Annotated in this window: 31 protein-coding genes; 18 read left to right on the forward strand and 13 right to left on the reverse strand. The window is 72.8% G+C overall.

All coding sequences use genetic code 11. From position 1 onward, the window contains the following. Positions 1–161 precede the first annotated feature (161 nt). Positions 162–1283, reverse strand: a complete 1122-nt coding sequence (locus tag ACIG3E_RS40190) for a dipeptidase (RefSeq protein ID WP_399626035.1) — start codon at positions 1281–1283, stop codon at positions 162–164. 161 nt (positions 1284–1444) lie between these two features. After that, complete coding sequence (locus ACIG3E_RS40195) at positions 1445–2779, reverse strand: LCP family protein (RefSeq protein WP_399626037.1); 1335 nt, start codon at positions 2777–2779, stop codon at positions 1445–1447. Between the two features lie 129 nt (positions 2780–2908). On the opposite strand from ACIG3E_RS40195, the gene ACIG3E_RS40200 reads away from it, so the two are divergent. After that, the gene (locus tag ACIG3E_RS40200; RefSeq protein ID WP_366791481.1) at positions 2909–3457 is read left to right on the forward strand and encodes an acyl-CoA thioesterase; all 549 of its coding nucleotides are present in this window, start codon (positions 2909–2911) and stop codon (positions 3455–3457) included. 639 nt (positions 3458–4096) lie between these two features. Here ACIG3E_RS40200 and ACIG3E_RS40205 read toward each other — a convergent pair. Continuing rightward, positions 4097–5470 carry an LCP family protein gene (locus ACIG3E_RS40205; RefSeq protein ID WP_399626041.1) on the reverse strand — a complete coding sequence of 458 codons (1374 nt, stop codon included), beginning with the start codon at positions 5468–5470 and terminating at the stop codon, positions 4097–4099. A 311-nt stretch (positions 5471–5781) separates the two neighbouring features. Here ACIG3E_RS40205 and ACIG3E_RS40210 point away from each other — a divergent pair, with 311 nt between their 5' ends. Continuing rightward, positions 5782–6822, forward strand: a complete 1041-nt coding sequence (locus ACIG3E_RS40210; RefSeq protein ID WP_399626043.1) for a glycosyltransferase family 2 protein — start codon at positions 5782–5784, stop codon at positions 6820–6822. 34 nt (positions 6823–6856) lie between these two features. Here ACIG3E_RS40210 and ACIG3E_RS40215 read toward each other — a convergent pair whose 3' ends face one another. The 4 genes from ACIG3E_RS40215 to ACIG3E_RS40230 all read right to left on the reverse strand — a co-directional run bounded on the left by ACIG3E_RS40215 (position 6857) and on the right by ACIG3E_RS40230 (position 13003). Beyond that, the gene (locus tag ACIG3E_RS40215; RefSeq protein WP_399626045.1) at positions 6857–8653 is read right to left on the reverse strand and encodes an LCP family protein; all 1797 of its coding nucleotides are present in this window, start codon (positions 8651–8653) and stop codon (positions 6857–6859) included. 143 nt (positions 8654–8796) lie between these two features. Next, complete coding sequence (locus ACIG3E_RS40220; protein ID WP_399626047.1) at positions 8797–10590, reverse strand: LCP family protein; 1794 nt, start codon at positions 10588–10590, stop codon at positions 8797–8799. A 226-nt stretch (positions 10591–10816) separates the two neighbouring features. After that, positions 10817–12124, reverse strand: coding sequence for an LCP family protein (locus ACIG3E_RS40225; RefSeq protein WP_399626049.1), 1308 nt, complete (start codon positions 12122–12124; stop codon positions 10817–10819). Positions 12125–12250: 126 nt separating this feature from the next. Continuing rightward, positions 12251–13003, reverse strand: coding sequence for a TIGR03089 family protein (locus ACIG3E_RS40230; protein WP_399626051.1), 753 nt, complete (start codon positions 13001–13003; stop codon positions 12251–12253). Between the two features lie 139 nt (positions 13004–13142). Between ACIG3E_RS40230 and ACIG3E_RS40235 the strand changes: the two genes are divergently transcribed. The 3 genes from ACIG3E_RS40235 (at position 13143) to ACIG3E_RS40245 (ending at position 16892) form a co-directional block, all read left to right on the forward strand. Further along, on the forward strand, positions 13143–14609 hold the full coding sequence (locus ACIG3E_RS40235; protein ID WP_399626053.1) for an N-acetylmuramoyl-L-alanine amidase: 1467 nt from the start codon (positions 13143–13145) through the stop codon (positions 14607–14609). 94 nt (positions 14610–14703) lie between these two features. Next, positions 14704–15786 (forward strand): NDP-sugar synthase, encoded by a 1083-nt coding sequence (locus ACIG3E_RS40240; RefSeq protein ID WP_138960081.1) that lies wholly within the window; start codon positions 14704–14706, stop codon positions 15784–15786. Positions 15787–15887: 101 nt separating this feature from the next. Beyond that, entirely contained in the window at positions 15888–16892 is a 1005-nt protein-coding gene (locus ACIG3E_RS40245) for a DNA-3-methyladenine glycosylase family protein (RefSeq protein WP_399626055.1), read from the forward strand. 153 nt (positions 16893–17045) lie between these two features. Here ACIG3E_RS40245 and ACIG3E_RS40250 read toward each other — a convergent pair whose 3' ends face one another. The 3 genes from ACIG3E_RS40250 to ACIG3E_RS40260 form a co-directional block, all read right to left on the reverse strand. After that, a complete protein-coding gene (locus tag ACIG3E_RS40250; RefSeq protein ID WP_399626057.1) occupies positions 17046–18362 on the reverse strand; it encodes a coenzyme F420-0:L-glutamate ligase in 1317 nt (438 codons plus the stop codon). Beyond that, the gene (gene cofD / locus ACIG3E_RS40255; protein ID WP_399626059.1) at positions 18359–19327 is read right to left on the reverse strand and encodes a 2-phospho-L-lactate transferase; all 969 of its coding nucleotides are present in this window, start codon (positions 19325–19327) and stop codon (positions 18359–18361) included. Before cofD ends, ACIG3E_RS40250 begins: the two co-directional genes overlap by 4 nt. Before the next feature lie 88 nt (positions 19328–19415). After that, on the reverse strand, positions 19416–19931 hold the full coding sequence (locus ACIG3E_RS40260; protein WP_138960077.1) for a cysteine dioxygenase family protein: 516 nt from the start codon (positions 19929–19931) through the stop codon (positions 19416–19418). A gap of 773 nt (positions 19932–20704) precedes the next feature. Here ACIG3E_RS40260 and ACIG3E_RS40265 point away from each other — a divergent pair. The 3 genes from ACIG3E_RS40265 to ACIG3E_RS40275 all read left to right on the forward strand — a co-directional run bounded on the left by ACIG3E_RS40265 (position 20705) and on the right by ACIG3E_RS40275 (position 26406). Then, complete coding sequence (locus ACIG3E_RS40265; protein ID WP_030672713.1) at positions 20705–20968, forward strand: WhiB family transcriptional regulator; 264 nt, start codon at positions 20705–20707, stop codon at positions 20966–20968. Between the two features lie 234 nt (positions 20969–21202). Further along, on the forward strand, positions 21203–24925 hold the full coding sequence (locus ACIG3E_RS40270) for a glycosyltransferase (RefSeq protein WP_399626063.1): 3723 nt from the start codon (positions 21203–21205) through the stop codon (positions 24923–24925). Beyond that, entirely contained in the window at positions 24922–26406 is a 1485-nt protein-coding gene (locus ACIG3E_RS40275) for a DUF5719 family protein (RefSeq protein WP_399626065.1), read from the forward strand. The genes ACIG3E_RS40270 and ACIG3E_RS40275 overlap by 4 nt, the downstream gene beginning before the upstream one ends. An 11-nt stretch (positions 26407–26417) precedes the next feature. Here the strand turns inward: ACIG3E_RS40275 and ACIG3E_RS40280 are convergent, their stop codons facing one another. Further along, positions 26418–26873, reverse strand: coding sequence for a metallopeptidase family protein (locus tag ACIG3E_RS40280; RefSeq protein ID WP_399626067.1), 456 nt, complete (start codon positions 26871–26873; stop codon positions 26418–26420). A gap of 262 nt (positions 26874–27135) precedes the next feature. On the opposite strand from ACIG3E_RS40280, the gene ACIG3E_RS40285 reads away from it, so the two are divergent. From ACIG3E_RS40285 to ACIG3E_RS40315, 7 genes are all read left to right on the forward strand, one after another. Next, complete coding sequence (locus ACIG3E_RS40285; RefSeq protein WP_138960073.1) at positions 27136–27558, forward strand: DUF3499 domain-containing protein; 423 nt, start codon at positions 27136–27138, stop codon at positions 27556–27558. Positions 27559–27814: 256 nt separating this feature from the next. After that, the gene (locus tag ACIG3E_RS40290) at positions 27815–29431 is read left to right on the forward strand and encodes an L-lactate permease (protein WP_399626069.1); all 1617 of its coding nucleotides are present in this window, start codon (positions 27815–27817) and stop codon (positions 29429–29431) included. Positions 29432–29592: 161 nt separating this feature from the next. Further along, complete coding sequence (locus tag ACIG3E_RS40295; RefSeq protein WP_399626071.1) at positions 29593–30957, forward strand: phosphomannomutase/phosphoglucomutase; 1365 nt, start codon at positions 29593–29595, stop codon at positions 30955–30957. Between the two features lie 158 nt (positions 30958–31115). After that, positions 31116–31292, forward strand: coding sequence for a Trm112 family protein (locus ACIG3E_RS40300; RefSeq protein WP_138960070.1), 177 nt, complete (start codon positions 31116–31118; stop codon positions 31290–31292). Positions 31293–31374: 82 nt separating this feature from the next. Beyond that, a complete protein-coding gene (locus ACIG3E_RS40305) occupies positions 31375–32529 on the forward strand; it encodes an SIS domain-containing protein (protein ID WP_399626074.1) in 1155 nt (384 codons plus the stop codon). Between the two features lie 119 nt (positions 32530–32648). Further along, positions 32649–33800, forward strand: coding sequence for a mannose-6-phosphate isomerase, class I (gene manA / locus ACIG3E_RS40310; protein WP_399626076.1), 1152 nt, complete (start codon positions 32649–32651; stop codon positions 33798–33800). Positions 33801–33938: 138 nt separating this feature from the next. Next, positions 33939–34916 carry a cation diffusion facilitator family transporter gene (locus ACIG3E_RS40315; RefSeq protein WP_399626078.1) on the forward strand — a complete coding sequence of 326 codons (978 nt, stop codon included), beginning with the start codon at positions 33939–33941 and terminating at the stop codon, positions 34914–34916. Positions 34917–34985: 69 nt separating this feature from the next. Here the strand turns inward: ACIG3E_RS40315 and ACIG3E_RS40320 are convergent, their stop codons facing one another. Continuing rightward, positions 34986–37094, reverse strand: coding sequence for a fructose-specific PTS transporter subunit EIIC (locus tag ACIG3E_RS40320; RefSeq protein WP_399626081.1), 2109 nt, complete (start codon positions 37092–37094; stop codon positions 34986–34988). 377 nt (positions 37095–37471) lie between these two features. On the opposite strand from ACIG3E_RS40320, the gene ahcY reads away from it, so the two are divergent. Together ahcY and ACIG3E_RS40330 are read left to right on the forward strand one after the other, a co-directional pair. Beyond that, complete coding sequence (gene ahcY / locus ACIG3E_RS40325; protein WP_399626092.1) at positions 37472–38929, forward strand: adenosylhomocysteinase; 1458 nt, start codon at positions 37472–37474, stop codon at positions 38927–38929. Positions 38930–39446: 517 nt separating this feature from the next. Then, on the forward strand, positions 39447–40061 hold the full coding sequence (locus ACIG3E_RS40330; RefSeq protein WP_399626083.1) for a hypothetical protein: 615 nt from the start codon (positions 39447–39449) through the stop codon (positions 40059–40061). An 8-nt stretch (positions 40062–40069) separates the two neighbouring features. On the opposite strand, the gene ACIG3E_RS40335 is transcribed toward ACIG3E_RS40330, so the two are convergent. Beyond that, entirely contained in the window at positions 40070–41065 is a 996-nt protein-coding gene (locus ACIG3E_RS40335) for an RDD family protein (protein ID WP_399626086.1), read from the reverse strand. 116 nt (positions 41066–41181) lie between these two features. On the opposite strand from ACIG3E_RS40335, the gene ACIG3E_RS40340 reads away from it, so the two are divergent. Beyond that, the gene (locus ACIG3E_RS40340) at positions 41182–42189 is read left to right on the forward strand and encodes a stage II sporulation protein M (protein ID WP_399626089.1); all 1008 of its coding nucleotides are present in this window, start codon (positions 41182–41184) and stop codon (positions 42187–42189) included. The last annotated feature ends 363 nt before the right edge of the window (positions 42190–42552 follow it).

Genomic DNA, 42552 nt, shown 5'->3' on the forward strand with positions numbered 1-42552 from the left:
GGCCCCATTCTCGCCGCGTTGCCGAAATGCCCTAGTAGCTCCTTCCCCAAGCTCTCAGCTGCGTTCGAGCAGGGGAGACCCCACCCGAGGACATCCCGGCGCCTTGCGATCGCACGCACCAGACGCCGCTCCTTGCTCCACGCCGACCCATCGGACAGGCCCTAGCCGTCGAGGCGGCCGATCGTCGCCGTCGACGCCTCCCTGCGCTCCCGCGCGGCGCGGGCCGTGAAGTCCGCCCCGCGCAGCGCGCGTTGGACGTTGCCCCAGGTGAGCGCCCCGATCTCGGCATCGCTCCAGCCCTGCCCGAGGAGCTCGGTGACGAGCCGGGGGAAGCGTGAGGCGTCGCCGAGCTCCTCGGGGTGCGCGGCCGAGGTGTCGTACGTGCCCGCGATCCCGACGCACTCCGGCCCCGCGATCCGGCGCACGTGCTCCAGATGGCTCACGACGTCCCGTACCGACGTCCCCGTCTGCTCGGTCGCCAGCGGTACCAGGCACAGGCCCTTGGCCGCGCCCACGGCCGCGAGCAGCTCGTCACTGAGGTTCGCGGGGTGCTCGCACAGCGCCCGCGCCCCGGACCGGGTGAAGAGGACCGGCGCCCTGGACACCGAGAGCACCCGGCGCGCGGTCCCCTCGGGCGCCCCGGACAGATCGGCGAGGACGCCGAGCCGGTTCATCTCCCGTACGACCTCCTCGCCGAAGGCGCTCAGCCCGTCCCCGCCCGCCCACGACGTACCGGCGAGCGTGAGGACGCTCAGGCCGAGCGCGTGCAGCGAGCGCAGCGCGCCCAGCGAGTCACCGATGGCGCGGGCGCTCGCCGGGCCGACGACGGTGGCGATCCGGCCGTGGTTGCGGGCGTCGGCGGCCTCGGACGCGTCCCGGGCGAGCCGCAGGTCGTCCCCGTGGCGGGTGACGACGTGCCGCACCAGGTCGAGCTGTTCGAGGGTGGCGCTCACCGCGCGGTCACCGGCGAGCTCCTCGGGTACGTGCAGCGACCAGAACTGCGCGCCGACACCACCTGCCCTCAGCCTTGGCACATCGGTCTCCAGACAGCTGTCGCCGGACTCCAGGTCGCAGTAGGGATGGCCGCGCAGGGCCCACGGCAGGCCGCTGTGGCCGTCGGCGACGGGATGCGCGGCCAGCAGGGCGCGGGCCCTGGCGGGAGCCTCGTCGAGGCGCGCGTCGGGCTCGGGCCCGGCCGCCTCGGCGCCTGGTACGGCGTCCGGGAGCCGGTCGAGCTCTCCGGCCTCGGCGGTGGTGTCGAATTCGTCCTGCAGGTCCGCCATGGCAGCTCCGCGGTCCGGTGGGCACTTTCTCGCTGGTCCACCACCGTCGCACGGCGAGCGCCGGGCTTCGCGGCGGGCGGAGCGTTCGGGGTATGCCGCCGCCGGAACGCCGCGGGCCCCGCCGTCGGTGACGGCGGGGCCCGCGGGCTTCGGGTGTCCGGTCAGCTGCCCGACACGGTCACCGTCTCGTCGTTGTTGAGCTGCTCGACGAGCTGCTTGACCTTCGCCTTGTCCCAGACGAGGTTGCTGCCGACCGAGCCCGAGATCGGCATGTTCATGGACTTGCCGTCGCCGCCCGTGACGCCCTTCATCGCCCAGAACATCGAGGCCACGTCGAACAGGCCCATGTCCTTGTCGACGATCAGCGTGTCCAGGCCCGCGCCCATCGTGGGGTAGAGCTTGAACGGATTCATGACGGTGCCGGGCGTCGCCACCTGGTGGGCGAGGGCCGAGAGGAACTTCTGCTGGTTCTTCGTACGCTCCAGGTCGCTGCCGAAGGCGTGCCGCGTGCGGACGAAGGCGAGCGCCTCCTGGCCGCTCAGCTTCTGCTTGCCCGCCTTGAAGTCGGCGCCCGACCACTTGTCCTTGAAGGCCTTGGGGATGTCCATCTCGACGCCGCCGACCGAGTCCACGATCTTCGCGAAGCCGCCGAAGCCGATCTCCGCGTAGTGGTCGATGCGCAGGCCCGTGTTGGCCTCCACGGTCCGCACGAGCAGCTCGGGGCCGTCCTCGGCGTACGCGGCGTTCAGCTTGGTCTGGCGGCCCGTGCCCGGGTAGAGCTTGCCCGACTCGGCGCCCTTGAAGGAGGGGATCGTGACGTTCGAGTCGCGCGGCAGCGAGATCATCGTGTTCCCGCCGTCGTCCGCGACGTGCAGGATCATCATCGAGTCGGTCCGCTTGCCGTCGGCCGAGCCGGTGTGGAGCTTCTTCTTCTCCTCGTCGGACATGCCCGCGCGGCTGTCCGAGCCGACGATCAGGTAGTTCGTGCCCTTGCCGCCCGCGGGCCGGTCGATCACCTTCGACAGGTCGACCTCGCGCTTGAGCTTGGAGTCCGCCCAGAAGTACGTGCTCACGGAGACCACGATCAGCAGGGCGAGGAACGTGACTAGGCCCCAGGTGATCCGCTTCTTCCAGTTCACCGGGGGCTTCGGGCGCGGCGGGACCGGCGGGCCGCCCGGCCCCTGCGGGCCGCCGGGCGCCTGGCCGCGGCGGGGCCCGGCGGGCGAGCCGTAGACCTGGCCGGTGTTGTAGCCGCTGTCGTAGCCCTCCGGGCCGCCGGGGCCCTGGGCGTGCTGCTGGCCGTGCTGCCCGGGGTGGGCCCGCTGGTCGCGGTACAGGTCGTCGTACACGTTGTCGTCGTACGAGGGCTGGCGCGGGACTCCGTCGGGCCGCTGGACGTGGCGCATCACGCGGGCGCCCTCGGGCTGTGCGTTGCCGCTGCCGTACCCGTGGCGGTCCCCGTTGTTGCCGTTCCGCGCGTCTGGCCAATCGCTCATGTGGCTTAGTGTGCAGTGCCGCGAGCCCTCTCTTACAGGGAGGGCGTGATTTCGGGTCACGCCTGTTGCAGAGCTGTGGCAATGCGCCCGTAACCGGCACGATGCCCCCGGCGACATAGGGTGGAGGGCATGACAGATCAGGCCACTGCTCCGGAGCCGGAGATTCCGGGCAAGCCGACCTCGGTGTCCCGCACCACCCTCAGCCACATCATGACCCACGCCGACACCAACCTCCTCGGCACGGTGCACGGTGGCGTGATCATGAAGCTCGTGGACGACGCGGCGGGCGCCGTCGCCGGGCGCCACTCCGGCGGGCCCGCGGTGACCGCCTCCATGGACGAGATGGCCTTCCTCTCGCCCGTGCGCGTCGGCGACCTCGTCCATGTGAAAGCCCAGGTCAACTGGACCGGGCGGACCTCCATGGAGGTCGGCGTACGGGTGCTCGCCGAGCGCTGGAACGAGTCGACGCCCGCGCAGCAGGTGGGCTCCGCGTACCTCGTCTTCGCCGCGGTCGACGCCGACGGGAAGCCGCGGCTCGTGCCGCCGGTCGAGCCCGAGACCGACCGGGACCGGCGCCGCTACCAGGAGGCGCAGATCCGGCGCACCCATCGGCTGGCTCGGCGCCGGGCCATCAAGGACCTCCGCGAGGCCCGGGCCCGGGAGGGCTACGACGACTGACCCCGGGCCTTCCCCAGGCCCGGCCCCTACAGGACCCTGACCGCGTGGCCCCGCCCCCGCCGCGGCGGTTTCTCCCACCCACCCACCCGTCTCTCCCCGGCTGCGCGAGGATCGGCCCCGACGCGGAGCGCCCGCGGGTGGTGCCGTCCCCATTCCCGCCGCTACCGCGGCGGTTTCTCCCACCCACCCACCCGTGTCTGCCCAGCTGCGCGAGGCTCGGCCCCGACGCGGAGCGCCCGCGGGTGGCGCCGTCCCCGTTCCCGCCGCTACCGCGGCGGTTTCTCCCTCCACCCAACCCACCCGAGAACTCCCCAGCTGCGCGTAGCCCGGCCCCGACGGCGAGCGCCCTCCCCGCCCGGGTGGGGAGGGCCGTCCCACCTTTGGGCGGGTGGGTGGGACTACCCCGCCGCGCGGAGCGCGGCACCGGCGGACGGCGCTTGGGCGCAGCCGGGTGGGGGTGGGTGGTGGGACTGGGGCGCGGTGGCCCCAGGCGGGCCTGGCGGCGGGCTCCGCAGGGCGCCACTGGGCCGGGGTGGGTGGTGGGACCGCCCCCGGGGCGTGGGGCCGTCAGTGCTGCCTGTCCCGCGCGGAGCGCAGTGGCCCCAGGCAGGGGGCCGCCCCGCCCCGGTGGGCCCCGGGCTAGGGGCAGATGACCTGGTCGCCTGTGATGGCGCCGAATTCGCCTTGGTGGGCGTCCTGGGCCCGAACCGCGCGGACCCCGCGGAAATCCGCCCCGGCCAGCACCTTCAGCATCGCCCCCTGCCCGTTCACGCGCCGCATCTCGCACCCGGGCAACGCGGTCGCCAGAGACTTCGCGGAGCGGTCCCAGCGGGGGTCGTAGGCCACGACCGTGCGGGCGAGCGGCCCGGCGCCGGGGGCTAGGGGGACGGAGCCGGGCACCCCGGAGGTGCGGAAGCCGGTCTTCCGTAGCGCCGAGTCCACCCGCCGCCCGAGCCCGGACGTCCGCGTGCCGTTGTCGACCTGCACCCGGATCTGCTCGGGGGAGACCGGCACGAGCGCCACCTTCCGCCGCTCCCGGTGCGGAGCCAGCGGCTTGTCGTCGCGCAGCGCCTGGAACAGCTTCGCGGACTTCCGCGGGTCCCACTTCAGCGTCGACCCGACGCCGGGGATCAGCTGCCCCTCGGGCGCCAGCGGCACGGTCGTGAACTCCGACGACGACGGCGAGAAGTTCCGCATGGCCCGGCCGAGCGCCAGCATGTCCGTCGTACCGAAGCCGTCGTCGGCCCGCACCGAGCCGAGCAGCGTCTGCGAGACGTCGCGGAACTTGACCGGATTCAACAGCACGCCGCTGCTCGTGGCCTTCGCGATGAGCGCCGCGAGGAACTTCTGCTGGCGCTGCATCCGCCCCAGGTCGGCGGCCCCGTCGATGTGCCGCGAGCGTACGTACTGCAGTGCCTGGCCCCCGTTGAGCTGGTGCGTGCCGACGGACAGGTCGAGGCCCGTGTAGGAGTCCTTGAGGGGGATCGCGGTGCAGATCTCCACGCCGCCGACGACGTCGACGGTCTTCATGAAGCTGGTGAAGTCGACCTCCAGATAGTGGTCGATCTTCACCTTCGTCATGCGCTCGACCGTGCGGACCGTGAGGTTGGGCCCGCCCTCCGCGTACGCCGCGTTGATCTTCACGGGGTGCGACCTGTGGTGCTTGCGCGAGTTCTGGTCGACGTGCGGCGGCAGCTCCGCGTACGAGTCCCGGGGCAGGCTCACCACGCTGGCGCGCTCCCGGTCCGCCGAGATGTGCACGATCATGATCGTGTCCGTGCAGTGGCAGGGGGCGCCGCCGAGCCGGTACTTCTTCTTCTCCGCGCGGCTGATCCTGTCGCGCCCGTCCGTGCCCACGAGCAGCACGTTCGTGCCGTGGCCGCCCTCGGGCCGGTTCTTCATGTCCTTGAAGGCGTCGACGCGCCTGATGCCGGTGTCCAGGCTGGAGACCACGGAGTGCCCGATCCCGGCGGCGCCGAGCACCGCGACGGACAGCGCCGTCGCGATCCGCATCGCCCAGCGCGGCCGCCGCCTCCGCCGGGCCGCCGGTCGGGCCGGAGGGCGCGGCGGCCGCGGCGGGTGGGGCCGGCGCGGGGGCGGGGCGGGGGAGCGGTGCGGTGCGGGCACGTGCGAGGACACCTCCGCGGTCGCGGCTTGAGCCGGGGGACGCCAGAACCGTAGGCCCATACGATCTGCGGCCCGGGGTGCGACCCGGACGGCGCGCGCCCGTGTCCCCCGTTCGCGGTAACGTGACGCCCGATGCTGCATTCTCCGGGGGCGTCCCCCGGGAACCCGGGCCGCGAGACGAGAAGGAAACTCCGCACGTGAATTCTGACGGTCAGCCTCCCGCCGTCTCCGTGATCATGCCGGTCCTCAACGAGGAGCGGCATCTGCGCGAAGCCGTCCACGCGATCCTCAAGCAGGAGTACGCGGGTGAGATGGAGGTCGTGGTCGCACTCGGCCCCTCCACCGACCGCACGGACGAGATCGCCGCCGAGCTGGTCGCCGAGGACCCCCGGGTGCACACGGTCCCGAACCCGACAGGGCGTACGCCCGCGGCCCTGAACGCGGCCATCAAGGCCTCGCGCCACCCGATCGTGGTGCGCGTGGACGGCCATGCCGCGCTCTCGCCGGGGTACATCACCACCGCCGTGCGCCTCCTGGAGGAGACCGGCGCGATGAACGTCGGCGGCATCATGCACGCCGAGGGCGAGAACGACTGGGAGCACGCCGTCGCCGCCGCCATGACCTCGAAGATCGGCGTCGGCAACGCCGCCTTCCACACCGGCGGCGAGGCCCAGCAGGCCGAGACGGTCTATCTGGGCGTCTTCCGCCGCGAGGCCCTCGAACAACAGGGCGGGTACAACGAGGAGTTCATCCGCGCCCAGGACTGGGAGCTGAACTTCCGCATCCGCGAGGCGGGTGGCCTCATTTGGTTCTCGCCGGAGCTGAAGGTCTCCTACCGGCCGCGCCCGAGCGTGAAGGCCCTCGCCAAGCAGTACAAGGACTACGGCCGCTGGCGGCACGTCGTCGCCCGCTACCACGAGGGCTCCATCAACCTGCGCTACCTCGCCCCGCCGACCGCCGTGTGCGCGATCGCCGCGGGCCTGGTCGTGGGCGCGGCCCTGACGCCGTGGGGCCTGGTGATCCCCGGCGGCTACCTCGCGGCGATCGTCGCCGGGTCCGTACCCGCGGGCAAGGGCCTGCCCCTGAAGGCGCGCCTCCAGATCCCCGTGGCCCTCGCGACCATGCACATGTCGTGGGGCTGGGGCTTCCTCACCAGCCCGCGCTCGCTCGCCAAGAAGGTCATCGCCTCGCGCCGCCCCGCGGTCCTCGGCACGGACCGCAAGCCCCAGGAAGCCTGACCCGTCAGCCCGCGGCCGGACCCGGACTCCCGCCTCACCAGGTGAAGTTCGGGTCCACCTTCATGCACGCCTTCTTGTCGGAGCCATTGAGCGCGTCCGCCGACTTCGGCGTCGAGTCGTCCTGCTTCTTCGCCTTCTGCGGCTTGTCGCCCTCGCGCCAGTCGGCGCCCACGACCAGCGTCACGCCGGAGACGTCGGTCGACCTCTTGGCCGCGCTCAGCGGCAGGCCCAGGGACTTCGCGACCCGCTGGGCGTCGCCTTCAAGGTCGACCGAGGGATAGCGCACCACCGTCCTGGCCTCGGTGAGGGCCGTCGCCGTGTCCGGCGCGGCCTTGGCGAAGCCCGCGGCCGCGAGCAGCTGCGCGACCGTACCGGCGCGGCCGCTGACCGGCGGCTCGGTGGCGGTGCGGGTGCCGTTCTGGACCTGCACCGCGATGTCGGCGTCCGGCGCGGCCGGGTCGTCGGACGGCTTCTCCTTCGGCTTCTTCTTCTTGCCCTTGCCGTCCAGGGGGATGTCGTCGCGTACGAGGCGGAAGAGCTGCTCGGCATCGCCCGGCTTGGGCACCACGCGCGAACCGGAGTACTCGAACGGCATCGTGGTCATCGTCGTGCGCTCCGGCGAGACCTTCTTCAGCTCGTTGCCGAGGTCGTACAGCTTGAGGACCGAGCCGAGGCCCGGGTCGACCTTCAGGGCCTTGGTGGCGTTCTCGGCGAGCTTGCGCAGCCGGTTCGGGCTGGTCAGGCTCGCGTTGTCGCGCAGGGTGCGGACCAGCGAGTTCATGTACATGTGCTGGGCCTTGGCGCGGCCGATGTCGCTGCCGTCCTCGAAGCCGTAGCGCGTGCGCAGCCACTGGAGGGCCTGCTCGCCCTGGATCTTCGAGGTGCCCTTGGGCAGCTTCAGGCCGGAGCCCTTGCCGGTGCTGGTGCGCGAGTGGATGTTCTTGTCCACGCACACGGGGACGCCGCCGATGGCGTCGGCCATCGACACCACGCCGGAGAAGTCGACCATCATGAAGTGGTCGATGCGGATGTTGGTCAGCTTCTCCCAGGTGGCGACCGTGCAGCCGGGGCCGCCGCGCCCCAGGGACTCGTTCGTCATCGCGCGCGGACCGAGCTCGTCGTACACCTTGCCGTCGTCCGGGTCGGTGCACTTGGGGATGGTCAGGAGCGTGTCGCGGGGCATGCTGATCATCGACATGTTGGTGCGGTCCGCCGACAGGTGGAGCAGCATCTGCACGTCCGCGAGCGGGGGGCCGCCGAAGGTGTCCTTGGCGCCGCCGAGCTTCTGGTTCTCCTTGGAGTCCCGCGCGTCCGAGCCGATCAGGAGGATGTTCAGCGGGGTCTGGCCCGCGGCGTTGGGCGTGGGCGCGGGCGCCCGGTGGTCGCCCAGGTTCAGGTCGTCCGTTTCGAGGTTGCTGTTGAGGTGCTGGTAGTAGAGGTATCCGGCCCCCGCGGTGCCGAGTATCAGGACGGCCAGGATGGTCGCGGACCAGCGCAGCACCCGCCGCTTGCGCCGGGGCGCCGCGCGGCGCGTACGGCTGCGGGAGCCCCGGGCCCCTTTCCCACGGGCGCGGCCCTCGCCGTCCGGGCTGCCCTTTCCGCGGGCGCGGCCCTCGCCTTCCGGACCGCCTTTCCGGCGGGCGCGGCCCTCGCCCGCTGTGCTGCCCTTCCTGCGGGATCGCCCCGGGTCCTTCGCGCCCCGCGCGTGTGGCTCCGCCTCTCCGGCGTCGCTGTCCGGACGGCTGCCTTCCGCGCGGGACCGCTCACTCGTGGCCCCGTGAGTGCCCGCCCCCGAGGACACTCCCTCCCCACGCACGCTGTTCTGCCCCATCCCCTGTCCCTCCCCGCCGTGCTTCCCAAGTGTGGCCCACCCGTGGCCACTTGCGGCACGCTGCCGCCGCCCCGGCAGTCGGCGCGGTATGTCGCGCTTCAACTACCGGGGCGTCCTGTGAGATGCGAAATGACCGCCTCAGGTCACTCGGCACACACGGTTTTGTCGGCCCCGACCTTCTGGACGCCGTCCGGCGCCTTCGACGGAGCCTTGACGGGCACCCCCGCACCCTTGAAGTCGGCACCGAGGGTCAGCACCACCGCCGGGAGCCCCTGCGCGTTCTTCTCGCTCTTGCCCGGCTTCAGGGCGGCGGCGGGCAGGCCCATGAGGTCGGCCAGCTTCCGGGCCTCGTCGGCCTGGCCGGGGCTGTACTCCACGGTCGTCTTGCCCTGTTTGCCCGCGTTGCCGAGCTGGCTGGACTTCGTCACGCCCTCAGTGTTCTGCAGCCAGCTGAGAGTTTCCTGAGCGGCACCGATGCGCTCGCTGCCGTTGTAGACGTCGACGCGCACGTCACCGGCCTCGGCGCGCGGGCCCTTCAGGCGCGCGGCCACGGCGGCCTTCTCCTTCTTCTCCTTCTTCTTGACCTCGGTCAGCGACACGTCCTCGCGCATCATCGAGAACAGCTCGTCGGCCTTGGTCTTGTTCAGCACGACCGTGACGGGCTTCTTCTCGGCGGGGTTGTCGACCACCGGGGTCGTCGCGAAGGTCAGGTTCTTCATGTCGAACTTGCCGAGCTCCATGCCGAGGTCACGGAGTTTCAGTATGTCGTCGATCTTGGAGTCGACGGTGAGCGCCTTCGTGCCCGCTTCCGCCAGACTTATCATCTTCCTCGGATTGGTCAGCGTGCCCTTCGACTTCAGCTTGCGCATCAGCGAGCTGAGGAACTGCTGTTGCAGCTGGATCCGGCTGAGGTCACCGCCGGTGCCCACGGTGTATCGGGTCCGGACGAACGCCAGCGCGTCCTCGCCCTCGATCGAGTGCTTGCCCTTGGGCAGCTTCAAATGCGACTTGGGGTCGTCGAAGTCCTTGGCGAGGCACACGTCCACGCCGTCGACCGCGCTGGACAGCGTCTTGACCGCGTTGAAGTCGGCCACCATGAAGTGATCGAGCCTTATGCCGGTGATCTGCGTGACCGTGCGCATGACACAGCTGGGCGTGCGCTCGTTCTGCCCGAGGCTCTCGTTGAAGCGGACCTTCTGCGAGCCCGGGATCGTCTTGGTGGTGCCGTCGTCCTGCTTGGTGGGGCAGTCCGGGATGTCGGTGATCAGGTCCCGGGGGATGCTCAGCGCGGTCGCGTTGGACCGGTCCTTGGACACGTGCAGCAGGATCGTGGTGTCCGCGTGCCCGACGCTGCCCTCGTCGCCGTAGCCCTTGTTCCCGTCGCCGCTGCGCTCGTCCGTGCCCACGAGCAGGATGTTGATCGCGCGGTCCTTGCTGAAGCCGCCGGTGCCCGCGCCGTCGTCGGAGACGGACGTGATGTTGCCGTTGAGGTGCTGGTAGTACAGATAGCCGCCGACGCCCGCCGTGACGATCACGAAGGCGACCGTGCCCCCCGTCCACGCCAGTATCCGCTTGCCCGTGGACTTCTTCTTCTTGGTCTTGCCCTTGCGGCGGCTGCCCGCCGCCTCCGGCTGCGCGGCGCGGCGCCTGCGCTGGCCCGGCACCTGCTCCCGGCCACCGCCGCGGCCGCCCGGCCGCTCGGGCCCGCGCGTGCCCGGGCGCGGGGCGCCCTGCTGGGGCGTGCCCTGCTGCGGATCCGCCGGGCGCGCGGCTCCCCGCCGGGGCGCCGCCCTGCGCGGGCCCGGCACGCCGGTCTGCGGCGGCGACTGCTCAGCGGAAGGGCTCAGTCGCAGCTCGTAGTCGCCGGTCTGCGGATTGAGTACCCACTGGTCTGCGGGGTCGATGTTCTCAGCCCGCCCACGGCCTTGCGCGTCCACGGTTGTTTGCGTCCTCCGTCAGGGCCACGCGGCGCCTTTCCCCCCTCAAGAAGGCGCTCGGTCCAGTCGTACCAGCGGTGTGCGGCCCATCGGCCGGACACCGGATCGGCTCACACTATCCGCCCAGTTCAGCGTCCAACGACGCCGGTGACAAATTCCACTCCCCTACAACTGGGCAATCCGCCCCATTTCTTTGGTGTGCGGCCCTGTCTGCCCGCTGTTCGTATTACGTGCAGGTGGATCCGGCGGCCGTGTTGCCCCGGAATGTGGGTGCCGGACTCGGCGTGTGCGTGGGGTCGTCCGGCTTCTCGTCGCTCCACTCGCCGCCGTCCTCGTACTCCCCGGAGTCCGCGTACTCCTCGGCTCCCTCTCCGGAGCCGTCCTCTTCTTCGTACTCCCCGCCGTCGTCGCCGTTTTCGTACGAGGATTCGTCACTGTTCGAGGTGGTCGAGGCGCTCGATGCGTCCGGCCGGGCGCGGGTCACCCGCACCGGCTCGTCCGTGCGGAGCCGGGTGAAGAGTTCGTCGGCCGCGGGTTCCACCAGCTCGTCGCGATTCGCGTCGTACGTGTACGAGCGGCGCGGCACCGTGAGGAATTGAACCCGTTCTGTGGGGATATTGCGCAGTCCGCGCACCAGTTCGTACAAACCGCGCAGGCTCGCGAGTCCCGGGTCCGTGGTGAGCGACGACGTGGCCGCGTCCAGAACGGGATAGAGCTTCACCGGATTCAGCAGGACGTCGTTGCTGCGCACTTTGTTGACGAGCGCGCCGAGGAACTCCTGCTGCCGGTCCATGCGTTCGGTGTCGCTGCCGTTGCCGAGCGACTTGCGGGCGCGGACGAATCCGAGGGCCTGCTCGCCGTTGAGGGTCTGCCGTCCGGCGGGCAGCCGCAGCTTCGCGGCCGCGTCGTCCACCGGGGCCTTGAGGCACACCTGCACGCCGTCGACGGCGTCCACCATGTCCTTGAATCCGGTGAAGTCCACGACCATGTGGTGGTCGACCCGGATGTTCGTGAGCTTCTCCACCGTACGGATCGTGCAGGCCGTGCCGCCGAACTCGAACGCCCAGTTGAACTGCGCGAATTGGGCCCGCGTTCGGGAGCCGTCCGGGCGGCGGCAGCTCGGGATCCGCACCATCAGGTCGCGCGGCAGCGACACCGCCGTGGCGCTCTGCCGGTCGGCGGCCAGGTGCAGCAGGATCGTGGTGTCCGAGCGCTGGGTGCCGAGGTCGCGCCCGTACTTGCGGTTGCCGCGCCCCGAGCGGGTGTCCGAGCCGATCAGCAGGATGTTCTGCGCGTCGTGCACGAGCGGGGTCGGGCGCTCCTTCTCGTACCGCGCGAGCTCGGCGGCGGCGTCGGTGTCCTCGGTGATGTTCCCGTCGAGCTTTTGGTACACGGCCCAGCCGACACCGCCCGCCGCCAGTACGACCACGGCCGTGCCGACCCCGGCGTACCGCAGCCAGCGTCGTCTGCGGCGCCGCGCGGCGAGCCCCGACGGACTCGCCCCCGCGCCCGGTCCGTACGTGCTGTCGGTCACGTGTGGATCCACCCCTCGTGGCTGCGTCGGTGCATGGCGCTCCTACGACCATGACCCGGCCGGGGGCGAGGGGCTCGCGGAAGGAGGGCCGAACGGGTGAGGGCCCCCGGGACCGGCCCGCCCCGGCTACCGCACCGTCACGGTGACCCGCTCCGCCTCCACCCGCTTCTCCAGGGCGCCCTCCGGGGCCCGGTCGAGGTGGCGGCACAGCACCACGGAGCCGCCCGAGGCGAGCGGCGCGTAGAGCCCGGCGCTCAGCCCGTCCCAGCTGTCGTAGGGGCGGCCGGACAGCAGCCGCGCCCCGGCCGCGAGCCCGAGCCCGGCGGCGTCGTCCAGGGCCCGCGCCACCACCTCGGCGCCGGTCAGCTCGGCGCCGCCGACGGCCAGGGCGGGCCCGTCCGGGTCCACGGGCGCGTACGGCGCGAAGCGGTCGCCCTGGCTCGGCACTTCCACCGCGTAGTCGGCGAACCCGTCCGGGGTCTGCGGGAAGCGCCCGCCGAGCGGCCGCAGCGCGAGCGCCACCCGCTCCCCGGAGCAGGCCCGCGCCGCGTCGAGGGTGTCGGGGCCGCTGACGACGAGGTCGGCTCCGGCCGGGTCGCCGCCGACGTCCGCGACGACGCCGACCGAGGAGCAGGCGAGCAGCCACACGGCGGTCTGCCAGTGCGCGGGCAGGAGCAGGGCGAGCCGGTCGCCGGGCTCGGCGGCGAGGTCGCCCTGGAGCAGGTTGGCGGTCTTGGCCACCCAATTGGCGAAGGTGGCCACGGACAATTCCACGCGCTCACCGGTGGCGTCGTCGTAGTACGTGACGAGCGGGCGCGCCGGGTCGGCGGCGAGCGCGGATCGCAGCAGGTCGGCAGGGGTGCGGTCGTTGGCGTTCACGGCCGCAAGGGTACGCGGGGGCCCGCGTGTCGCCCGTGCGGGCGGGGCAGTTGGGGCCACCGGTTCGGCCGACTCCGGGCCGACGGGCCGTCAGTTCCCCAATGGACAGATATGACCCGATATGCGGACGATCGTCTGCATGCGTGGATTCCTTGCTTCCTCGATCGGTGTCACCTGCGCGGCGGCTCTGGCCCTGCCCCTCGCCCTTCCGTCGACGGCCGCCGCCACGGCCGCCGGGCCGCCCGCGGCGGGCGCGCTGCCCGGCAGTACCCAGTCGCTCCCGCTGGCCCCGCTCGGCTCCGACCGGGCGGGCGGCGCGCCCCGGACGGAGGGCCTGCCGCGGCGTGACGTACGGCCGTTCTCGCTGCTCGGCGTGGTCTGGGACGACGCGGACGCCGAGCTGCGCGGCACGGTCCAGGTCCGCACCCGCGCCACCGGCACCACGGTCTGGTCCGCCTGGCAGGACCTCGAGACGCACAACCACGAGCACGCCGCGGACCCCGGTACGGCCGAGCGCGCCTCGGGCCGGGTGCGCGGGGCGACGGCGCCCCTGTGGGTGGGGGACTCGGACGGAGTGGAGGTACGCGTACGGGCGCGCGGCGCGGAGCCCGCGCCGGGCGCACGCGCCGGACGACCGGCCGCCCCGCGCGACCGGGCCCTAGCGGACGACCCCGGAGGCCGGGCCCCGGCGGGCGACCCGGGAGGCCGGACCCCGGCAGGCGACGCGGAAGGCCGGACCCCGGCGGACGGCGGCCCGGGGCTCCTCCCCGCCGGGCTGCGCCTGGAGCTCGTGGATCCCGGGGCGGAGCCCCCGCCCGGCGGCGCCCCGGCCGACACCCCGCGCGCCAGCACCCTGACCGCCGAGGCCGCGGCCTCCTCGGCCGTGAACGCCGACCTCGCCCCGCTGGGCGCCCCGGCCGTCCCCGAGCTGTCGAAGGAGCGCACGCGCGCGGACCTGCTCGCCGCCCGCGGCCTCCCCGGCACCACCGGGGCCCGGCCCTACGTCGGCCCGCGCCCGCGCATCGTCACGCGCCGCGGCTGGGGCGCCGACGAGCGGCTTCGCGAACGGAACTTCGCGTACACGAAGACCGTCAAGGCCGCCTTCGTGCACCACAGCGCCACCGGCAACAACTACCGCTGCTCACAGGCGCCCTCCGTCCTGCGCAGTATCTACCGCTACCACGTCCAGAGCAGTGGCTGGCGCGACATCGGCTACAACTTCGCCGTCGACAAGTGCGGAAACATCTACGAAGGCCGCGCCGGGGGCGTGGCGAGGGCCGTCCTCGGCGCCCACACCCTCGGTTTCAACACCAACAGCATGGGCATCGCCGTCCTCGGCACCTACACCAGTGCCGCCCCGCCGAAGGCCGCGGTCACCGCCGTCGCCCGCCTCACGGCGTGGAAGCTGGGCCTGTTCGGGGCGAATCCCCGCGGAACGACATACCTGAAGTCGGGAGGTGGCAACCTCTACTCGAAAGGCACGAAGGTCCGGCTGCATGTGATCTCCGGCCACCGGGACGGTTTCGCCACCGAGTGCCCGGGCCGCCGCCTTTACAGCAAACTCGGCACGGCCCGTACCGCGTCGGCGCGCTACCAGGGCCGCTGACCCCGATCGCACCGCACGGCCCGCATACACGTCTGCATACACTGGCCGGCCGAAACAGAGTTCGGCCGGCCCCAGCAGGAAGCAGAGACGACAGGTGACAGAAGCGATCCTCCTGGTCGGCGGCAAGGGCACCCGGTTGCGGCCGCTCACGGTGAACACACCCAAGCCCATGGTCCCGGCGGCGGGCGTCCCGTTCCTCACCCACCAGCTGGCCAGGGCCCGGGCGGCGGGCGTGGACCACATCGTCCTCGCCACGTCGTACCTGGCGGAGGTGTTCGAGCCGTACTTCGGCGACGGCTCGGCGTTCGGTCTCCACATCGAGTACGTCACCGAGGAGGAGCCCCTGGGCACCGGCGGCGCCCTGCGCAACGTGGCGTCGCGCCTGCGCTCCGGGCCGCAGGATCCCGTCCTGGTCTTCAACGGCGACATCCTCACGGGCCTGGACATCCGCGCCCTGGTCGCCGAGCACGAGCGGACGCGGGCGGACGTCTCGCTCCATCTGACCCGGGTCACGGACCCGCGCGCGTACGGCCTCGTCCCCACCGACGGGACGGGCAAGGTCCTCGCCTTCCTGGAGAAGCCCCAGACGCCCGAGGAGATCGTCACCGACCAGATCAACGCGGGCGCGTACGTGTTCCGCCGCTCGGTCATCGACACCATCCCCGCGGGCCGCCCCGTCTCCGTCGAGCGCGAGACCTTCCCCGAGCTGCTCGCCTCCGGCGCGCATCTGCAGGGCCTGGTCGACTCCACGTACTGGCTGGACCTCGGCACCCCGCAGGCCTTCGTGCGCGGCTCCGCCGACCTCGTCCTCGGCCGCGCCCCCTCGCCCGCGGTGCCCGGCCGCTGCGGCGACCGCCTGGTCCTGCCGTCCGCCCGGGTCGCCTCCGACGCCAAGCTGACCGGCGGGACGGTGATCGGCGAACACGCGGTGGTCGGCGAGGGCGCCCGCCTGTACGGCAGCACGATCCTGTCCGGCGCGGTCATCGAGCCCGGCGCCGTCATCACCGACTCCCTCATCGGGGCCCGCGCCTCGGTCGGGGCCCGCTCGGTCCTCACCGGCGCGGTGGTGGGCGACGGCGCCCGCATCGGCGCGGACAACGAACTGCGGGACGGCGTACGCGTCTGGTGCGAGGCCACGCTCCCGGCGGGAGCGGTCCGCTTCTCCTCGGACCAGTAGGGCGCCTTCGGGCGGGGGCGGACGAGCGGGCTCCCTGGCGGGCGGCCTCGCCTTCGGGAAGGGGCGGGCGGGCAGGCTCTCGGCGGGGCTACCCTCGACGGATGTCCTCCCGTTTCGCCCCCCGCCCCACCCGCACCACCGTGCGCGGCGGCGAAACCCGTGTCCCGGGGGCGAGCCCCCGGCCCGCCACCGCGGCCAGGCGCCGCACCTGGACCCCCGAGGCCCCGCTGCACCTGGGCCTCACCCTGGGCCCCCTGCGCCGGGGCCCCGCCGACCCCACCTTCCGCACCACCCCGGACGGCTCGGTCTGGCGGGCGACCCGCACCCCGCAGGGCCCCGCGACCCTGCGCGTGGCGCTCCGCGCGGGCACGGCGGAGGCGGAGGCCTGGGGCCCGGGCGCGGACTGGGCCCTGGAGACCCTGCCCGACCTGCTCGGCGCGGCGGACGCCCCGGACGGCTTCACCGCCCGCCACCGCCTGGTCGCGCACACGGAGCGCCGCCGCCAGGGCCTGCGCCTGACCCGTACGGGCCTGGTGCTTGAGTCCCTGATCCCGTCGGTGCTCGAACAGAAGGTCACCACGGACGAGGCGTACCGCGCCTGGCGCCTGCTGGTCCGCACGTACGGCGAACCGGCCCCGGGCCCGACGCCCCCGCAGGCCCGCATGCACGTGATGCCGGACCCGGAGACGTGGCGCCGCATCCCGTCCTGGGAGTGGCACAGGGCAGGGGTGGACGACAAGCGGGCCTCGGCGATCCTGCGGGCCGCGCGGGTGGCCGCCCGCCTGGAGGAGGCGGCGGCGATGCCTCCGGAAGAGGCCCGGGCCCGGCTCGAACTGGTCCCGGGCATCGGCCCCTGGACCTCGGCGGAGACGGTCCAGCGCAGCAACGGCGCCCCCGACGCCGTCACCGTCGGCGATCTGCACCTGCCCGGCATCATCGGCTACGCCCTGGCGGGCGAACGCGACGCCGACGACGCCCGCATGCTGGAACTCCTGGCCCCCTACGAAGGCCAGCGCCACCGCGCGGCCCGGCTGATCTGCCTCAGCGGCCACACCCCGCCACGCCGCAAGCCCAAGATGCCAAAAGCCGACATCGCGGCCCTCTGAGTCCTTCAAGCCCGTCGAGGGGGTACCCCCTGCTCCTTAAGAGCTTGGGGGAGTTTGAGGACGAGGCGCGCAGCGCCGATCACGGGGGGTCCGGGGGCGGAGCCCCCTGGTTTCGGGAAGGGGCGGGCCTGGGGCGCCCCCGCGAGGGCCCAGCTACCGCACCACGAGGAACTCCTCCGCGTCCCGCCCGACCCGCGCCCCCGGGGCCACCGCGGGGTGCCCCACCGCGACGGCCCCCATCGGCTCCCACTCCCGCGGCAGCCCAAGAACACCCCGCACCACGTCACGGCAGAACATCGTCGAGGACACCCACGCGGACCCGAGCCGCTCCCCGGCGAGGGCCACGAGCAGGTTCTGCACCCCCGCGCCCGCGGCGACGACGAACATCTCCCGCTCGGCCGCGTCCCGCCGCTCGTCGCCGTACGTGTGCGCGCCGTCCATGACGAGGCAGGGGACCACCAGGTACGGCGCGTTGCGCAGCACGTCGCCGCGGCGCACGCGGCGGGCGATGGACTCCTCGGACTTGCCGTCGCGCCGCAGGTCGGCGACCCACGCGTCCCGCATGGCGTCGAGCAGCCGCAGCCGGGACTCCGCCGACTCCAGGAGCACGAACCGCCAGGGCGTCGTGTGGTGCGGCGCGGGCGCGGTCACGGCGGCGGCGACGGCGCGCCGCACGGCCCCGGGGTCGACGGGCTCGTCGGTGAACTCCCGCACCGTGCGCCGCAGCGCGAGGGCTTCGCGCACGGCCTCGCTCGTACCGAGCCGGAACATGTCGTCGCGGGCGTCGCGCACCAGGGCCCGTGCCCCGGCGTCGGTGTCGTCGGGGCTGTCCGCGCCGCGCACCGCGTGCGGCAGCCCGCGTACGACCGCGACGGGGAGCCCGGCGGCCTTGCCCTTCACGAGGTCACCGGCGGCGGCCAGCTCGTCGGCGGTGGCGACGACGGTGGCCTGCAGGGGATTGCCGTACGAGTCCACGCCGCCGCGCAGGTCGTCGAGCACGCGCACCCCGGCGGCGCCGATGGCGACGTCCGTCAGGCCGGAGCGCCAGGGGCGCCCGAAGGTGTCGGTGACGAGTACGCCGACGTCGACGCCGAGCGCGTCGCGCAGCCCCGCGCGCAGGGCGCGCGCGGACGCGTCGGGGTCCTCGGGCAGCAGCAGGACGGTCCCGGCGGGGGTGTTGGAGGCGTCGACCCCGGCGGCGGCCATCACCAGGCCCTGGCGGTTCTCGACGATGCGCAGGGTGCCGCGGCGGGCCACGACGCGGACGGTCTCCGCGTCGATCGCGGCCTCGCGGTCGGCGGCGGCGACGACGCGCCCCTCGGCCTTGCTGACGATCTTCGAGGTGACGAGGACGACGTCCCCGTCGGCGAGGCCGGGCTCGGCCGCGGCGATCAGCTTCGCCAGGTCGTCACCCCGGCGGACCTCGGGCAGTCCGGGCACGGCCCAGACCCGGAAGGCCGGGGCGGTCACGCGCGGACCTCCTCGGCGAGGGCGAGCGCCTCGCGGGCCATGGCCGCGGCGGCGTCGACGTCCGTCATCATCAGCGGGATGGCGCGGCACCGGATGCCCGCGGTCTCGACGCGCTCCACGGTGGCGGCGTCCACGGTGTCGACGAGCCAGCCGTCGAGCAGTCCGCTGCCGTAGTGCTCGGCGACGGCGGCGGCCGTCGAGTCGACGCCGACGGCGGCGAGCACCTTGTCGGCCATGCCGCGCACGGGCGCGTCCCCGACGATGGGGGACAGGCCCACCACGGGCACCCCGGCCTCGGCGATGGCCTCGCGGATGCCGGGCACGGCGAGGATCGTGCCGACGCTGACGACGGGGTTGGACGGCGGGAAGAGGACGACGTCGGCCTCGGCGATGGCTTCGAGGACGCCGGGCGCGGGCTTGGCCTGCTCGGCGCCGACGGGCACGATCGCGTGGGCGTCGACGGAGGCCCGCAGGCGGACCCAGTACTCCTGGAAGTGCACGGCCTTGCGCTCGCCGGATTCGCTGTCGGGCACGGTGATGGCCACGTGGGTCTCGACGCGGTCGTCCGACATGGGGATGAGCCGCACGCCGGGCTGCCAGCGCTCGCACAGCGCCTCGGTGACGGCGCTGAGCGGATAGCCCGCGGCGAGCATCTGGGTCCGCACGATGTGCGTGGCGAAGTCGCGGTCGCCGAGGCCGAACCACTCGGGTCCGACGCCGTAGGCCGCGAGCTCCTCCTTCACCTTGAAGGTCTCGTCCTCGCGGCCCCAGCCCTGTTCCTCGTTGATGCCGCCGCCGAGCGTGTACATCACCGTGTCGAGGTCGGGGCAGACCTTCAGGCCGAACAGGTGGATGTCGTCACCGGTGTTGCCGATGACGGTGATCGCCGCGTCGGGCGCGGCCTTCTTGAGGCCGCGGAGGAAACGGGCGCCGCCGATGCCGCCGGCCAGAACCACAATGCGCATGTGCCCAGCATCGCAGGCGGGTGTGACAGTGCGGCAGGCGCCCGGGGTTTCGGCCGTGACGTCGGCGGGATCGCGCCGGTCGCGCGCCCTACGCGGTGAGTGCGTCGCGCGCCGGGTCCCGCGGCGCGTGTGCCTCGCAACGGGCCGTGTGCATCGGCATTTCGGTGAGGCCGGGGTAGTAGACGTGCAGGCTCACGGCGGGTTCCAGGGAGTCGTTGACGACTTCGTGGTCGTAGCCGGGCGCGAAGACGCGCTGCGCGCCCGCGGCGAGGGTGCGGCTGCCGCGCCGGGTGCGCTCGGTCAACCGGCCTTCCAGGAGGGTCAGTACGCCGGAGGAGCGGCCGTGGCCGTGGAAGCCGCTGCTCTGTCCGGGCACCCAGGAGAGCAGCCACACCTCGTAGCCGGGCGCGGTGCGCAGGCGGTGGTACCAGCGGCTGGTGGCGTCGTACTGGACGAGGGGTGCCCACTGGGCGCGGTCGGCGGCGATGGCGCGGGCGAGCCCGGCGAACTCCGCGACGGTTTCGGGGTGCTCGCGCGGGGGCTGCAGGAGGTGGGGGACTTCGAGGATGTCGCCGGCGATCTGGAGGTCGCTGTCGCTGTTCATGGGGTGCGGTGGTTCCTCAACGTAAGAGTGCTGGGGTGTCGCGGGCAGAAAGCGGAGGTACTGCGGAGGGGGTGCGGGCCTGGTGCGGAGCGCGCGGCGGGGGACGGGGTGACCGGGGTCCGGCGGTGGCTCAGCGGTTCAACGGCTGGAGACGGTGTGGCTCAACAGCTGGAACAGGCACACGCACAGGTACAGCGACAGCGCGCGAGGGCAGCGTCGGCAGACCCGCTGGTGCGGGTCACGGAAAGCGCCAATTTCGCGAGCATGCCCACCAGGACAGCGGCTTACACCTCACCTGTCAACTCAATGTCCGGAATGTGGACAATGTTTCACCGCATCCGGTTGTTCTCTCAGGGGAAAGGTTTGTGCGGCGCTTCAGGGGACACAAGCCGCACCAACCGGCGCTCGAACCGGCGCGTCAACCGGCGCCCGACCGCCGTCGCGATCCCGTGATCCACATGTGATCCGGTTCGCTTCGGCGAGTTCGCTGCAACGGGAGTGCGAGTCGTGGCGTCCCTGTCGATGAAGGGGGCGCGACCAGGCGCCTGTCGGGCGAGGGGACACCTGTCGGACAGGTCGCTGGCGAGTGTCATGGTTTAGGTAGATTTGAACACTTTCCGCAAAGCCTTGGTTCCGCAGAGTGAATAAGGGGCCCAATAGCAGATCCCGGCTTGACTGCCCCGGATCGGCACACTTGTAATTTCACTCGTGTCGTTCAGCCGAAATCGGTAACGGCAGCACCACGGGGACGCGAAGACAGACGAGGGGCGCATATGACCGAGCTGGTTCAGGAACTGCTGGTCGAAGACGCGGACGACGAACTCGGCTGGCAGGAGCGCGCACTGTGCGCCCAGACCGATCCCGAGTCCTTCTTCCCCGAGAAGGGCGGCTCCACCCGCGAGGCCAAGAAGGTCTGCCTCGCCTGCGAGGTCCGCTCGGAATGCCTTGAGTACGCGCTTGCGAACGACGAACGCTTCGGCATCTGGGGTGGCCTCTCGGAGCGCGAGCGCCGCCGCTTGAAGAAAGCGGCCGTCTGATCCGCCCCCTTCCGAAACCGTCCCTCAGCCCGCCCATCCGCCCCTACCAGGGACGGGTGGGCGGCGCCATGTGACGCACCGGCACGGCATACCAGCCAGGCACTCCCCAGTTGTCCACAGGCGGCGGGCCGTTGTGTCGCCAGCCGTTAGTGTGGGGCCCCGTCCGAGACGCCACGGCGCCCCCACAGGGCACGGGCGTCCACCGCAGTCCAGCGAACCGGGGCCCGTACCTCGATGTCCGTGCACAGCCACCCCCAAGACCACGACGGCGCCGCCGCCGGGTTCGACCCGTCCCGCGCGGCCGGGTTCGACCCGGCGAGCCCACCCGAGTTCCCGCAGCACGTCGTGACAGCGGTGCTCGTCTCCCACGACGGCGCCCGCTGGCTGCCCGACGCGCTCGCCGGACTGCTCGGCCAGGACCGCCCCGTACAGAACGCGATCGCGGCCGACACCGGCAGCGCCGACGACTCCGCGCGCCTGGTCACCGAGGCCCTGGGCGACGACCGCGTGCTGCACCTGGCCCGCCGCTCCGGCTTCGGCACCGCCGTCGACGAGGCGGTGCGCACGGCCTCCGTCCTCACCCCCGAGGACCTGCCGTATCTCAAGCGCCCCAGCGGCTGGGACCCGGTGAGCCGCACCTGGCGCGACGACGCCTACGACCTGCCGGACCTGCCGCACGGCGAGCCCGAGCAGTGGCTGTGGCTCCTGCACGACGACTGCGCGCCCGAGCCCGGCGCCCTCGCCGAACTGCTGCGCGCCGTCGAGGCGGAGCGCGAGGCGGGCAACGAGGTCGCGGTCGTCGGCCCCAAGCTCCGCGGCTGGTACGACCGCAGACAGCTCCTCGAAGTGGGCGTCTCCATCGCCCACTCGGGCCGCCGCTGGACCGGTCTCGACCGGCGCGAACAGGACCAGGGCCAGCACGACCACGTGCGGCCCGTGCTCTCCGTGTCCACCGCGGGCATGCTGATCCGCCGTGAGGTCTTCGAGCGGCTCGGCGGGTTCGACCGCCGACTGCCCCTCATGCGCGACGACGTCGACCTGTGCTGGCGCGCCCACGCGGCGGGACACCGCGTCCTGGTCGCCCCCGACGCCGTCGTGCGGCACGCGGAGGCCGCGTCGCGCGAGCGCCGCACCGTCGACTGCGTGGGCCGTACGGCGACCTCGCCGCACCGCGTCGACAAGGCGGGCGCGGTCTACACCCTGCTCGTCAACTCCCGCACCGCCGTGCTGCCCTGGGTCCTCGTCCGGCTCGTCGTCGGCACCCTGCTGCGCACCCTCGGGCTGCTCCTCGGCAAGGCGCCCGGCCAGGCCCTCGACGAGGTCGCCGGGCTCTTCGGCACGCTGCTGCGGCCCGAGCGGATCCTCGCCGCCCGCAAGAAGCGCGGCAAGCCGCAGGTGACCGGCGGCGAGATGCGCCCCTTGTTCCCGCCGCCCGGCGCCACGGTGCGCGCCACCGTCGAGCAGGTCGCGGGCCACCTCGGCGGCGACTCCGACCCCGAGGTCTCCGCCGCGGGGCGGCACGGAGCCGTCGAGTCGGGACCCGGCGGCGACGACGCCGACTTCCTGGAGATCGAGCAGTTCGCGCGCCTCAAGCGCGTCGCCCGCAAGCCCGGGCCCCTGCTCTTCGTCGTCCTGCTCTTCGTGTCGCTCGTCGCGTGCCGGTCGCTGCTCGGCGGCGGCGCGCTCGCGGGCGGCGCGCTCCTGCCCGCGCCCGCCGACGCCTCGGACCTGTGGTCCCGGTACACGGACGCGTGGCACCCCGTGGGCATCGGCGGCACGGACGCGGCACCCCCTTACCTGGCCCTCCTGGCCAGCCTGTCGACGCTCCTGTTCGGCTCCACCGGGCTCGCCGTCACCGTCCTCCTGATCGGCTCGGTGCCGCTCGCGGGCTTCACCGCCTACTTCGCTTCCCGGCCCCTGGTCACCTCCCGGCTGCTGCGCGCGTGGGCGTCCGTCGCGTACGCCTTCCTGCCCGCCACCACCGGCGCGCTCGCGGGCGGGCGCGTCGGCACCGCCGTCCTCGCCGTCCTGCTGCCGCTCATCGCGCGCGCGGGAGCCTCGGCCGCCGGGCTCACCTCCCAGGACGGCGGCCGCGGCAGCTGGCGCGCCACGTGGGCGTACGCGCTGCTGCTCACCGTCACCACGGCCTTCACGCCCATCGTGTGGCCCATCGCCGCCGTCGTCGGCCTCCTGGTGCTCGCGCTGCGCCGCGCCGACCTCGTCGCGTACGGCACGCGCTTCCTCGCCGCCGTCGGCACGCCGCTGCTCGTCCTCGCGCCCTGGTCCCTCACGCTGCTGCCGACCGGCTTCTTCAAGGAGGCCGGTCTCGCGTACGGCACGGGCTCCGCGTCCGCGCTCGACCTGCTCGGCGGCAGCCCCGGCGGCCCCGGCACCGTGCACGGCCTGCTGCTCATCGGCATCGTCCTGGCCGCCCTCGCCGCGCTGCTGCGCGCCGAGCGGCAGCTGGCCGTCCGCAGCGCCTGGGCCGTCGCCCTGGTCGCGCTGGTCTTCGCCGCCCTGTCGAACGGCTCGGCGTGGGCGGGCCCGGCCACGCTCGCGTACGGCATCGCGCTGCTCGCCGCAGCCGCCCTCGGCGCCGACGGCGCACGCGCGCGTGTCGCCGAGCAGAGCTTCGGCTGGCGCCAGCCGGTGGCCGCGCTCATCGCGTTCGCCACGGCCGCGGGGCCGCTGCTCGCCGCCGCCGGGTGGATGATCCGCGGCGCCGACGGCCCGCTGGAGCGCCGCGACCCGGTGCAGGTGCCCGCGTTCGTCGCCGAGGAGAGCCGCACCCAGGACCAGGCCCGCACGCTCGTCCTGGACAGCGCGTCCCCGGCCGAGGTCGCCTACATGCTGGTCCGCGGCTCCGGCGCCCGCCTCGGCGACGCCGAACTCGCCGCCAAGGACGGCACGGACGCCCGCCTCGACCGCATCGTCGCCCGCCTCCTCGCGGGCTCCGGCGCCGACCAGGCCGACCAGCTCGGCGGCTACGCCGTGCGCTACGTCCTCGTCCGCGACGGCGCGCCGCGCCAGCTCAGCCGTACCCTGGACACCACGCCGGGCCTGACCCGGCTCAGCCAGGAGGACGGCAGCGCCCTGTGGCGCGTGGACCGGCAGGTCGCCCGCGCGGCCGTCGTGTCCGGCTCCCAGGACCCCGAGCCGGTCGCCGCGGGCCCCGTGGAGGTGCACACGAAGGTCCCGTCCGACGACGAGGGCCGCGTGCTGCGCCTCGCCGACGCGGCCGACCCGGGCTGGACGGCGACCCTGGACGGCCGCGCGCTGACCAGGACCACCGTGGACGGCTGGGCCCAGGGCTTCGAACTGCCCGCCTCGGGCGGCCGCTTGGACATCACGTACGAGGCCCCGGCCGCCCACACGGCGCTGCTGTGGACGCAGGGCGCCCTCGCGCTCGTCCTGGTGGTCCTCGCGCTGCCCGGCCGCCGCCGCGACGTGGACGACGACCTCCCGGAGGAGCAGCTGGTGCCCGCCCAGGCGGCAGCGGGCGAGGGCCGCAGGGCGCGCAGGCTGCGGGCCCAGGGCGAACAGGGCCCCCAGGAGGGCGCGTTCCCAGACGGCATCCCCGAAGAGGCCGCTCTGGGCGCGGTCCCGGCCCAGCACACGCCCGCGCCGCCCCAGCACGCGCCCGCCCAGGGCGAGTGGCAGACCCCCGCCCACGCGGGCGCCGACCAGGGCGCGTACGGCGGCGAACAGCACCACCAGGGCGGCCAGTACGCCTCCGGAGGCTACGACCAGGCGTACCAGGCGGGCCCCTACCAGGGCGCCCAGTACGACCCGTACGCCTACGAAGGCACGTACGGCACGTACGAGACGAACTCCGGCTACGGCCAGACGTACGGCACCTACGACGCCCCGGACGCCGCCCACCCGCAGCACCCGCCGATGCCGCCGCGCCCCCCGCACGGCACCGACAGTGAGCGTCCCGACGGGAGCCAGCAGTGAACCGCACCACCCTGTCCCTGATCGCCGCGGCGGCGGCCCTGGCCGCCGTGACCGGCTTCGCCGCCGTCAACGCCCCGGCGGGCGACGACGGCGTCGCCGCGGCGAAGCGGCTGCCCGTGGAGCGCACGAGCCTGCTGTGCCCGGAGCCCAGCACGTCCGACCTCGCGGAGACGACGTACACGGCGTTCACGCCCGCGTCGCGGGCCTCGGGGCGCGCGGGCGGGGCCGCGCTGTTCCCCGTCGTCAAGCAGCTCACGGACGCGCCGCAGGGCGGCAAGGGCAAGGGCGCCAAGCCGTTCCTGACCCAGAAGGAGCCCGGGAAGCCGGTCTCCGGCGAGGAGTCGGGCGCGGAGGCCCCCACGCTCATCGGCAGCGCCGACGGCCGCCTCGCGCCCGGCTGGACCGCCCAGCAGACGACCTCGGTCAGCGCGGGCGCGGGGCGCGGCCTGCACGGCACCAACTGCACCGCCCCGGACACCGACTTCTGGTTCCCGGGCGCCGGCTCGGCCAAGGGCCGCAACGACTACGTCCACCTGATGAACCCGGACGACGCGGCGGCGGTCGTGGACATCGAGCTGTACGGCCCCGGCGGCGCCCTGAAGGCGGAGGTCGGCGAGTCCATCCAGATCCAGCCGCGCTCCAGCGTCCCCGTGCTCCTGTCCACGCTCACGCCCAAGCCGCAGACGGACCTCACGCTGCACGTCACCGCGCGCAGCGGCCGTGTCGCCGCCGCGGTGCAGTCCTCTGACGAGGAGCTGGGCGGCGACTGGCTGCCCGCCGCCGCCGACCCGGCGCCCCGTCTGGTGCTGCCGGGCATCCCGAAGGACGCGACCTCGGTCCGCCTCGTGGCCTTCGCGCCCGGCGCCGACGACGCCGACCTGAAGGTCCAACTCGCCTCGCCCACCGGCTCGATCACACCGGCCGGGCACGAGACGCTGCACGTGAAGTCGGGCATGACGGCGACGGTGGACCTGGGCGACGTGACGAAGGGGGAGGCGGGTTCGCTGGTCCTCACCCCCACGGAGGACCCCGTCCCGGTCGTGGCGGCGCTCCGCGTCACGCGCGGCAAGGGCGCCAAGCAGGAGACGGCGTTCATCCCGGCGACCGCCCCCGTGGGCGCCCGCGCGACCGTCGCCGACAACCGCGCCAAGGGCACCACGCTCTCCCTGACGGCCCCCGACAAGACCACCCGCGTCAAGGTCACCGCGTCCCCGGGCACGGAGGCGGGCGAGGCCACCAGCAAGACGTACACGGTCAAGGCGGGCACGACGCTCGCCGTCGCCCCGCCCGTGCCCCCCGGCCTGAAGGGCTCCTACGCCCTCACTCTGGAGCCCCAGTCGGACACCTCCGTCTACGCGTCGCGCATGCTGGCGATCCCCGAAAACGGCATCCCTATGTTCACGATCCAGTCCCTGCCGGACGACAGGGGCACGGTGGAGGTACCGAGGGCCAAGCAGGACCTGGAGGTACTGCAGAAGTAGCGCCCGGCCGGTCAGTCCTCGCCGTAGCGCGGGTCCACCGACTCCGGGGAGAGCCCGAGGAGCTCGGCGACCTGCTCGACGACCACCTCGTGGACGAGCGCGGCCCGCTCGTCCCGCCCCTTGGTCCGGATCTCCACGGGCCGTCGGTAGATGACGACCCGCGCGGGCCGTCCCTCGGACGCGGCCACGGTCCCCCCGAGCGGCACGGCCTCCCCGGTCCACTCCTCGTCGGGGGCGCCCCCGACGGTGGGAGGCACCTCCAGCACCAGGAAGTCGATCTCGGTGAGCTGCGGCCAGCGCCGCTCCAGGCGCTCCACCGAGTCCTGCACGAGGTCGGTGAAGGCCTCGGCGCGGCTCATGGAGAGGGGGACCTGCGGCGGCGCCACGGGGCCGCGCATGCCCCTGCCGTGGCGGTCGCGGCGGCGGGGCCTCGGCTCGGCGGAGCGGGGCTGTACGGGGTCGTCCATCACTGACGAAGCGTAGTCCCCGAGATCGCCCTTTCCGCGCGGAGCACGGCATGTCGCTTCCTGACCATTCCAGCCAAGCTTGGGCACGATTGTGCATCTCTCCTGTACCGCCGATCTCGCCCTGATTGGCAGTATTTGTTCCGAGTGGTGACCGGGTTCAACACCACAGGCCCCGTTGGTCCCTTGTGTCTCCGCAGGTCAGAGTGGTGCTTTCCGGACACGCCGCGCACGGTGACACCGCACGACACGGGGGAGTGACCTGGTGGAGAGTCGTCGCGGCCCGCTCAAGAGTGCGGTACCGTCCAACGTCGTGAGCCCTGTACGTCGCTGTTCGCGCACCGCTTGCGGCCGACCCGCCGTCGCGACGCTGACGTACGTCTACGCCGACTCGACCGCGGTCCTCGGCCCCCTCGCCACCTACGCCGAACCCCACTGCTACGACCTGTGCGCCGAGCACTCCGAGCGCCTGACCGCGCCGCGCGGCTGGGAGGTCGTCCGGCTCGCCGACGCCTCGGGCCCGGCCCGGCCCAGCGGCGACGACCTCGAAGCCCTCGCCAACGCCGTGCGGGAGGCCGCACGGCCCCAGGAGCGCGCCGCGGGAGCGGGCGGCGGGTCGCGCGGAGCGGACCCCATGGAGGTCGCGCGCCGCGGCCATCTGCGGGTGCTGCGCTCGCCGGACAACTGAGCACGGTTTTCGTCTGACGGCTCTTGCCCGACGGCTCCCGTCTGACGGCTCTCGTGTGACGGCTCTCGCCCGACGGTTCTTGCCGGACGCCCGGAGATGGCTGGGGCGCATTCCGGCCAGCCCGTTCCCGCGCCGCCGTGTGCGCGGTCCGCACGCCCATGAGTGAATCTTCACCGGCACACGGATTGACGGCTGTTTGTCGAGGCCACGACTATTTCGCCACCCCGTGATCAAGGGATCATCCAGGGAGGCACCCGTGTTCGTGCAGCAACTGGAGCCCGTGGCCGACTCGCTCGGCCTGTCCGCACTCGTCGCGACCCTTCCCCTGCTCACCGTCCTCGTCCTCCTCGGCGCCGTCCGCATGAAGGCACACCGGGCCGGGCTCATCGGCCTGTGCGTGGCCGGGGCCGTCGCCTGGCTCGTGTTCGGCATGCCCCTCGGCCAGACCGCGTCCAGCGCCGCCCAGGGGGCCGTCTTCGGGCTCTTCCCCATCCTGTGGATCGTCGTCAACGCCCTGTGGGTGTACCGGATGACCGTCCGCACCCGTCACTTCGACATCCTCAGACGCTCCTTCGGGCGGCTCTCCGACGACCCGCGCATCCAGGCGCTCGTCGTCGCCTTCTGCTTCGGCGCGCTGCTCGAAGCCCTCGCGGGCTTCGGTGCGCCCGTCGCGATCAGCGCGGTCATGCTCGTGGCGCTCGGCTTCGACCCGGTGCGCGCCGCGGTCGTCGCCCTCGTCGCCAACACCGCGCCCGTCGCCTTCGGAGCCATGGGCACCCCCGTAGTGACGCTCGCGCAGGTCACCGGCATCCCCCTGGACACCGTCGCCACCGTGGTCGGCCGCCAGACGCCGCTGCTCGCGTTCGTCGTGCCGCTGCTCCTGGTCGCCCTCGTCGACGGGCGGCGCGGCCTGCGCGAGACCTGGGTGCCCGCCCTCGTGTGCGGCTTCGCCTTCGCCGCCGCGCAGTTCGCGGCCTCCAACTACGTCTCCGCGCAACTGGCCGACATCGGAGCCGCCTTGGCGGGCGCGGGCGCCCTCGTGGCCGTGCCGCACGCGCGCAGGCCTGCCGCCGAGCCCGTGCGCGCCGCGGTCCTCACCGGCGCGCGCAGCGAGGACCTCGACCACGCCGACCCGCGCGCCGACGTGCTGCGCGCCTACGCCCCGTACGCCCTGATCGTCGCGGTCTTCTCCGTCGCGCAGATCCCGCCCGTCAAGGACTTCCTCACGGAGGCCACCCGCACCTTCGACTGGCCCTTCCTGGACGTCGCCGACCCCGCGGGCGCCCCGGTCGGGGGCAACGTCTTCTCGCTGCCCCTGGTGGCCACCGGCGGCACGCTCGTGCTGCTCGCCGGGTTCGGGACGGCCGCCGTACTCGGCGTCCACGCGCGCGTGGCGGCACGGGAGTGGGCGGCCACCGTGCACGAACTGCGGTTCGCGATCCTGACGGTGACGAGCGTCCTCGCGCTCGCGTACGTCATGAACCTCTCCGGACAGGCCGCCACCATCGGGCACTTCGTGGCCGACGCGGGCGCGGGCCTCGCCTTCCTCTCGCCGGCGCTCGGCTGGTTCGGCGTCGCGGTGACCGGCTCGGACACCTCCGCGAACGCGCTGTTCGGCGCCCTCCAGGTGACCGCGGCCGAACAGTCGGGGCTCTCGCCCGAGCTCCTCGCCGCCGCCAACAGCTCGGGCGGGGTGCTCGGCAAGATGATCTCCCCGCAGAACCTGACCATCGCGTGCGCGGCCGTCGGACTCGCGGGCAGGGAGGGCGATCTGCTGCGCAAGGTGCTGCCCTGGAGCCTCGGCCTGCTGCTCGTGATGTGCCTGATCGTGGTGGGCCAGAGCACGGCGGCGCTCGGCTGGATGCTTCCCTGACGCCCTTGTGTAACGCCGCCACAACCCGCTGTCAGTGGTTGGAGGTAGTTTGGGGGCGCCGTAGGAAGTCCGTAGGAAGTCCGTCGACGAAGTCCGCCGCGTGCGGCCGCCCGCCCGGGCGCCCCACGCGTCGCTGAACGTACGTAAAGAGAGGCTTGGCCGTGGCTGCTGATCTGTCCCAGATCGTGAAGGCGTACGACGTGCGCGGGGTGGTCCCGGACCAGTGGGACGAGACCCTGGCCGAGCAGTTCGGCGCCGCCTTCGCGCGGGTGACGGGCGCGGCCGCGATCGTCGTCGGGCACGACATGCGGCCCTCGTCGCCCGGCCTCTCCGGCGCCTTCGCGCGCGGCGCGGCAGCCCTCGGCGTGGACGTCACGGAGATCGGCCTGTGCTCCACGGACCAGCTGTACTACGCCTCCGGCGCGTTGGACCTGCCGGGGGCGATGTTCACCGCCTCGCACAACCCGGCGCAGTACAACGGCATCAAGATGTGCCGCGCGGGCGCCGCCCCGGTCGGCCAGGACACCGGCCTGGCCGACATCCGCGCCCTGGTGGAGAGCTGGCTGGCCCAGGGCGCGCCGCCCTCGCTGACGGCGGCGGGCGCGCTCACCCGCCGCGAGACCCTGGACGACTACGCGGCCCACTTGCGGTCCCTGGTCGACCTGAGCGCGATCCGTCCGCTGAAGGTGGTCGTGGACGCGGGCAACGGCATGGGCGGCCACACGGTGCCCACCGTCTTCGAGGGCCTGCCCCTGACGCTGGTACCGATGTACTTCGAGCTGGACGGCACCTTCCCCAACCACGAGGCCAACCCGCTGGACCCGGCGAACATCGTCGACCTCCAGCAGCGCGTGCGCGCCGAGGGCGCCGACATCGGCATCGCCTTCGACGGCGACGCCGACCGCTGCTTCGTCGTCGACGAGAACGGTGACCCGGTCTCCCCCTCGGCGATCACCGCCCTGGTCGCCGCCCGCGAGCTCGCCAAGCACGGCGGCTCCGGCACGGTCATCCACAACTTGATCACCTCCTGGACCGTCCCGGAGGTCGTGCGGGAGAACGGCGGCACGCCGGTGCGCACGCGCGTGGGGCACTCCTTCATCAAGGAGGAGATGGCCAAGTCGGGCGCGATCTTCGGCGGCGAGCACTCCGCGCACTACTACTTCCGCGACTTCTGGAACGCCGACACGGGCATGCTGGCCGCCCTGCACGTCCTGGCCGCCCTCGGCGGCCAGCAGGGGCCCCTGTCGGGCCTCGTGGAGCAGTACGACCGCTATGTGGGCTCCGGCGAGATCAACTCCACAGTGGCCGACCAGCAGGCCCGCCTCGCCGCGATCAGGGCCGCGTACGAAGGCCAGGACGGCGTCACCCTCGACGAGCTGGACGGCCTGACGGTCACGACGGCCGACTGGTGGTTCAACGTCCGCGCCTCCAACACGGAGCCGCTCCTCCGCCTCAACGCGGAGGCCCGCGACCAGCAGACCATGGAGAAGACCCGCGACGCGGCTCTGGCGATCATCAGGGCGTAGCCGGGCCCGCACCCGGAGAGCGACACGGGGGGAGGGGCGGGCCCCCGCCCCGGGAAGGGCCCCGCCCCACCCGGGGCAGGGCCCCGCCCCCGCCCAAGGCCCCCAGGCCAGCGATAGGCTGGGCGGGCCGCACGACCCCACCCCGAAGGGACCACCCCATGCCGCTCGAAGCCGGCCTCCTGGAGATCCTCGCCTGCCCGGCCTGCCACGCCCCTCTCAAGGAGACGGACGACGAGCTGGTCTGCACCGCGGAAGGCACCGACTGCGGCCTCGCGTACCCGATCCGCGACGGCATCCCCGTACTCCTGGTCGACGAGGCCCGCCGCCCCGAGTAAGGATCAGAAAAGGGCAGGCGTGCACCCGCACAGTCGCCCGCCCGCACCCCTGCCGCGCACGGCGATCGGAGGCCGGACCCCCATGCTCGACGAGTCGCTCCTGGACGCCCCCGACGAACTCGCCCGCGCAGACCTGCGTGACCTGCTGCGCGGCGCCGCCGAAGCGGGCGCCCGCGTACGGACCGCGGTCCGGCACGCCACCGAGTCCGGGGTCACGGAGCTGAAACCGGACGGCCGCCCCCGCGCCGTCCTGATCGCGGGCCCCGGCACGGCCGCCGCCGGCGTCGCCGACCTCATCGGCGCCCTCGTGGGCACCGGCTGCCCCGTCATCAGGATCACCCCCACCGGCGTCGCCCCCGCGGCGGGCGCCCTGCGCTGGTCCCTGCCCGGCTGGGTCGGCCCCGTGGACCTGCTGCTCATCGCCACGCCCGACGGCACGGAGCCGGGCCTCTCGCTCCTCGCCGAGCAGTCCTACCGCCGCGGCTGCACCGTCGCCGCCGTGGCCCCGGCCCGCTCCCCGCTCGCCGAGGGCGTCAGCGGCGCACACGGCCTCACCGTCCCGATGGCCGTGGCGCCCCGGCCCAGCACGGACGACGCCGACGGCACCGGGGCCCCGGCCGCCGCCCCCGGCACCCTGTGGTCCCTGCTCGTCCCGCTGCTCGCCCTGCTCGACCGCACCGGCCTGGTCACCGCCCCCGTGGAGACCCTCCAGAAGGTCGCCGACCGGCTCGACGGCGTCGCGGAGCGCTGCGGCCCCGCCGTCGCGACCTACCACAACCCCGCCAAGACCCTCGCGACCGAGCTGTCCGAAGCGCTCCCGCTGATCTGGACCGAGGGCGAGACCGCGGCCCCCGTGGGCCGCCGCTTCGCCGCCGTGCTCGCCGAGCTGGCCGGGCACCCCGCGCTTGCCGCCGAGCTCCCCGAAGCGCTGCCCGCCCACGCCCCGCTGCTCGCGCGCGGCCTCACCGGCGGCGCCGACAGCGACGACTTCTTCCGCGACCGCGTCGACGACCCGGGCCCCCTGCGCGCCCGCGCGGTCCTGCTGCGCGACCGCTCCGCCGACGCGGGCGGCCTCACCGCGGCGCCCGCCGCCCGCGAGCTCGCCCAGAGCCACGACATCGCCCTCAGCGAGCTCGACCCCGAGGACGGCGACGACCTGGAGCGCCTGGCCGAACTGATCGCCCTCACGGATTTCGCCGCCGTTTACCTGGCGCTCGCCTCCGGGAGCCGATCATGACCCCGGCCCCCGTACGGGCGCCCGCCCGCGCGCACCCGTACCCGTAGGGGGCACGCGCGTACCCGCACCGAAGGACGCGCCCGCCCGCGTCCCCGCACGCCCGTAAGGGAGACCCTTCCGTGGACCGCCTCACCAACACCATCCGCCCCTACGCCTGGGGTTCCACCACCGCCATCGCGGGTCTCCTCGGCGTCGAGCCGACCGGCGAACCGCAGGCCGAGATGTGGATGGGCGCCCACCCGGGCGCGCCCTCGCGCACCGAGCGCGGGCCGCTCAACGAGGTGATCGACGAGGATCCGCGCGCCGAGCTCGGCGCCCGCGCCGTCGACAAGTTCGGCCCGCGCCTGCCCTTCCTCCTGAAGATCCTCGCCGCGGGCGCCCCCCTGTCCGTACAGGTGCACCCGGACCTGGAGCAGGCCCGCGAGGGCTACGAGGACGAAGAGGCCCGCGGCATCCCGCTCGACGCGCCCCACCGCAACTACAAGGACGCCAACCACAAGCCCGAACTGATCTGCGCGCTCACGCCGTTCGACGGCCTGTGCGGCTTCCGCCCGCCCGCCGAGGCCGCCGACCTCATCGAGGGCCTCGGCGTGGACTCCCTCAAGCCGTACGTCGACCTGCTGCGCGCCAAGCCCGAGGACGCGGCCCTGCGCGAGGTCCTCACGGCCGTCCTCACCGCCGACCGCGACGAGATGGCGCGCGCGGTCACCGAGGCCGCGACCGCCGCCGAGCGCCTCGGCGGCCCCTACGCCCCGTACGCCGACGCGGCCCGGCACTTCCCCGGCGACCCCGGCGTCATCGCCGCCATGCTGCTCAACCACGTCACCCTCAAGCCCGGCGAGGCCCTCTACCTCGGCGCCGGGGTCCCGCACGCCTACCTCAGCGGCATGGGCGTCGAGATCATGGCCAACTCCGACAACGTGCTGCGCTGCGGCCTCACCCCCAAGCACGTCGACGTGCCCGAACTCCTGCGCGTCGTCCGCTTCGAGGCGAGCGACCCCGGCATCCTGCGCCCCGAGGCCTCTCCCGACGGCGAAGAGGTCTACGAGACGCCGATCGACGAGTTCCGGCTCTCCCGCTACGTCCTGCCCGAGGGCGACGCCCGGCACGACCTCACCGCGGGGACGCCGCAGATCCTGCTCTGCGCGGCGGGCGAGGTCCGCGTGGGCGACCTCTCCCTCACGCCCGGCGGATCCGTGTTCGTCCCCGCGGACGAGAAGGCCGACGTCTCCGGCAGCGGCACCCTTTTCCGCGCCACCGTGGTGGCCTGAACCACCCCACGCCTCCCGTGCTGCAACAATGACGCACCGCACCGGCCGGGCCTCACGGCGCCCGGCCGTCGCGGAACGGAGAACGTACGCGTGTCACGCGGCAGGCGCGGCACGCAACGGAAGGGACAACGGGCACACATGAGTGCGTCAGGCGGAACAAAGGCGATCGTGGCGGCTCTCGGCGCCAACCTCGCGATCGCGGTGGCCAAGTTCGTGGCGTTCCTCTTCAGTGGCTCGTCGTCGATGCTGGCCGAGAGCGTGCACTCGCTCGCCGACTCAGGCAACCAGGGCCTGCTGCTCCTCGGCGGCAAGAAGGCCCAGCGCGAGGCCACTCCACAACACCCCTTCGGGTACGGCCGCGAGCGCTACATCTACGCGTTCCTCGTCTCCATCGTGCTCTTCTCCGTAGGCGGCATGTTCGCCCTCTACGAGGGCTACGAGAAGATCAAGCACCCGCACGAGATCGAGCACTGGTACTGGCCGGTCGGCGTCCTGGTGTTCGCCATCATCGCCGAGTCGTTCTCCTTCCGGACGGCCATCAAGGAGTCCAACACCCTGCGCGGATCGCTCTCCTGGAAGGAGTTCATCCGCCGCGCCAAGGCGCCCGAGCTGCCCGTCGTCCTCCTGGAGGACTTCGGTGCCCTCGTCGGCCTGGTCCTCGCGCTCGGCGGCGTCGGCCTCGCGCTCGCCACGGGCAACGGCGTCTGGGACGGCGTCGGCACGCTCTGCATCGGCGCCCTGCTCATCCTCATCGCGATCGTCCTCGCGGCCGAGACCAAGTCGCTGCTGCTCGGCGAGGCCGCGGGCACCGAAGAGGTCCAGAAGATCGAGAAGGCCATCGTCGACGGCGACACCGTCACCCGCATCATCCACATGCGCACCCTCCACCTCGGCCCGGAGGAGCTGCTCGTCGCCGCCAAGATCGCCGTCCAGCACGACGACACCGCCCGCGAGATCGCCGACGCCATCAACGCCGCCGAAACCCGCATCCGCGAGGCGGTCCCGATCGCCCGTGTCATCTACTTGGAGCCGGACATCTACCGCGAGGCCGCGGCCGCCGCGGGCACGAACCCGGCCAAGTCCCCGGGCGGTCCGCCCCCGGAGCCCGGCCACTGACCCAGGCCGTACGAGAAGGGCCCCGCACCAACACCGGTGCGGGGCCCTTCCCCGTACAAACGCCGAGCCTCACTGAACCTCGCGCAGCACCTCCAACACCGCAGCCTCATCCACCGCAGCCACAAGCCGCCCCCGAAACCCCTCATCCATCAGCTTCCGCGACAGCAGCGCCAGGATCCGCAGGTGCTCGTCGCCCGCCGCAGCCTCAGGCACGGAGATCATGAAGATCAGCTTGGCCTTCGTGCCGTCGAGCGACCCCCACTCGATGCCCTCGGCCGACCGCGCGAAGCCCACGACCGGCGAGGTCACCGCGTCGGTCTTGGCGTGCGGGATCGCGATCTCCTCACCGAGCCCCGTGGTGCCCTGCGCCTCGCGCGCGAGCGCGGTCCGCACCAGCTCCTCCACATCCGTCACCTTGCCGGTACGCGCGAGGAGCCCGGCCATCTCACGGATCGCGGCCTCCTTGTCCTCGGCGGCGAGCTCGACCTTGACGGTCTGCCGGGTGAGATAGCCCGAGAGGACCTCGGGCGCGGCATCCCCGGCCACCGGGGAAGCGGCCACCGGGGCCGAGACAGCGGACTCCTGGCTTCCGGTTCGCGCGGCTCCGGCCCCGTCGCCGACCACAGCCGCCTCACCAGCCACAGCTGCCCCACCGGCCCCCGCGCCCACACCGGCCAGCACCGGCTCGGCCACGCCCGCCCCGCCGACCGGCACCCCGCGCCGCCTCCGCTCGCTCAGATCCACCAGCGTCACGGTGGCGAGGGCGGTGACGGCCGTTCCGGCGGCCACGGCGACGAAGAACATCGGCACACCCCCGACCGCACCGAGCACCGCGACGATCGGCCCGCCGTGCGGCACCGCGTCCTTCACGCTCGCGAGGCCCGCGATCGCACCGGCCACGGCACCGCCGAGCATGTTCGCGGGAATGACCTGCGCGGGCCGCGCGGCAGCGAACGGAATTGCACCTTCCGAAATCCCGAACAACCCCATGAACAGCGACGCGAGCCCGGTCTCCCGCTCCTGTTCCGTGTACAGCCGCTTGCGGATCAGCGTCGCGAGCCCCTGCCCGAGCGGCATCACCGGAATCGCGGCCGCACACATGCCCATGACGGTCTGGTTGCCGGTGGCGATGAGCCCCGCACCGAACAGGAACGCCGTCTTGTTGACCGGACCACCCATGTCGAAGGCGATCATCAGCCCCAGGATCGCGCCGAGCAGGATCGCGCTCGTGCCCGTCATCCCGCTGAGCCAGTCCGTCAGATGCTCGAAGACCCACGAGATCGGCTTGCCGATGACGTAGATGAAGAAGAGCCCGAGCGCGCTCGTCGCCAGGATCGGGATCACGATGATCGGCATGATCGGCTGGACGAACTTCGGGACCTTGACCTTCTTGATCCACAGCACCAGATACCCGGCCAGGAACCCGGTCACGATCGCCCCGATGAAACCCGCCCCCGCCTTGGAGTCGTACAGCTCACCGGTGTTGGCGATCCAGCCGCCGATCATGCCCGGCACGAGCGCGGGCCGGTCCCCGATCGCGTACGCGATGTACCCCGACAGGATCGGCACCATCAGCGTGAACCCGATGACGCCGATCTGGTTCACGTGCATCCAGAACGAGTCGTCCGGGATGACGAGCCCGCCCTTCGGGTCGGTGTGCCCGCCGAGCGACAGCGAGATCGCGATCAGCAGACCGCCGACCACGACGAACGGGATCATGTACGAGACGCCGTTCATCAGCGCCTTGTACGCGACGCTCCGCTCCCGGCCGCCCCCGCCGCCGGTGGCCGCGCCCGCGCCGCCGCTCCCGGCGCCGTCGCCGCTCTGCACGGGCGCGCTCCCGACCCGCTCGATCAGCCGCTCGGGGTGGCTGATGCCCTCGGAAACCCCGACGGACAACACGCGCTTGCCCGCGAACCTGCCGCGGTCCACGTCCTTGTCGGCCGCGATGATGACGCCGTCCGCCTCTCTGACATCGTTGTCAGACAGCACGTTCTCGGCCCCGATCGAGCCTTGCGTCTCCACCTTCATGTCGACGCCGAGACGGTCGGCGGCCTGCTGGAGCTTCTCCGCCGCCATGTACGTGTGGGCGATGCCGGTCGGGCAGGCGGTCACCGCGAGCAGCTTCAGCCTCTTCTGCCCGTCGGCGCCGGTCGGGGGGTCGGCCGGACTGGTCACGTGGTTCTCCTAACGCCTTGACCGAACAAGATCGCGCATATGTTCCCGATCTCCAGGCATCCTGCAACAGACAGGGACAGGAGCAAAAGCGCAAAGGTCCCGGTTCGTCATGGACTGATGGCCTTTGCTCAACCTCGGGGAAGGTCGCGATTCAGCCACGGCCCCTCTCCCGGCACCCTTGTGGCTCACTGCGCCGATCGGTGTAGATTCGTGACAGTGCCAGACGTCGCTGCTGATGGCGGTCGGGCGGTCCGCTCCTGGACCGGCCGAGGGAGAGAGGGCCTCCGACGGACTGCGCTGCGCGCGCCGGTGTGTCTCCGTGCCCCGACGCCGCAGATCAGCCATGCCCACCCTCGACCCATCACGAGGAGCAGCTCATCATGACTGCCGTCAACGGCAAGGACTTCAAGGTCGCCGATCTCTCCCTGGCCGCGTTCGGCCGCAAGGAGATCACCCTCGCCGAGCACGAGATGCCCGGCCTGATGGCGATCCGCAAGGAATTCGCCGCCAGCCAGCCGCTCGCCGGCGCCCGGATCATGGGCTCGCTGCACATGACCGTGCAGACCGCCGTGCTCATCGAGACCCTGGTCGCCCTCGGCGCCGAGGTCCGCTGGGTCTCCTGCAACATCTTCTCGACCCAGGACCACGCCGCCGCGGCCATCGCCGTCGGTCCGAACGGCACCCCGGACGACCCCCAGGGCATCCCGGTCTTCGCCTGGAAGGGCGAGACCCTGGAGGAGTACTGGTGGTGCACCGAGCAGGCCCTGACCTGGCCGAACTCGCCCACCGGCGGCCCGAACATGATCCTGGACGACGGCGGCGACGCCACCATGCTCGTCCACCTGGGCGTCCAGTACGAGAAGGACGGCAAGGCCCCGGCCGTCGAGACCGCCGAGAACGACGAGCACCGCGTCATCCTCCAGGTCCTCAACCGCACCCTGGCTGAGAACCCGCAGAAGTGGACCCAGCTCTCCTCGGAGATCCGCGGTGTCACCGAGGAGACCACGACCGGCGTCCACCGCCTGTACGAGATGCAGCGCGACGGCAAGCTCCTCTTCCCGGCGATCAACGTGAACGACGCCGTCACCAAGTCGAAGTTCGACAACAAGTACGGCTGCCGCCACTCGCTCATCGACGGCATCAACCGCGCCACCGACGTCCTCATCGGCGGCAAGACCGCCGTGGTCTTCGGCTACGGCGACGTCGGCAAGGGCTGCGCCGAATCCCTGCGCGGCCAGGGCGCCCGCGTCATCGTCACCGAGGTCGACCCGATCTGCGCCCTCCAGGCCGCGATGGACGGCTACCAGGTCACCACCCTGGACGAGGTCGTCGAGACCGCCGACATCTTCATCACCACGACCGGCAACAAGGACATCATCATGGCCTCGGACATGGCCAAGATGAAGCACCAGGCCATCGTGGGCAACATCGGCCACTTCGACAACGAGATCGACATGGCCGGTCTCGCGCAGATCCCGGGCATCGTCAAGGACGAGGTCAAGCCGCAGGTCCACACCTGGACCTTCGCGGACGGCAAGGTCCTCATCGTCCTCTCCGAGGGCCGCCTGCTGAACCTGGGCAACGCGACGGGCCACCCGTCCTTCGTGATGTCCAACTCCTTCGCGGACCAGACCCTGGCCCAGATCGAGCTGTTCACCAAGCAGGACGAGTACCCGATCGGCGTCTACACGCTGCCGAAGCACCTCGACGAGAAGGTCGCCCGTCTGCACCTGGACGCGCTCGGCGTGAAGCTCACGAAGCTCAGCCCCGAGCAGGCCGCGTACATCGGCGTCGAGGTCGAGGGCCCGTACAAGCCGGACCACTACCGCTACTGATCCGGCCCGCGTACCGCCCCTGATCACGGAGCGGCCCCACCTCGGGCCGCTCCCGATCCCCGGGACGGTGCCCGGCCCGTCCGGCCGATCCCGGCCGTACGTCTCCAGCAGGCCCTCGCCGTTGTGGCGGGGGCCTGTCGGCGTACTGGCCCGGGACCGCGTCATGGTCGCTCCGCGAGCCCCGGTGCTGGCCCCGGCAGCCCACCGTCAGGACGCCCGACTCCGCATCCCCGACGGCGCGCTGCCTCACGAGCCCCCGGCCTACGAGCCCCCGGCTCATAGGCCCGCGGCCCACGAACTCCCGGCTCACGAGCCCTCGACCTACGAGCCCTCGGCTTTGGGCCCTCGGCATACGAGCCCTCGGCCCACGCGCTCCCGGCACTCGACTGCGCGGACCCTCCGACGGCTCGCCTCACGACGGTCCGTACGCTCGCCCCACGACGCTCCATCGCTCTGCCCGACGCTCCACGGCGTCGACGACGCCCTACCGCACGTCCCCCGACAAGGACCGAGCCCCATGCCCCGCGGTCGCTATTCGCTGCACGATCCGCACGATCACACCCCCCTGGCTGAAGAACACTTCCACTGCGCGCCCGGCCCCTCCGGCTGGCGCTACGTCGCCCAGCGCACCGCTCCCTCCGGCGACCACACGGGCTCCGTCGACCTGGCCGTCGACGAACTGGGCCGCCCCATCCGTCTCGAACTGAACGCCTCCGGCTGGCGCGTGCGGGCCGCCGCCCTCGACGGCGTCACCTGGGTCCGCACCGACGCCACCGGCGCGCACGCCACCGAGAACAACGCCCCCGCTCATGCCTTCACCGGCACGTCCCCCGCCTTCCTCGTCGCCACCGCCCGGCTGCTGCGCCTCACCCCCGATTCCCCCGCGACCCGCGTCCGCCTGGTCGCCTTCACGGACCCGGTCCTGGCGCCGCGCACCCTCGACCAGTCCTGGGCCCTGCTGACGAGAGAAGCACACGCCACTGACAACGGCCCGCTGACCGTGGACGAATACCAGGTCACAGCCCTGGACACGGGCGAGCAGCACACCGTCCACCTCAGCGGCGACGTCGTCCTCGCGGCCCCCGGCATCGAGCTCGAACACCTCGAGTCGCCACCGTCGACCTTCCCCTGACGCCCGCCCTACGCCGGCGGCACGAAGCCCGTCGACGGCTGCCGCGGCTCGTCACGCGGCCCGGACTCCGCCACGGCACGCGGCACGGCCCGGGGCGCCTCCGCGTCCCCCGTACCGGAAGAGGGCGGAGCCCACTGCCCCGCCGCGTGAGGGGCCGACGGGGGGTACGGGACCGGGGTGGGGGAGCTGGGCGCACTCGGGGCGTACGCGACCGGCGCGTAGGCGCCCGGGTACGGCGCACTTCTCTCAACCGCCGCCCCGCCGAAGGCCCGCTGCGCCTCCCGAGCCTGCCGCTCGTGCACCACGGCGGCCAGGAACGCGGCCGGTGGCACCCCCACCGGAGCCGGGGCGCCCGTCCGCGCCGCCAGATCGCCCGCGAGGCGCTCCGCCATGCCCCAGCCGACCTGCGGATCCAACTGCCCCATGCGCGTCAGGTACTGCCGTATCGCCAGCCACAGGCCGTCCGGAACCCCCGACAGATCGAGCTCGGAGAACCGCCCGGCGAGCCACGGCGGGGGCGCGGGCACGTACGCCGTCTGCCCTGTGGGCACCCGCTCCCGTACGACGAGCGTCCCCGCGAACACGTCCCCGAGCCGCCGCCCCCGCGCCGAGACCAAGGACGCGATGCAGGCGACCACCCCGAACATCATCAGGATCTCGACGACGCCGACGGCACCGCGCACCAGGGCGTGCCGGAACCGGATCGGCCCGCCGTCGTCCCGTACGACCCGCAGCCCGCAGGCCAGCTTCCCCAGCGACCGCCCGTGGCTGAGCGTCTCGATCGCTATGGGCACGCCCACGAGCACCAGGACGAACGTCGCCACGGCGATGGCGGCGACCGCCGCGTCGTCGAGCGACGCGGTCGCCGCGAGGAGCCCCAGCGTCACGGCCAGGTACACCGACCAGGCCACGACCATGTCGATCAGGAGGGCGAGCACCCGGCTCGGCAGCTTCGCGGGACGCAGTTCCAGCGCCACCGCCTCGCCCGTCACAAGCTCGCTCACGCCCGCCGTCCTTCCCGTCGCTGCCCCCGCCACCGCCAGTCTGCCAAGCTGATGAGTGATCGCGCCGCAGTAGGAGCAGTACGAGAAGTACGAGAAGCCGAGGAGCAGCCAATCCGATGGACCTCGACGTCTTCGTGTCGGCCCACGCAGCCGAGTGGGACCGGCTCGACGCCCTGGTACGCCGCCAGCGCCGACTCACCGGCCCTGAGGTCGACGAACTCGTCACGCTCTACCAGCGCACCGCCACCCACCTCTCCCTGATCCAGTCCAGCGCCCCGGACCCGCAGCTCACCGGACGCCTCACACAGCTGGTGGCACGCGCGCGTAGTGCCGTGACGGGCACGCGCCGCGCCTCCTGGAGGGACGTCACCCGCTTCCTGACGTACGGGTTCCCCGCCGCGGTCTACCGGTCCCGGCGCTGGTGGATTCCGGTGTCCCTGCTGTCGGTGGCCCTCGCGGTCGTGATCGGCTGGTGGGTCGGCACGCACCCGGAGGTGCAGTCCTCGATCGCGGCCCCTTCGGCGCTGCGGGACATGACCCGCCCCGGAGGCGAGTACGAGACGTACTACTCCAGCCACCCGGCGACGTCCTTCGCCGCCCAGGTGTGGACGAACAACGCCCAAGCGGCCGCGATGTGCCTGGTCCTGGGCGCCTTCCTGGGGATACCTGTCATCTGGATCCTCTTCCAGAACATGCTCAACGTGGGTGTCGGCCTCGGCCTGATGTCCTCCGCGGGCCGTCTGGACACCTTCCTCGGACTGCTCCTCCCGCACGGCCTGCTGGAGCTGACCGCCGTCTTCGTAGCCGCCGGAACGGGACTGCGCCTCGGCTGGACGCTGATCGATCCCGGCCCGCGCACCCGCCGCGCGGCCATGGCGGAGGAAGGTCGCTCCGCCCTGGGAATGGCCATCGGCCTCGCCCTGGTCCTGCTCGTGTCCGGCGCCATCGAAGGCTTCGTCACCCCCTCCGGCCTGCCCACCTGGGCCCGCATCACCATCGGAATCGCCGCCGAGCTGGCCTTTCTCGCATACGTCTATGTCCTCGGCGGCCGGGCGGCACGCGAGGGCGAGACCGGCGACCTCGACGCATCGGAGCGGAGCGCGTCCGTCCCCACTGCGGCGTGATGTGCGTACGACCCTTCTGACCTGCTAGTCTCCTCATCGCTCCGGAAAAACCGTTGACACGGAAGGACCGGGGAGGTAGATTCGAACAGTTGCCTAGAGCTGGACAGCTCGCACGGCAGCGGTGATAATCCATCTGCTTCTCGAATCACATCAATCGAGAAGCCACCCCCGATGAATCGGAATCCTGAGCCGGTCAGACCGGCCCAAAACTTCTGATAAAGTCGGAACCGCCGAAAAGGGAAACGCGAAAGCGAAAACCTGAAAGGCACCGATGAAAATCGGAACGGACCGGGAAGCCGGAAAGATCTGATAGAGTCGGAAACGCCGAAAGGCAAAGGCCCTCCAACGGCCACCGGAAATGAA

It is taken from the genome of Streptomyces sp. NPDC053474 (genome assembly GCF_044544845.1).
In the GTDB taxonomy this organism is placed as follows: domain Bacteria; phylum Actinomycetota; class Actinomycetes; order Streptomycetales; family Streptomycetaceae; genus Streptomyces.

Coding starts and splice junctions, on each gene's coding strand:
- ACIG3E_RS40190 (WP_399626035.1), bottom strand. CDS start 1,283: ATGGCGGACCTGCAGGACGAATTCGACACCACCGCCGAGGCCGGAGAG.
- ACIG3E_RS40195 (WP_399626037.1), bottom strand. CDS start 2,779: ATGAGCGATTGGCCAGACGCGCGGAACGGCAACAACGGGGACCGCCAC.
- ACIG3E_RS40200 (WP_366791481.1), top strand. CDS start 2,909: ATGACAGATCAGGCCACTGCTCCGGAGCCGGAGATTCCGGGCAAGCCG.
- ACIG3E_RS40205 (WP_399626041.1), bottom strand. CDS start 5,470: ATGCGGATCGCGACGGCGCTGTCCGTCGCGGTGCTCGGCGCCGCCGGG.
- ACIG3E_RS40215 (WP_399626045.1), bottom strand. CDS start 8,653: ATGGGGCAGAACAGCGTGCGTGGGGAGGGAGTGTCCTCGGGGGCGGGC.
- ACIG3E_RS40235 (WP_399626053.1), top strand. CDS start 13,143: ATGCGTGGATTCCTTGCTTCCTCGATCGGTGTCACCTGCGCGGCGGCT.
- ACIG3E_RS40245 (WP_399626055.1), top strand. CDS start 15,888: ATGTCCTCCCGTTTCGCCCCCCGCCCCACCCGCACCACCGTGCGCGGC.
- cofD (WP_399626059.1), bottom strand. CDS start 19,327: ATGCGCATTGTGGTTCTGGCCGGCGGCATCGGCGGCGCCCGTTTCCTC.
- ACIG3E_RS40260 (WP_138960077.1), bottom strand. CDS start 19,931: ATGAACAGCGACAGCGACCTCCAGATCGCCGGCGACATCCTCGAAGTC.
- ACIG3E_RS40265 (WP_030672713.1), top strand. CDS start 20,705: ATGACCGAGCTGGTTCAGGAACTGCTGGTCGAAGACGCGGACGACGAA.
- ACIG3E_RS40270 (WP_399626063.1), top strand. CDS start 21,203: ATGTCCGTGCACAGCCACCCCCAAGACCACGACGGCGCCGCCGCCGGG.
- ACIG3E_RS40280 (WP_399626067.1), bottom strand. CDS start 26,873: ATGGACGACCCCGTACAGCCCCGCTCCGCCGAGCCGAGGCCCCGCCGC.
- ACIG3E_RS40300 (WP_138960070.1), top strand. CDS start 31,116: ATGCCGCTCGAAGCCGGCCTCCTGGAGATCCTCGCCTGCCCGGCCTGC.
- ACIG3E_RS40305 (WP_399626074.1), top strand. CDS start 31,375: ATGCTCGACGAGTCGCTCCTGGACGCCCCCGACGAACTCGCCCGCGCA.
- ACIG3E_RS40315 (WP_399626078.1), top strand. CDS start 33,939: ATGAGTGCGTCAGGCGGAACAAAGGCGATCGTGGCGGCTCTCGGCGCC.
- ACIG3E_RS40330 (WP_399626083.1), top strand. CDS start 39,447: ATGCCCCGCGGTCGCTATTCGCTGCACGATCCGCACGATCACACCCCC.
- ACIG3E_RS40340 (WP_399626089.1), top strand. CDS start 41,182: ATGGACCTCGACGTCTTCGTGTCGGCCCACGCAGCCGAGTGGGACCGG.